Here is a 54,684-nt window from a genome sequence, read left to right on the forward strand (position 1 = left end):
CGCTGTATGGTACAGACGTTATTTCTGAAGAAGGTGGTGCAGAGAAAGGCAAAGGTTATAACCCAGTTCGTGGTGATAAAGTTATTGCTTTCGCAAAAGATTTCTTAAACCAAACGTTCCCATTGGCTCAAGGTTCGCATGCGGATGCAACTCAATATGCTGTGGTGAATAACGGTTTAGCTGTAACGTTAAAAGATGGTTCAACAACTTCTTTGGCACATGAATCACAATTTGTTGGTTTTAACGGTGAAGCTGCAAGTCCAACTGAGATTGTTTTATTAAATAATGGTTTGCATGTGATTATCGAAATCGATGCAAACAGTCCAATTGGTAAAACAGATGCGGCGGGCGTTAAAGATTTAACTCTTGAAGCTGCAGTAACCACAATTCAAGATTTGGAAGACTCGGTTGCAGCGGTTGATGCTGAAGAGAAAGTGGAAGGCTACCGTAACTGGTTAGGTCTAATGAAAGGTGACTTGCAAGAGTCAATCGAGAAAAATGGTAAAACTGTTACTCGTACCTTGAACAAAGATCGTACTGTACAGAATCTGATTGGTGGTACAACGACATTACACGGTCGTTCATTAATGTTGCTTCGTAATGTAGGCCACTTAATGACTAACCCAGCAATCTTGGTTGACGGTGAAGAAGTGTTCGAAGGCATTATGGATGCTTTAGTGACACCTTTACTCACAGTTGCTGATATTCGTGGTCAAAACGAGAACAAAAACTCTCGTAAAGGTTCAATGTATATCGTTAAGCCGAAAATGCATGGTCCAGAAGAAGTTGCATTTGCAGTTGAATTGTTTGAGCGTGCTGAACAAGCGATTGGCTTACCGGCAAAATCACTCAAAATCGGGATCATGGACGAAGAACGCCGTACTTCTGTGAACTTGAAAAACTGTATCGCTGCTGCGAAAGACCGTACCATTTTCATTAACACAGGCTTTATGGACCGTACGGGTGATGAAATCCATACCTCTATGGAAGCTGCACCAGTTGTGCGTAAAGAAGCGGTTAAAACACAAAAATGGATTGCTGCTTACGAAAACCGTAACGTTGCCATTGGTTTAGCATGTGGTTTACAAGGTAAAGCGCAAATTGGTAAAGGCATGTGGCCGAAACCAGACAGCATGAAAGATATGTTGGCGACAAAGACTGCACATCCAAATGCAGGTGCAACTTGTGCGTGGGTTCCATCACCAACAGGTGCAGTACTACATGCATTGCACTACCATCAAATCAATGTAAAAGCACGTCAAGATGTATTGGCTGCTGAAGACATGCTGACTTTAGATGACTTGTTAACGCCGCCATTTGCACCAGAAACAAACTGGTCTGCAGAAGAGTTAAACAACGAACTTGAAAATAACTGTCAAGGGATCTTGGGTTATGTGGTTCGTTGGGTAGATCTTGGTGTTGGTTGTTCTAAAGTACCAGACATTAATAACGTTGGCTTAATGGAAGACCGTGCTACTTTACGTATTTCATCTCAACACGTTGCAAACTGGTTGCGTCACGGTATCGTAACGCGTGCGCAAGTTGAAGAAGTACTTAAGCGTATGGCTGTGATCGTTGATCAGCAAAATGCCAATGATCCATTGTATACACCAATGGCACCAAACTTTGATGGTATTGCATTCCAAGCCGCTTCTGACTTGATCTTTAAAGGTGCAGAGCAGCCATCTGGTTATACAGAGCCATTGTTGCATGCTGCGCGTTTAAAATTAAAAGGTTATACAGGTGATTAAGATCGCCTGTTAGGCAAATGAGAGGTATCTATTTATTAGATACCTCTTTTTTTATAATTAGAGGGATAAAATGTATTTCTGGAACACCAAAAAATTAATTGATGATTTAAAAAATGACCGTTTAACAGAGCAAAACTACAAAAATTACTATTTGATTAGTAGTGCATTTATGCTCATCATGATGTTTGCTATGCGTTTTGCTCCTATAGATGATGTGCTTCCAAATCTTATTGATGCGGTGCTGAGTATTATAATTCTTATTGTTGGTGTCAATTTCTGTTTTAAGGCAAATGGTGGCAATCAAGGAAAACAATTTCTTAACCGTTTAATTTGTCTCTTTTTACCGATTGGTGTGAGATTTATCTTGGTATATTTACTGTTATTTACCGTCTTTATTCTTGCCTTTATTGTTACTGCACGATTTATTGATGCCACTCAAATTCCTGCTTTAATTGAACCTTATCAAAAATGGGTTGGGTTTTCTATTTCAGTTATAATGCAGGTAATGATGTATTGGCATTTTTGTATCGCACTTAGAGCCATTAGCCGTATAGACAATGAGGTCTTAGAAACAGGATAAAACATCCTATTGATGAATTTTTTGTTATAATTATCACAGTTTGATCATTTAGCCGAATCATAACGATGTCACAAATTTTAAAATTAGATGCTTTAAAACAAGCGCAAGTTTCGACTTCGCCATATCCTTACTTCGTTGTTAAAAATTCGATTGTCGATAGCGAAGTGAACGCTGTTATTCAGGATTTTCCAAAGATTGAACAGGGTGGTAGCTATAACATTGAAGATGTTGAGATTAAGCCTAATTTTGATCGCTTTTTAAAGTCTTTAGACACCAAAGAATTTCGTCAAATTTTAACTGAAAAATTTGATGTGGATGTGATGGAGCATCCGATGATGATCACCTTGCGTGGTTATTCACGTCAAAAAGATGGTCGTATTCATTCTGACTCAAAAACCAAACTGCTGACCATCCTGATTTATTTGAATGAATCTTGGGATGCACCGACAGGTCGTCTACGCATCTTGAATGATGAAAAGAATATGGATGACTATGTTGAAGAGATTGATGCGGGTCCAGGTACTCTAATTGCATTTAAAGTGACTGATAATGGTTGGCATGGTTATGTACCCTATGAGGGGCAACGCCAGTCGATTCAGATTAACTTTTTAACCAGTGATAAAGCCAATGCCAAGCATCGTTTTATCCACGGTTTAAGCGCAAAAATGAAAAAATTATTTGGCTAATTTTTGCAATTACAAAGAGGAGGGTTAATACCTCCTTTTTTTAACTTTGCTTTTAAGGATAAATACTCAGCGAACTATGTGTGCCAACTATAAACCATTGACAGTCGAGCAAGTTCAACAACTTGGTTTACCTTTGATTCCATTTGAATATGGGGGAGAAGTTTACCCAAGTTATAAAACGCCGTTGCTATTTAAATCGGAGCAAGGGCTGGAGTGGCGGGAAGTGTTGTTTGGTTTGGTACCAAAGTGGTCGGAAGATACTAATATTTCCAAGCATACTTATAATGCACGGCATGAAACCATTTTTCAGAAACCTAGTTTTGTAGAAGCAGCAAGCAAGTGTAAGTTTGGCGTGATTCCAGTAACTGAGTTTTATGAAAGTAAGTATATCGACAATAAACCTCAACGTTGGGGTGTACGTCGCAAAGATGGACAAGCTTTTTATATCGCTGCATTATATGAAATCCGTAAGTTAAATGATCAGATCATTCGTTCGGCAACGATGCTTACGATGGACGCTATAGACCATCCGATGATGAAAGATTTCCATGAACCTGGGGATGTGAAGCGTTCAGTTGTTGTTATCCCACATCAGCGTTTAGATGAGTGGTTAAGCTTGAAGCAGCCACATGAGCTTTATGACTTCATGCAAGCTTTTCCTGTTGAGGAATTTGAGTGTTCACATGTTCCGAAACCGAAGATTGAGAAAATAACACCACAACTGAATATGTTTGATTGAAATGAATATTTGTGTTGATGAGATCAAAAAAGGCTTCCTATAGGAAGCCTTGCTATTTTAAACCAGTCACTTAGCGCGCAAGATTTTTAAACATATGGCGTAAAATTTCCATGGTTTTTTCAATTTGCAATGGTGTTAAGCCATCAAATGATTGTTCTAGGATAACAGAAGTTAGGTCATTTATTTTTGTGATCATTTCTTGACCTTTTTCGGTCAGGTAGACGCGTGTGATACGACCATCTTCTTTACATGAATAAGTATCGATATAACCTTCATCTTTAAGACGATAAACGATTTTGGTTGTGGTCGACATTTTAGAGATGACCATGTCTGATAACTCAGACACGCTTGCATGAGGTTTGACATGCAATGCGATTAAAATGCGGCGGCGAGAATTGTCTAGACCATATTTTTTGAGTACGTTATCAATATTTTGAACGTATTGAGCATTTACTTGAGAAATCCAGTAAAAAGGGAAGTCTTCCAGGTTAAATGAATCGGCTGTAGGTAAAAAACGCGCATATTTTTTTGGCATCACTTATTTCCTATACTTGCACAAGAAACTACGCCTCGTAGTTCCTAGATTCCATGAAATGTCTCTAACTTTCCTGTTAAAAAAATCTCTTTCCTGATTTTTTTAGCATTCCATTTTTTAACAAATCTGTCCAAAGATAACGTTGAAATTATCTTTATTCTGAATGAATAAGTCATCATAAAATTCACATAAATCAGCTATTAATGATGTACTATCCAGTCGTCTTTCCCTTAAGGTTGTTCTACAGCTTTGCATCACTGCTGATTTGTAGAATAACTCTATTGTAGAAAAAAAATACGATTTTTGACGTGACATTTTTATAATAATTTCTGTCTAAAATGTCATAAATATACGAAATCAATATATTTATAAAATAAATAAAGCTTAAAAAAATAGCGAATACAGATATTTGTATTGATCATTTGGTTAAAATATAACACATAAAAATTTTAAAAAAAGTTGAATAAATACATTCTTTATCACATTTTTCCGATGAAATTTAATCATTGCTCGTTTGTAGGACACCAGAATTAATTTTTAAATTGCTTAAGAAGTATTGCGATAACTACAATGAAGCGGTGTAAGGGAAAACAAAATACGAAGAAGATGCTAGATTTGAGGCAAAAAAAGACGCATCTAAACAGGATTACAGGTTTAGATGCGTAAAGTGCAAAGCAAGGCAGTGATGACTTGATTTAAATGTGGAGTTCACTTTCCATCAGTGGCCATAGTTTTTGATGCGATTTTTTAAACATCAGCATGTGCCCAATTTGCTTATAGCCGTGTTGTTGAGGGTTGAGCTCAATCAATTTGGTTGGCGCATTTGGGTATAAACGTAGTAGATCTTTGACATTTGTCTGCGTAGCAATTTCATCATCACTGGCCCAGAACGATGTGATTGGGCATTGAATTTCTTGGTGATAATCTTCAAAGATGGTTTTGCCAATTGCATTCATGACATAACCGGGTTTGCTACAAAACTCAGCCCATTGTTTGGCAACATTTTTGGGTAGATTTTCACCCATGCCAATGAATTGAGTTGCACCATAGCCTTTAAAGAAGCTAGAAACAGGAAAAATAACATTGAACATCACAGGCGCAAGGATTTTGGTTTTCCCTTTCAAGCCTTTAACATGTCCAGTTGAACCTGCAATGGCTAACACTTTAGCAACTTTCTGATAATTCGATGTAATCCCGAGTAACTGTCCGCCCGCACTATGTCCAACAATAACGACTTTTTCAGCTTGAGTACGATCTAATAAAGTCTCGATAGCCGCTGGGATATCATAGATTCCCCAGTCATTAATGCTGGCAGTCGAGTCTTTCAGTGGGCCATGTAATGACTCGCCAATCCCTCTAAAATCAAAGCTTAAAACATCATATCCTTGCTGGCTAAGCCAATCTGCGAAAGCATGATAGAAATTTTTGGTTATCCCTGTTGCTGGGCAAATCAGAATCGGATATGACTTGCTCTGTTCTTGCGCAGGATAAAACTGAGCAGCAAGTTGATAATCATCTTTGCATGTGATCCAAAAAGATTCATAGCGATTCATTTGAAAGATACTCTTATATATGCATGGTTCTACTTTACACAAGTTCTAAAAAGAAACTTGCTTAAAAAATGACTTAAAAGTCAAATTTTATGTAATATACGCACACAAAAGGAATATTTTAATTTCGGGGATGCTATGTACGTTTTAAATACTGCAACACAACTTGCGATTGTATTTAGTGGAATTTTTCTATGGGTGGGGATGCTGACTGGAGTTTGGAAATATTATCAAATTAGACAAACAGCGCAAGCAAGAGCACATTATTATGTGGATATTGCGCATCGGAGTAGTTTGCTTTATGCCGCTGCCAGCCTCATTTTAGCCGCTTTGAGTTTCTTTACGGTTCTGTCTGATGCTTGGGCATTGTTTTGTGTAATAGCAAATTTATTCTTTTTTGCGATGTCGATCTTAATATATATCTTGCATGGATTATTAAAAGATACAACCAATCAATTTAAACAGCCGCATCAGGTGGGAAAGTGGACTTTACCAGCATGGTGCATGACATTGATGATGCTAAGTTTAATTATTGTTGAGTTGGGGGCTACAGGTATTTTAGTCGTCGGAACCATTGTTCGGTTTATGCATTAAAAAAATGGATGATCACTCATCCATTTTTCCTGAAGAATTTTTTTGGCGCGCTGCACTTAACTGTCGAAACTTTCGATCGACGATCGCCCACATACAAAAGGCCAGAGATACAACCAATGCATAAGCAAAATATTCGGGTTTTAAATTACCTTTAATCGTGCCTTGAAATAACAACGTGACCATCAAGGCAAGCGTTGTTGTTGCATATAAGATCGAATCATTCGCCTTCAGAGCGTTAATGAAGACTTGCTTGTTGAAATGTATTGATAACATCTCCATCCCTCCTTGTTGTGACGACAAAACCATGCGTTTTTGTCTGAATTGTTTTTTAAGTTGTACTGCTATTTTCTGAGCATTTCAATAGCAAAAGGGGGTATTTTGAAAATAAATTTATGAATGTATTGATTTATATAACTTTTAAGTATTTTTTATATTAATTTATACTATTTTTTAGTTAAATATTACTCATTATTTTTACATTTTGAAAAAATTGGCCATCAAGATATCCTGCGGAAATAGTATCTTTTAAATGGGATATCAATAAGAAGTAAAGGGTGGCATAGACTGCCCCAAGAAAAGAAAGATTTGTCGTAAACAAAAAATGAACGTTGGATAAAAGAACATTTTCTGTATAGCTAAAATCATGTTTGGGTAAAACATCATTTTAACGACAAATCATTTTAATCTTTAGATGCTGTTACGCGATCAACTACAATTGCAAAAACCAGAACGATGAGTGACGGAAGTAACCATGCAAGATTCTGTTCGTTCAAAGGTAAATGCTGGATGAATGTTGGTAATTGTTCAGTAAAGCCAGCTGCTTTAATCGCTTCAATAATGCCGAATAGGAATGCAACCGCAGTCACAGAGCCAACCACGATAGAAGGGTTGTTCCAACGCTTCCAGAAAAAGCTCAGCATAATCACAACAATTGCAGGGGGATAAATTGCACTGAGTACTGGAACTGATACTGCAATCAGCTTGGTTAAACCTAAATTGGAAATCAATAATGAAAAACCAGTCAGGATAAAAACAAGTAATTTATAAGACCAGCCCGTCAATTCGGTAAAATATTCAGCACATGCACAGGTAAGGCCAATTGCGGTCACCATACAGGCAAGGAAAATCAAAATCGTTAAGAAATAAGATCCGTAATCACCAAAGGCGTGTTGTACATAAGCATGCAGAATAATTGCACCATTGGCTGCATTCGGCGCAACTTCATGACTACCTAAGCCAAGTTTAAATAAACTGATATAAACAAGTGTAAGTCCAACACCCGCAATCAAGCTTGCGATAATGGCATATTTGGTAATTAACTTAGCATCCGTTACACCGCGTGATTGAATTGCCTGAATAATCACAATACCGAATACCAAAGCACCTAAAGTATCCATGGTTAAATAACCACTTACAAAACCTTCAGAAACCGGACTTGCGATATAGTTATTCACTGGCGCAGAGATTAAGCCAGTTGGAATAGCAAATGCTGCAATACCTAAAATAGCCAGTGCAACAATTTTTAAAGGTGCCAGTACATGCCCCACGGTATCGAGTAATTTGTTTGGATACAGTGAAACTGCAGTCACAAAAGCAAAATAAACAACACTATAGATAAATAGGCTGCTGCCAGATGTACCGAAGTAGGGAGCAAAACCAATTTCATACGAAACGGTTGCTGTACGTGGTGTCGCAAATAGTGGGCCTACAGATAAATAGCAGACAATCGTTAACAGCAGGCTAAAGAAACGTCCAAGTGGAGAACTGATGATCTCGATTGAGCCTTTCATACGAGATAAGGCCATAATCGTAATGACAGGCAGACCAACTGCGGTAATTAAGAAACCGAAAGCGGCAAGCCAAACATGTTCACCAGCCTGCTGAGCAACGATTGGAGGAAAGATAATATTGCCTGCGCCAATAAATAACGCGAAGGTCATAAAACCTAAAGCAATGATATCTCCTGTACGAAGTTGATTCATAAAGAGGGAGGCATAAAATAAAAGTGCGAATTTTAGAACAAAATTCACGTATAGAATACCCAAAAATTATATAAATCAGTAACTTTCAAAAAATGCAAAATAAAACAATAGTTTAATAAGATTTGTTTGATGCTTTATTGTGCTTTGTTTTGCGCCTTTCTGCCTTGTTTATAAGTTTTTTTACACCTTAATTTACGCCACACTTATTTTATTGAATTGAGGTGTAAATATATGGGTACAGTTACGCAGAGACAGCTATCAAATGGAACCTTAAAGTTTCGTGCTGAGATTAGGATAAATCGTCAAGGCTTACCATCTTACAAGGAAAGTAAAACATTCTCATCCAAGAAAGTTGCAAAAAACTGGCTCACAAAAAGAGAAGCAGAAATAGAGCAGAATCCTGCAATATTATTAAATAAAAATGCTCATGTAAATGAATACACATTAGTCCAAGCAATAGATAAGTACATGGATGATGTTGGTGGGGCGTATAGCAAAGTTAAAATGGCGGGCTTAAAAAGAATTAAAAAATTCCCTATTGCTAAGTGTAAGTTGATGAATATTACTTCTGACCATATTGCAGGACATGTGAAGTTAAGAAGGAATGGGTGCGATACTTTGGGGTATTTGCCAAACAAGCCAAGCTCAATTCAAACTGAGCTTCTAAATATTAGAAGTGTTCTTGTACATGCATCTGTAATGTGGAATGTGCCAGTAGATCTAAATACGTTTGATAGAGTGTCGGCTCAAATGAGAAAAACACGACAGTTGGTTATAGGTGATTCAAGGGATAGGCTTCCAACACAAAAAGAATTGCTGAAATTGACAAAGTTTTTTGTAGAAAAATGGAATAAACGTGAACGGGGAAACTCTTATCCCATGCATTTGATTATGTGGTTTGCGATATTTTCATGTAGACGAGAATCTGAAATATGTCGAATTAAACTTTCGGACTATGATACTCACAATGAGTCTTGGTTAGTTAGAGATCTAAAAAGCCCTAAAGGCTCAAAGGGTAATAACAAAGAGTTTAATGTGCTTGAACCATGTAAAAAAATTATAGATTTAGCTCTGAGACCAGAATATAGAAATCGTATGTTGAGGTTAGGATATAGTGAAGAATACCTTTTCCCAGTTAGCCTCAGGACAGTTGCATCAGAGTTTAGGGATGCATGTAAAATTTTAGGAATAGAAGATCTTAAATTTCATGATCTAAGACATGAGGCATGCACAAGGCTAGCTGAGCAAGGATTCACAATTCCTCAGCTACAACAAGTTAGTTTGCATGAATCATGGAAATGCTTACAGATATATGTTTCTGTAAAAAAGCGAAAAGATGTTTTAAAGGTAAACGATGTCCTACGCCTCATCGATGAAGCGTAGAAAAATCTTTAAGTGCTAATTCATGCCGCTTATCTAAAGCGTTGGCAAACTCATTAAGATGAACAAACCAAGGTGATTTCTGACTACCATCTAATTTGAAGCAAGGGAAAGGGAAGTCTTGTTTACTTGCCTTTTCATTTATCACTTTTTTTTGAAGATGGGGGTAGTAGTCTGAGCAAAGATCATCTAGTTTAACCACAATAGATCTGTATCTCATAAACAAATAGTCTTCTGTAGAAAATTCAGGTACACCCATATTTCATTCCCCTGTATCTGCTTTTTTAAAAAGCATCTCAGTATTTGGGCTGATAATTTCTTTAAATATCTGTGTAGCTACTTCAGAATGAGTCCCTTTAATTTTTAATGAAGGGATATCTACACCATGGATAACATCTGCCATCTTATTTACTCCAAATTTCATTTCTAATTACTAAGCTTTTCGAAAGACTGCGTGCGTGCAGCCTTTTGATTGGTTAATAGCGATACTGAGACATCCTTGATCAATTCATTGCCTTGCAATATCAACTGTTTAGCCTGGAGAGCTGTCGTAGCCTCTACACGTCCTCGTAAGCTGCCTTTGCCGTGAAGCTTGGCCACATACTTAAAAATGTAGGTTTTTACGCACTCCAACCCTCCATGTCCTTTTTTGCCTTACATGCCTGCACAATCTGATTTTCATAGCGCGTGCCTTTAAACTGTTTATAGATCACGCCTAGATGTGCTTCATTGTTAGCGTGATGGATCGCATTTAAAGCTTGTTGAAAATCATTGGTCAGCTGCTGCGCTGCATTTGGTTGAGCAGTTTGATTTTGCCGCTGCCGTTGTTGCTGTCCAGGTTGTTGGTTCTGGTTGCGCTGCTGATTTTGAGCAGGGGCATTTTGTTGGTTACTGCGAGCCTGTGCATTGGTTTGCTGATGATAAGCATCAGTATCGGCATCTTGGGTATCATCAATCAGGAATAGGCCATTTAATGCGTATTTTCGCGCATAGGAACTAGATGAACCAAATGTCTGGGCCACATCCATTCCTTTTTTATTGATCTCTACGCCAGCATGTGCGGTGGTCATGGTTTGTTTGCCTTGTGCATCAGTAAAGACGGCTTTGGCCGTAATCACCACGACTGGCCCAATCTCTTGCACTTCATCACTGACTACAAGGGTAGCGCCGTATTTTTGCAATAGCGGCTTAACACCTTCAAGAATGTCTTCTAGGCTACGGTAATGGAATTTACCAAAGCTGTTGTATTTGCTCTTTGGTGCTTTTAACTCAAGTTGAATAAGTTGTAAGGCATCCAATGTACTGGTTGATGCCTTTTGTTGATTCACTGCTGCATTCATCATAAATCTCCTTAGGCACCGTTATATTGCGCGTTGCGGTAATCAATCCGTTGTTCTTTTCTATAGCGTGGTGTTTGGCTTCGAGCTCTGCGTTCTATGGCACGTTGGTAATTTACGATTTTCTTGATATTACCTTTTAGCCAATAAACAGCTAATTCTTCATCAGTGATGGGGCGTACTTCGCTTTCTACTGATTCTTTAACCAAAATAGAATGCCATTCAAAGCATGGGGCTTGAGCACCACCAAAGAATTCACCATCAAAATCAGGTGTGTAATTTAACGATACTTTGACCAGATAAATTTTTGGGCCAAGGCGTACGTTGTAGTAGCCATTCACGTCTTTACAGATGAATTGCGCGAAAGGTGTGGTATAGCGTTTCTTTTGCATGACAGGCTCCATATTACTGGTCTTACCCTGTGTATATGATGCTGAATGCCCAGTATTTACAGGGCTTTCAAGTCGCTGTGCGTCATAGTTTGTCGGTTGTGTTTTGTTCGATAATGACGAGCTAAATAGCTTGGTTTTTGGGTTAGAAGCTGTATGTAATTGTCCCATGTACTTATTCTCCAAAGATGCTGTAAATAACAAGGATTTGAACAATACAAATAAGGAAAACTACAACTACAATAGGGAGTAGCTTAAGCGCATCCTTTAGATTGGCTTTGATGAATTCGAGTGTACTGACCTGATAATCAGTAGCAGAAGGGTGTTGGTGTAAACGTTGGGACGTTTGACTATGTATAGGCTTTTGTTTCATACTTATCTCGCTTTAATGCAAAGCCCCGTTCATCCGCCAAGAGCACGGGGCTTTTTGTTTACGAGATTAATTTAGCAAACGCTAAATATTTATACAATAGCAAATGCTAAATTTTGTAGGCAAAAAAATGGTTATTCAAAATAACCATTTTAGAATCAAACTAAGCCTTTAAGGGAACATAGCAAAATGATTGAGGTGGGTGACTAATGCCAAACATGTCTTGTAGTAACTTTGGCTCGTCAAAAAGTTTAGCACGTTCAACTTTTAAGGCGTACCCTAGCTTTCGATTGGCGAAATACTCATAAAAGTAATCCTCAGATATTCCCGCATCTTCACTTGTCGCTTCCCATAAAAGAGTTGGTTGTCTAGCTAGGATTTCATCTACGTATAAGGTTCCTACTACTTTAGATATAGGAGCAGAAGCATAGACATAAATCACTTTAATTGATTTATCTTTAAAAATTGCTTTACGAAATTCATATTTCTTTTCGCCAGCAAAAATTGCATCAGCGAATTTCGGCTTAATCGATAACAATACTGCGGTCGACATGTGAGCCTCCTAAAAGTTTTTCAAATTTGTCTGCGGAGAGAGTTTCAAATCCTCTCGGGGCACTTTGAGCGTTCGCAATGATACCATTCTCTACCAAACTTTGAAGATTCATCCTCTTTGGGAATGAGTAAAGATACAAAAAATTGACTATAAAAGGGCGTGTTTTATTGTAATTCCAAAATTCTGAAAGTTCTTTGTCAGAAAAAACACTTCGCTTTCGACATAACTCAATAAAATGTTTTTCATCTTTTATATTTTTTATCACACTCTCAACAACACCAATTGTGGTTGTAACGGAAGTATACCAACCACTTCCTCCACTAGCTGTTCGATAAAATACAACTAGGTCATTTTTCTGCATACTTTTATTATATGAACGTGAAATATATACTTTTGATAGAGCATTCCGATTAGGTTTCAATTCGACATAATCATTAGGTGACTCATTATTTAGAATTGAGTCTGGAAATAATTCTGTATGATAGTTGGGATAGATAGGTACTATCCATTTATTAACGTGATTTAGCATAAATGGATAACGTAAGTGAGGTTCACTTGCATTTGAAGCGTAAGTGGCACCAAAAGGTCTGACTAAGACTAGTTCTTCGCCTGCAGCGCTTTTTTTCATTCCATGTTCAATAAAGCCCCAATCTTTTAAAAGTTTAATCAAACGGAGTTTGTTATCCCCATGATTAAAGATCGTTACGTAAACTTCATCTACTTTAAAAAGAAGAGCATTATCAAATATGATTTTGATAAATCTTTCCCCCAGCTTGAATCCATTTGAAATGACTTTAAAGGTGCCTATCTTCAATCTTTTTTTAGGAGAAAATTGTGGGGATATATCATGATATGCTTCATTAGAGTTTTCCACTTTTAAAAATAAAAACGCGGCAACTTCATTGGATTCATTTTTGCAGTAATATGCAAAATCATCAGATTTTTTTATGAACCACTTGTCGAAACCTGGGTAATCCTCTCTAAAGGTATCAAAGAAATTATCTTGAAGAGGGATGTTTCCGAAATACTCTTTTTGAACGGATAAGACTTTGTAACTTGCAAAATCCGGATTCTCGGAAACAACCTTTTCTAAAAAACTGTCTATAGTAAATACTTTGTCATCCAAATTTATATAAGCAGCTTTTTTATGAACTTTTCGATCTTCTGTAATAAAAAAGTCAACCCTTCCACTCGCCAATTCATTTAATAATGTCGAATCATTATGATCATTTGCATTGTGGTCGAAATGAGTTCTAAGCCCGTCTATCTCTGGGGTATCAATTGCGATAGTTTTAATAAAATGATAATGTGCTAGTTTTTTCTCAAAAGTATCTACTGTTTTTGAGTTCGGATTTTTCCTAATTTCCTCAAGAGTAAGTGGGTGAATACACTTTATATAGCCTAATTTATCTAACCAATTGAATAATACTCCAATCTCCGAATGGATAATTGTGTTTGCTTCACGATAAATAATTATATTAGTATCTAGAAGAACGCGCATATTATTTACCCCTTTAAATCTTGAATTAATTGCTCTAGAAAAGCTTGTTCGGTATCTTTAGATGTATCAAATTCGATAAAAGGTATATCTAATTCTTTGGAAATAAATTTTGAGTGTTCTTTTTCTGCTTGTTGCAAAAGTGATAAATCTTTAACTGTTAAAATTGCTTTATCTCCATCTCGTTGTATCAAACGTTTATGAATTAGTTCTGGTTCACTTATGAGTAAAAGAATTTTTTTAATTTTTAATTCCTTAAATAAGTCGATAGGTAATTTAATTAAATTTTTGTTACTATCAAGCAAACAACTATGACCATCTAACAAGATATATGGAAAAGAAGAGTCATGTTTTTTAAACTCTTCTAATAGAATTTCTTGATTAGATAAGGCCTTAGTAACAATTTTAGAGTTATTTAAATCTCTTTTTTTCCTTATCAAGTCACTGGCAACAAGGTGATCTGCGGGTAGACGTTTAGCAAATTCTTTACATAAGGTTCCTTTACCAACTCCATGAACCCCCGCGATAAAAAATAGATGATTTTCCATTACACATCTCTTCTAAATTTATAAAAACTTCATAAATAATAAATATACTTTACATTTTTGCAATGTAAAGTATATTTATTATTTATGAATATTTGAAGTGGATAAAGCTTAAAAATTTAATATCAGAGTGAATTGAACTTATATTTATTAATAATTGTTTTTAAATTTTTCTATACATACCTACTACCTTACCAACTAAACGGCAATCTGGTGTAAGTTTGATAACTTTTTCTTTCCAATTTGGGTTAAGTGGTTGTAAATACTTAGTTGAGCCTTCTATTACTAATTGTTTAAAAGTCGCTTCAGTATCTCCTAAACATGAAACAATTACCAAATCTCCAGTTTTTAGGTCATTTACAGGAAAGTCTGGATTTACATATATACGGTCTTCAGGTTCAAATTTGGGTGACATAGAGTAGCCAGTTACTATTAATCCATACCCATTTTTACCCCCATCATCATTGTGGGGCAGCCATTCACTAACTTCGGTATCTTTTAAGACTGTATCTACATTAGAGAAAGAGCCAGCAGCCACCCATGAGATCACCGGAATTTGGTCATCTTTAGTGAGTATTTTCTTAGAGAGACTTATATTATTATCAAGTTGATTTAAAGAAAATATTTTGTCTAAATCGTGGTTTTCTAAGCCCATTTTTCGTTCAAGATTTCTAGCCGATCTTTCACCAATATTACGATGCCCATTTATTAATTGAGAAACATAACTCGGTTCTAAATCTTTTTTCTTGCAGTATTCAGCATCATTTTTAGCGAAACCATTTGAAATTGCTTCATTAATGACACGTCGAAGGTTTAGTTTTCTAATCTCAGAAATTTCCATAAAATCTACGCAACATAGTAAATGCTAATTAATTTTGAAGAAATTTAGCAATATGTAAATTACATAATGCTAATTTTTTATTGCTAAATAAATTAGCAAATGCTAATCTAATGATGGTATGCCAAAGAGGAGCTAATCGATTGGACACCTCAAAATTACGAATTTTCTACTATGAGATGTCAAATAAAGCACGTGCTGACTTTGCATTCAATTGCAATACGTCAGACGGTCAAATTAAGCAAATTATTTCCAAACACAGAACTTGTAGTCCTGCACTCGCAGTTAAATTTGATAAGGCCAGTAAAGGTTTTATTCATTGTGATGAGTTATGTCCAAATGTTGATTTTGAATATGTTAGGACACGGCAGATTTCGACATAGTTTTAAAAGCAAAGGGAGTTGCACTATTTATGAAAGTTGATGATATGAACGAAGCAAGAGAGCTGGGTTTTTTAGGTGGAAAGCTCGATAACCCTGTAACAATAAAATTTAATGACTTGACAGATGAATCTATTGAAGCGGTGGCCAATGCCAGTGATATGACTAAAGCAGATTGGATTAGAGAAGCTTGCATTGAAAAACTTTTAGTAGAGAGACGTAAACTCAATCGTATGCGAAAAGTATGGGGGAACTCAAAGGAAACAATAGGTGCCATTGGATGCCATGGGGTTACAGATCAAATTTAACGATGGACAAATAAAAAAACCGCTACATGTACGACCAAGAGCGGTTTGCGTTCATTAACCAGAAAGATTAAATCACATGACCAATATAACAAACGAAGTAACAACCCACAACAGCGACTTTGTTGTTGGGGACATGGTGGTGTCAGTTTGCGTGGGCGTTATTCCAAACATCTTTGAAGTGGTGGAAGAAGAGCACGGCTCATATGACGAGTTTATCAAGTGCAAACCACTTGGATGTAAAACAGGATTCGTATGTTTTCTTGCGATCAACGAGATCCGCCATGCATCCGTGGCTGAATTATCAGCACAGCGCCGTATCACAGATTCAGAACAAGCAATAGCGGAGGTTTCATGAATACAAAACTTCCAGAGTTTAAACAGATCCTAGCGATTCAATCTTGGTATGAACCTGCATTGGATCTACTGAATAAATTGCTTGAACGTAATAAAGCAAATCTCCGCAGGCGTGGATACAACGAAGAAAATGCAGCAATCACCCGTGAAGAGTTTAGACAACAACTAGCTCGCTGTGGTCGCATTACTTTGTATTTGGCTGGTGAGATAGAAACGAGTTTGTATAACGCTCGAAAGATTGAATACATGGGCGGTTATGTAAGACCCAAGGTCGGTGAGTTATGAGTAGCTTAAAACATCCGCTTATCCGGTATCACGGTGGAAAGTTTCGTATTGCGGATTGGATTATCTCCAATTTTCCTGTCCACAAAACCTATGTTGAGCCATTTGGTGGCGGAGGCTCAATACTACTTTGCAAAGAGCCAAGTCAAATCGAAGTTTATAACGATCTTAATGGTGAAGTTGTAAACCTACTCCGTGTATTACGTAATTCAGAACAACGTATGAAGTTAGAAGAACAACTTTATTTAACTCCTTTTGCTCGAGCTGAGTTTCATCTTGCCTATGAAGATACTAATTGCCCAGTAGAACAGGCTCGACGAATGATTGTACGTGCTCAAATGGGCTTTGGATCTGCTGGAGCAACAAAAGGTAGTACAGGATTCAGAATGGCTGGTGGACGACAAAAAAATTATGAAATCCAGCTTTGGGAGAAATACCCAAATCGACTTGCTGAGTATGCGCAACGTTTAAAACAAGTATTAATCGAAAATCAGGAAGCAGCGAAGATCATCAGTCTATATGACAATGAAGACACACTGTTTTTTATTGATCCACCTTATGTGAGAAGTACTAGAACAGCAAATGTCGTTGCTTATCGTTATGAGATGAGTGATAGCGATCATATTGAATTATTGGACCAACTTAACCAGATAAAAGGAAAGGTACTCATTACCGGTTATAACCATGAAATTTACAACGAAAAGCTTTCACATTGGAAAAAATTAACAAAAAGGGTGCAAGCATCCGGAAAGACTGGTGGTGTTTCACGGCAGGAGTGCCTATGGATAAATCCTCGAGCTAGCTTAAATAGTGACTTATTTAGCGGGGTGGTGACATGAGTTTAGATGCAACCATTTGGGCATTTAAGGCAGCGGTCAAAACATCAAGCCAGCGTCTTGTCTTACTTGCCTTAGCTGATCGTGCTGGCGATGAACACAAATGCTATCCGAGCCTAAAACGCTTGGAGAAAGATACCGTACTCAACCGTAAAACCATCATTAAAGTTTTGGATGAACTTGAAGAAGCTGCATTCATAAAATTTACAGGTAAAACGACAGGCAACGGAGTAAAAATCTATCAACTGATTGGTGTTGTTGGCCGAGAAGATGAAGATCCAACCAGTACCAAAAATGGAACGGGTACCAATTTAGGTACTGGTTCCAAATACGGTACTAGTACCAATAACGGAACTGCCAGTAGTACCAAAAACGGTACTGCAACCAGTACCAATATTGGGACACAGAACCTCCCAATGAATCTATCAGTAGAATCTAAAAATAAAAAACACTGGCTTTGTTCAAAAAAATTGAGTGATGAAATTGCTCAAGCAAATCCTGAGATCGATCCGAATGAGATCATCTCCGCAAGTTGGTTCAATCGTGAATTTAGAGCATTCGAAAAATTCAATGCTGAAAAATCCATGTGTGATGAACTCATGATCTACCACTTTGCAAACTGGTTACTTGAGGCAAAGGCAAAACTTGACCGTATGAATCGTTCTTCTCAACCATGCAAGAAACAGGAATCTAAATCTGAAAACAGCCTCACTGAAAAACAAATCAAATTTTTAGCAGGGAAGTTATCTCGTATTCCAGATTTCGGGAAATACGCCGTAGGTAACGAATCTCATGAGCAGCTTGCATTGCGTTTAGAAACCATGCTGAAGGATCCGAAGAACATTCAAAAGTGGGCTGAGTATTTGACTGCTGTGGGCTTTGAGCAAAAGGGGAATGCGGCGTGAAACATATTGTTTGCTTCTCTGGTGGACATAGCTCTGCACTCGTAGCTTTAGAAGTCACCAAGAAATTCGGAAAGGACAATGTAGTTTTAGTGAATCATGACATTACTCCACGATCTGAATTGCAAGACGTTAAGCGTTTCAAGCAAGAAATTGCTAATTATCTTGGCCTTGAGATTACTTATGTAAACCATAAAGACTGGGAAGTAATGGATCAGTTCGATGTTTGTGTAGAGGCTAAATCATTCGTTAATCCAGCGAATCGTTCAATCTTATGCACTCATCGTTTAAAGACTCAGCCTTTCTATGAATGGCTTGAAGCGAATTACGAAGAAGGCGATATGATTTATTACGGATTTGATGCTAATGAACCAAGCCGTATTACTAAACGTAGTTCGATTTTGGGTAGTAGTGGCTACAAATCTGATTACCCATTGGCAGTGTGGCCAGAACGAACTTTTTTTAAGAGTAGTGACATCGGTATTGAACCGCCAATGCAGTATGACGTATTTAACCATGCAAATTGTATAGGGTGCCTTAAGGCAGGTTGGCAGCATTGGTACGTGATTTATTGTCACTATCCCGCTATTTGGGAAAAGGCTAAATGGGCTGAAGATGTGATTGGCTATTCAGTTCATAACGATGGGTACTTTGAAGATAAAGAGCCTGTGTTTGAAGCAATGAAGGCCGCAGGAATTGAGCCAACGGAGAAAACTTCAAGTGGAAAGTTTTGGTCAACAGCAAAACGTGCAATTAAAGGGGGGCAATTTAGTTTGTTTGGGCTTCCAGATATAGAAACACGAGTTGAGTGCATGGGTGATTGTGGAATTGAGAGAGATACGGTGAAGGATAAAAGCTAATGACCTCAATGAGCATCGATCAGTACCGCCGTGAAATCCTCAAGCAATGCGAGCAGCCTAAAGCATCGAAACGCAATAAGTTCAATGCCCAGAAAGTTGAGCTTGATGGCAAGACGTTTGACAGCAAGAAAGAATATAGGCGGTACATTGAGCTTAAAGCCATGCAGCAGCGTGGGGAAATTACCAGGCTAGAACATCATACAAAATTTGAACTGGCACCTAAGACCAAATTAGAAGGCGAAAAGAGAGCAAAGCCTGCAGTTAGATACTTTGCTGATTTCACTTACTACAACGACGATGGAAAGTACATCGTAGAAGATGTGAAGTCAGCAGCAACAAGAAAGTTAGTGAGTTATCGCACTAAAAAACACTTAATGAAAACGGTTCACGACATTGATATTTCCGAGGTATGAACAGATGAATGCATTAAAAAAATCAAATGTAATGGATTGGTCAAAATTTACAATTGAAGAATGGCTTAAACAATACGGCGCGTATATTCAAACATGCCGTATGAAAAGCGGGAATGCTCCAGATGATCTAAGTGTAAATCAGATATATTGGTTGATTAGATCAACTGAAGACAAACCTTCCAAGAATAAAAATATAGTTAGATGTGTTATTACAGATTTTGAAGCTGAACAAGTTAGAAAATTCATCAAAGAAGTATCTGACACCAGTACGATTTGTAATTCTGCTAAAGCTGCAGTTGGCCTATTTGTTGAGAAAAATGTAAGAGGGATGTCCTTAAGACAAATGGCTCATGAGTTTTGTTTAGGTAAAACATCATTGGATCAAATGATTTTTGCTGGGAAGTACTATTTAAACGGTCATGACAAAAGATTACGTTTAGAGTAGTACTTGCATGTACGGACAGGATATGACATATTTGTGATAGGATGGACGAAGTTATGGTCAATCACCAAAGTTATTTAAAAGCTCGCTTATGCGAGCTTTTGTATTTCTGCCATATCCCTATGCTAACTTGTGAAAAAACACAGGAATATTAAGTATGGCAAAGTTACCAAGCTTTAAGGATATTTCCAGAGAGGAATTAGAAGAGCTTTATAAGTTTCTATTTGCTGATTATTTGGATTTAGAAAAAGAGAACGATAAATTAACTTTTGTTGCTATCGACGCTATTAAGCAGATGAAAAGCAGCAACATTCAGTTAGTGAATAATCAGCGAATTATTGATGAACTTCTGAAGTTAGTACAAGAGCATATTGAGAAGGAATTTACTTTGAATTATATACCTAAATTTTTGAATTAATTTAATAAATTCCAATTTCTAGTTTTGGTGCTTGAAAGAAAAGTTACAGATCATATAATATCAATTTAATTGATTATGATCCTTGGAAAATGCTTAATCTAAAAATTACAGATAGATGCCTGATTTTTTCATTTTATTTATTCCTCACTTTAGCATTATTCTCATTAACTGTAGAAATCAAAGATTATCTCCTTGAGATTGATGGGAAAATTAAATTAAAGCCCTTTTTTACATTTTTATTTTTGGCTTTTTTTGCAAAATATAATTACGCCATTCAAAATTGGTTGAAAAAATTATATGCAATTAACAATGAGGAGAAGAGTAGATAGTTATATGCTGGGCTAATTGTGGAGAAATAGGAACTTTAATATGCAAATGGAGATTTATTAAGGTGTATCATCAAAAAGACTTCACCAGACCAGAATATTCAAATCCAATAATGGCTATGTGGGAGTTCTTTCATAGAAATCCCAATATAAAGTCTTTTAGGTACTATGCTATCAAAGGTGGTGTTAGAGTTTTTTATGTAAATGAGAGTTGAATGAGTTATAAGTCAAAAATTGTAAAAGTAAGAATTTAATTGAGTAGTTAGTATATGAATTTATTTAAATTTTTAAAAAGTTTTCAATCCATTGGATTCTACTTTCTTATTGCATTATTATTACTAGCAAATATTGTTGTGTATTTCTATTTAATTGATCCAGGATGAATCATAAAAATAGATCTAATCACATGATATTTTGGGGTACTATCTTTTTTATCCTGTTATTGTTAGGGATGAAAGTTTTACACAGGTTGAACGTTTTTCTTATCACAGTATTTTTTGCCTTAATTGGGGGATTGCATCATTTTCAACAAAAACGAAAAGAAGTGATCAAGGCTATTATTAGTGAGCCACTATATTTTTAACGCATTAGCGATAGTCAAAAAAACCAAAAAATAGGGTATTGTTTATTCTAAAGAATCAATTTACGTATTACATAAAATGAAATACTTGAAGCCAATTTCGTTGGAAAGAGTGTTTGTATTTTGCAGGGATAGGTAAAGACTGAGTGAAGGTTAAGATTTTGATAAATATTTAAAAATTATTAAAATTTGCATTAGAAGTTTACTTTTCTTATCATAATTATCGAGTTTTAGTACTCCGTAAGCGTTACCGTTATCCAACGCATCATTTCTCATTTTTACAATGAGGGTTTGATGCGTTGTGCCTCCAAATCCTCATTGGAGGTTTCTATGAATTATTTTGAATCTAAAAATAGCAATCAATCATGGACTTTACTTTCTATGGTAATAGCTGTTTTTTTCTGTTATTTGACTATCTCAGCACCTTTGGCAGCTATTCCTGTTTTTGTACATGACACATTAAAAGTTAATAATTTTGGTGTAGGGATAGCTATTGGGCTTCATTTTTTTGCAACAGTATTGACGCGACCATATGCAGGGCGCTTATCGGATAATGTAAGTTCAAAGCGAGCTACATTACAGGGAATTCTAGCGGTATTCATTTCATTATTTTTTTATTATTTAGCGACAGTAATGTCTTTGGGGTTAACCGTTAATTTTCTTTTGTTACTTGTTGGACGTATATGTCATGGCTATGCTGAAAGCCTATTGATTAGTGGCCATATTGCTTGGGGGCTTAGCCTGTTTGGTCAGAAACAAGCAGGTAAACTTTTTTCTCTAACTGGTATGGCTATTTTTGGTGCTTTAGCAATTGGTGCACCAATTGGTCTGACAATATTTAATTATTACGGATTTTCGAGTCTACTGTTATTGATGTTGGTTCTGCCAGTTCTGGCATTCATAATTTATTATCCAATCCATGCTGTAAAAGTAAATAAAGGTATACCACTTGCTTTAAAACAAGTAATGGCCTATGTGTGGAAATATGGCTTAATTCTTGCCTTACAGGGGGTAGGCTTTGCATGTATAGGTACATTTATAGTTCTTTATTTTAAAGCACAGGGGTGGTTATATTCTGAATATGCATTAGCTAGTTTTGGTATTGCGTTTGTGTTAATACGGATTTTTGCTGGTCATATTACGGATATTTATTCAGGCTACAAGATTGCAGGCATTTCATTAGCAGTTGAATTGATTGGGTTATCAACTATATGTATGGCATCGAATGCTCTACTAGCTATTGCAGGTACATTTTTAACTGGACTGGGTTGTTCATTAGTCTATCCAGCTCTAGGTGTTGAGTTAATCAAAAAAGCACCAACTCATGTACAAGGTACTGCGATGAGTGTTTACTCAGCTTTTCAAGATATTTCCTATGCAGTTTGCGCTCCATTGTTTGGTTTAATTGCTTTGCAGTTTAATTATTCCACAACATTTGTATTAGCCGCTAGTTGTGTAGGTCTGGGTCTTTTAATTAACTGGAATATTTCGAGAAAATGATAAGCTTCCAAAACTAATAAATCTTTTCAAGGTTAATAAATATCAATTTTCTAACTATAATTAGATATATAAGCCCCGCTAACACAGATGTTACTGGTGGGGCCTTTTAATTTATGTGTTATGCTATAGATTCATAATTTTATGGAATATTATTATGCATATTTGTATTGGTGGTGATTTAGACGGTAAAGTGGTGACAAGTAGAGAAGGTGCTCATTTTGCGGCAAGTGAAATAGATTCAAGCAAAAAATCTACTTACAATCGTCAGACTTACATTGTCGGAGGAACTACTTATAGATTCTGGCTTTGTAGTGAGTTACCTTTTATAGAGACAACCAGAATTGCAAACAAGTATTTAGCAGAGAAATTTAGATATCTTTCATAGTTAGAAACACTTCAATGAATGCAAATTCCACTAAATTTTTTAGTAGGATTTTTTTTATGATAGATTGTTTTCTTTTTTTATGCGGGCTAATGATGAATAAATTTATTGGTGGATCATTAGATGAAACGGATTTTTACATTGAAAATTTTGAAAGAGACGTTTTCTATTTGACGAATATTGACACAATGCAGAAAGAAAAATATTTAAAAACCCAGTTCCATAAGAATGGATTAACGTATACCTTTTGGATCTTTGAGCACCTTGATGAAAGCATTAAGGCAAAAAGGATTATTGAATATATGGGTAACATTTAAGGGTTACATTAAGTAGATAATTGTTTAGATTAGCTAAAATATTTTGTTGGTATATGTCTCAATTTTGGTTGTATTTGCGATTGGCTTTATAAAAGAGAGCAATAATAACCTTAATTCAGCGTTAAAGAACAAAGGTTAAACCTACTCTCATAAGAGTAGGTTTTTTAATGGGTAAAATTTATGAACGAAGTCGGATTTGTTATTCAGCAAAGGCCATATCCACCTGAATGGATATATGCCCAAGACACACCTAACTTTGCACCGGCACCTGAACTATGGCGATGTATAAAGTCTATTTTTCTTAACCCTGAACATAAGATTTTTTAACCCTGATCATGCACATCGGGGTTCGTTCCACTATCCGCAAATCGCCGTGATGTGTTATAAAAATATCTCCAAAAAATAAAGAGATAAATATGTTTGTTATGTACGATGATTATTTCATTAATACTAAAAATATTAATTATGCAAAGATTTTAGGCGAGACTTCACAGGTAATTTTTTACTTTGGACCAACTCGGGATAATGCTGATGGTTCAAGTGTAACCTTGCAGTTTGGTGATATTTATGAAATTACGGAATTTCTACAATCCTTTAATGAAACTATTTAACTCGCTTCGGCGGGTTTTTTAATGGGTGAAATTTATGGATACGTCAAAATATTTCGAACTCACAAGAAAGCGCGAGAGTAAATCAAAGCCGCGTAATACGCCGTTACCCAAGGCGAAGCAAGCATATCTTGAGGCATTTGAGGACATTGAACGTGCCCTACAGATTTTTGAAATAAAGTACGAAAAATTATTCCAATTTAATTCTACAAAACACTGGCGATATGACTTTCATCTCATTGAGCAAAGAATCTTGATTGAGATTTCTGGTGGCCCTTGGTCTGGTGGTCGCAAGGGTAAATTAGCTTTTAAAGCATGGAGCTTGGATAAATATGATCAGGCTTGGGAGAAGGGATATACCATTGTAAGGATTGAATCTTCAAGCCGGTACAAGATTGATGAGTCTGGACCAACTCAAATCGATGCCAGTCATGCTGACCAATGGCTTAAAAATTTAAAGAGGCATAAATTCAATGAGCCAAATAAGACCATTTCCACCGACTGAGTTGATGGACAAAGCCGACGAAGAAGAAGCCATCCGCTTAGCACCTGCACCAGATCTTATGGATTGGGTGGTAAAGAACTTTTTAACTATCGGTGGACCATTACATAATCCTGATCATGACCATATCGCTGAGCTCATCCATGACAATGAAGAGTTTCTTGCATTTGCTTGGGCATCATCTGCATGTGTAGCTAAAAAGCGTATGGTCCTTGGCCAATGTGAAAAGGTGATGTTCAACCAAGGCGGCTGGCGTAAAGCTAGGCAAGAGCAGCAGATGCGAGACTGGTTTGGTTATGTACCGGTTTACCTCATCACAATTGATGCCAGTTTTTGCGAGCAAGCCAGCGACCCTGATTTTTGTGCATTGATCGAGCATGAGCTGTACCACATCGGAGTCGAGCGGGATGAAGATGGTGAGCCACTCTTAAGCGATATGACTGGTTTACCAAAACACTATCTCACTGGACATGATGTTGAGGAGTTTGTCGGTGTAGTGAAACGATGGGGAGCAAGCGAGAACGTGAAGCGACTTATAGAAGTGGCGAAGCAAGCGCCGTTTGTATCTGATGTGAATATCTCCAGATGCTGTGGAACTTGCATTATTAGTTGAGCCATAAGGCTCATTTTTTTTATCTATTTAGCTAGACGTAGCTAGACAAAGGTAGGGGTATGGCTGCATTAAAAGAACAAGTGAAAATTTATATTGTTCAAGCTCTTGCATGCATGGATACCCCTCAACAGGTTGCAGATGCTGTCAAGCAAGAATTTAACATTGAAATTGATCGTAAACAGGTACAACTTTACGACCCAACTAAAGCCGCAGGAAAAAACTTAAGTAAGAAATTCAGATTATTGTTTGAAAAGACACGTGAGGATTTTAGGAATAATGTATTTGATATTCCGTTGGCCAATAAGTCATTTCGTATTAATGAACTGCAAAAAATGTATGACACAACCAAGAACAAGGTCATTAAGCAGAACATCATTAAGCAAGTTAAGGATGAAATGCATGGCCATTCTACCCAGTTGCTAGATCTTGAATTGAAACAACTTGAGATTGAAAAAATCAGGAATGGTGACGGCGAAGGTGCTGACGATCCAACACCAGTAAAAGTAACCATTCAAGTTGTAGATGCGAGTAAAAAAGATGCCGAATATCAACCCGACGCTGAATGTACCGCAAGCTAAATTTCTTCAAATGGAGAATAAGTTTAGAGCGTTTGTTTCTGGATTTGGAGGGGGAAAGACCTGGGTAGGTTGTGGATCACTATGTCATAAAGCTTGGGAGTTTCCTAAAGTACGTTTAGGTTATTTCGCCCCGACTTATTCTCAAATTAGGGATATTTTTTACCCCACCATTGATGAGGTAGCATTTGATTGGGGATTAAGGACAAAAGTGTATCAATCAAATAAAGAAGTAGATCTGTACTACGGTCGCCAGTATCGGTCGACGATTATTTGTCGATCAATGGATAATCCTTCCTCAATTGTCGGCTTCAAGATTGGTCATGCATTGATTGATGAGCTCGATGTTATGGCTACGCATAAAGCTCAACAAGCGTGGCGTAAAATTATTGCTCGTATGCGTTTTAAGCAAGTTGGTTTGCTGAATGGTATTGATGTTGCCACTACGCCTGAGGGTTTTAAATTTACTTATGAGCAATTTGTAAAAGAAGCCAATTCAACTCCAGCTAAACGAGCCTTGTATGGAATGATTCAGGCTTCAACCTATGACAATGAAGCCAATCTGCCAGATGACTATATTTCATCATTGTACGAGTCTTATCCCCCGCAATTGATTTCAGCTTATTTGAAAGGGCAATTCGTCAACTTAACCAGTGGAGCTGTTTATCCAGACTTTGATCGAGTGCTGAATCATACAGATGAGGAAATTCACCAAAATGAACCTTTACTCATCGGCATGGACTTTAACGTACTGAAAATGGCCGCAGTGGTTTATGTCATTCGTGAAGGCAAGCCAAGAGCGTTGGATGAGCTGGTTGGAGTAAGAGACACGCCAACAATGTGCTATTTAATCAAGGAGCGCTTTCCTGAGCATGACATTACTGTAATACCTGATGCCTCAGGTCAAGCGACTTCATCAAAGGGATTTAGTGAGTCAGATCATGCAATTCTTAAAAAGAACGGATTTAAGGTGGAAGTGAATGGCGTTAATCCAGGCATTAAAGACCGGATCAATGCGGTAAATGCCCAGATCCTGAATGCTGACGGTGAGCGAAACCTGAAAGTGAATACCAATAAATGCCCAAACTTTACGGCAACTTTAGAACAGCAGATTTATGACTCATTCGGAATGCCGGATAAAAGTGTCGGGCTGGATCACGTAGGTGATGCAGGCGGTTATCCACTGGCGAAGCGGTTCCCGATCATTATTCAGAAAGTATTTAAACGGCGTCGAATCGGCGGTATGTCTTATTAATCAACGCACCATTAAAGGTGCTTTTTTATGGTGTTTTTATGGCAGTTACTGATAAACATCCGCAGTATATTGCTGCACAAAAAAGCTGGCAGATGATGCGTGATGCCATTGCTGGCGAAGAGCAGATAAAGCAGGCAAGTATTCGGTATTTACCCAAATCAGCAGGCATGATTGAAGCAGAGAAGCAAGGTGATACCGCAGGTGAGATCTATAAGGCTTATGTGAACCGTGCTCAATATCCGCTATGGGTTCAAGATTCATTGCGGACCATGATCGGCTTGGTGTCAAAGCTTGAGCCAGACATTGTTATTGAAAGCTCTTTGCTTGTTGGCTTGATTAATAACGCGACCAATGATGGGTTTGGGCTTAAGCAGTTATTTATCCGGATATGTGTTGAACTGCTCGAATGCGGTCGCTGTGGCTTATTGGTGGATGTAGATGGGGACGGAGTACCTTATTTCGCTATGTATGATGCGCTTTCGATTATCAACTGGAAAGAAAATAGTATCGGAGGGCGTAAGGATCTTAAGCTGTTGGTGCTCGAGGAGCAGTTTGATAACAGTGCTGATGAATTTGGCCATGACACTAAAATTGTACACCGTGTTTTATCCATGCAAGACGGCGCTTTAACTGTACGTTTATTCGATGGTTCAATACCAGAAGATAAAACCCCTGATCTGGGTGGTAACCAACTTTCTTTTACGCCGTTTGTATTTTGCGGTACCACGGATAATTCACCGCATGTGGGTTCGGTACCATTGCTGACGATGGCTAAAGCAGCATTGAAGTATTACCAGTTGAGTGCAGATTATTTTCAGTCTTTGCACCATACGGCGCACCCTCAACCTTGGATTAGCGGTCTGGATAATGAATCTGATATTAGTGTCACAGGTGTAATGGCCGTATGGGATTTACCTAAGGAATCAACCTGTGGTTACTTGGAAATCTCAGGTGATGGGATTGATATGACCAAAAAGGAAATGGATGCCCAAAAGAATGCAGCACTGGAAGCTGGTGCCAAGGTCATTGATACCAATACTCAGGAATCGGGTGAAGCCCGCCGTGCGCGTCAGGATGATCAGCATGCTAGTTTGCACAGCATTGTGATGTGTGCTGCCGAAGCCCTTGAACAAGCTATTAAGTATGCGGCTCAGTGGCTCAAGTTAGATCCATCTAAATATGCTTTTACCGTGAAGCCTGAATTTATTGTTCAGCAATATGATATTAATCTGGCCAAGCAGCTTTATGAAGGAGCTTTGCAAGGTAAGAATTCATTTAGAACATACTGGGAATATATCGCTACAGGTAAATTGCCATCACATGAATATCAAGATGAATTGAAACGTGTGGAAGCAGAGCGGGATAGTTTGCCATTGTAGAGGTGTTAAATGGCTTCAGATGAAATTAAGATTCTGATTGAGGTGCTCACTCAGCACCAGGCTTATTTATATCGAGTCTCATCTCAATCGGTGAATGAATTAACCAGGTTATTTAACTCAGAATCAGGCCAAATGCTTTCAAAGCTTCGGGATTTGTTAGATGAGTTAAGCGATGCTGAGAAGGTGGCCTTAGCTGGTGGGCTGTATACCACAATCAACCTCAAAGAGATTCGTGATCTCATTTTACAGTGGTTCGCCAGTTTAAGTACTTCCATTCCTGAGGTTTTCGCCGTTTCTGCCACAGCTTTGGCGGTATATGAGGCAAATTACACTGCCAAGCTGTACGGCGGCAAGACCAGGAAGCCAAACGGAAATAAGCTTTATTCTTTAGCCAAGAAAACGCCGTTAATTGGCGGTGCTCTTGTTGATGATCTTTTATTGAAGATTGCAGAAAGAGCTCGGCAGAAAGTTGAATATTCGATTCGGGATGGTATCAGCGGCGGCAAGACCAATCAGGAAATTATCCAACGCATTCGTGGTACCAAACGCCAGAATTATGAGGACGGCATCCTAAATACCAGTAAGGCTGACATCGAGCGCACGGTGAGAACGGTACGCAGCCACATAGCAAATCAAGCATATTTAGATAGCTTCAATCAGTTAGGGTTTGAGTACGTCAGGTTGGTTGCAATACTGGATGGGAGAACATCAAAACTCTGTGCATCATTGGATGGTACTGTTTGGGAGATCCATGATCCTGCAAAGCGTGTACCACCGTTGCATCCAAATTGTCGGAGTATTTTGGTTCCTGTTGATAAAGATGGCCTGTTAGAAGGTGAACGTCCTTTTGTAATGGATGAACGTCGGGTGAAGGACATTCCTAAAGATGAGCGCGATCAGCTGATCGGCCAAATTGATGCGAACACGACTTTTAAAGAGTTTTTTAATAAAACAGATGATTTCTTTCAGAAAGAGTGGTTAGGGCCCAAGCGCTTTAAGCTCTATAAGGAAGGTAAATTTGATTTTGATAAGTTCTTTGATCCTGATGGACAGCTTTACACACTAGAACATCTCAGAAGGCTGGATGGTCTAAAATTTAAGGAGCTTGGAATTTAACAAAAGTAGAGGTACTTAAAATGTAAAAGGTATCAATAGCTAATAGTTGTACGCAGAAGGAAGAGTTAGAAAAGGCTTTAACCAATCAGATTGCAGAGCTGGCCAATAAGTTTGAAATTGAAACAGAGGTAAATATTCGTGATATTTACCTGAACTTTACTCATGTATCTGGGATAGATCGACCAGATAAATATGTTTTTACCTGTGTTACCGATTGTACTCAAAAGACTGATTAACTTAGTTAATCAGGCCGAATATGTTTAGATGTAAACATTTTTTATTAGTTCGGCTTGAACTTTGGTTTAAAAACTAAAGTTATAAAGGCACAGACCGCCAGAACAAGCCCCAATTGTTGTACTAACCCAACAAGGCTAAGCATGCATCCCAACATGAAATAGTATGTTAGACCGAATATAGCACCAGCTTTACCTGCATGTTCACGATAATGACTGAGTGCCTGACTAAGTATGTTTGGGATGGCAATGCCGTATGCAAGGACAATTCCAGTCATAGGAATCAAGATCCAAAAGGTGGTTTGTAATAGCCACGCGATCAAACCAGATAAAAGAGCTACGTGACAAGCATAATTGATCAAAATTTCTGGTTTAATCTTTGAGGCGAGTAGTTTTCGATTAAGCAAACTGCCCATTAGAGAGGAGAATGCTAGTATTAACCCTGTACATCCAAATGTTTCTGAATTCCAACCAAGTCGTTTGAAAAGAAATGGAGCGAGACTGTAGTAACTGAAAATCATCGTGTTAAGCAAAGCAACTAACATGGCATTTTGCCAAAGTGAATAATCATGAAACATACGTGTAGCTAATGTCCATATTTGCATCTTAGGTATATGCATGGGACGTGTTTCTGGTAGAAGCGTAGCGCTAAGTATGAGTAAAAGTAATGCGAGTGATGATAAGGCTATAAATACACCCATATGCCCCCACTGGCTTACTAGCCAACCTCCACTTAGTAGACCGAAAACAGGACTGACAGCCAATGCCGCACCCATAATTGAAAATACACTAGCTAATTTAATTGATTCATAACTGTCTCGAAGCATCGTTTGAACTACTACAGATCCAGCTGCAGCACCCACAGCTGAAACCATTCGTGCGAATAATAATATTTTGAATTCTGTTGTTGTGATTGCTAACAGTGTTCCAATTCCATAGCAGATGAGGCCTGAAATTATCGCTGGACGTCTGCCGATTGTGTCACTCATCCACCCCCATAGAACAACCCCGAAGGCAAAGGCTAAGAAGTAAACGGATAGTGTCTGCGAAGCTTGTTCATGGCTAACACCAAATGAATTAGAAATGTAAGGAAGAGCAGGGCTATATATAGTTTCAACAAGTTGTGGGAACATAATGAGAAGAGTTAATAACCACAATGGGGGGCGAGATATAGAATTCATGCCATGATTTATCAATAGATATATTGAAGGGCATTATTGTTGAAACAGGGGTGTCTGATTACAATAATAAGGACTGAATATATTAATTATTGGACAAATTTTGATAATTGCACCGGATGCTATTTTTGATCCTGATGTTTTTGTAGATCCTGTCATTGGAATTGCATCCGATATGGGAATACATGATTCAGGACGGCATAGCCACCTTCGTCATCAATTACTTTTTTCTGCAGCAGGAAGTATTACAATAGAATTAGATAAAACTATTTGTATACTTCCTCCACGTCGCGCAGCTTGGATTCCTGCAGGTACAGCTCATCGTGCGATAATGCGTGGGGTTATGGCTTATCGTTCCTTGTATTTTTCTCCTACATTAACTTTATCTGAATTACCAATGCAGATTGTTGAGATCAACTCTTTATTTTTTGAAGTAATAGAAAGAATGGCATTCTGGCCATGGGGAATGAAGGCTGAACAACAGTCGAGTTTACTAACAGTTTTTTGTGAGGAAATACAGGCCGCACGAACTGAAAATTGGCAATTAATATATCCCACAGATCCCCGTCTGGACGTATGGCTAGATAGCATTCGTAAAGGTGACTTACCTCTACGATTGAGTCATCTAGCTCAGTTGGTTGGGGCGTGTGAGCGTACAATTAGCCGAATATTTATTCGTGATACGGGAATGAATTATCAGAGTTGGAGACAGCAATGGAGATTGTTAAAAGCGATTGAAATGCTATCTGAAGGGCTGAAAATAAGTGAAGTCGCACAGCAACTTGATTTTATTAGCGATAGCGCATTCATTGTTTTTTTCCGCCAGCATACTGGTTCCACTCCAGCTCATTACCTAAATAATTTTGTTTAAAACTTATTTTAAAGATCAAAAGAAATGAAGCGTCCTAATCAGGACGCTTTTTTAATGCCTTGAGAAAAGGCTCAACTTAATCAAACGAGAGGTTTGAACATGTCATTGCCATTTATTGTGGATTCACTGGACCAGATCAAAGAAGAACATCGTGCTTTGTATGTTGAGGAGAACGGGAAGTACCGCCTTGACTTAGAAGGCTACGAAGATCCAAAGGGTTTGAAGTCTGCACTACAAAGCGAGCGTGATGCCGCTAAGACTGCGCAACGCGAATTACAACGCCTGCAGAAACAATTTGAAGGTATCGATCCAGAAATTGTGAAAAAGGTGTTTGCCCAACTTGACCAGGACGAAGAAGCCAAGCTGATTGCTGAGGGCAAGGTAAACGAAGTGATTCAGAAGCGCACCGAGAAGATGCGTGAAGAACATGCCAAGTTGCTGAATGCTGAAACAACACGAGCAAACAATGCTGAGGCTTATGCAAATAAGTTTAAGCAATCAGTGGTACAGGGCCAGATTGTACAAGCCGCTGTTGAACTTGAAGCACTACCAGAAGCGACTGCAGACATTGCATTCCTTGCTCAATCTAAATTCGCTTTAGATGAGGACGGCAAAGCAGTAGCTGTGGATGAATCAGGTGAAGTGATCATTGGTAAAGATGGCAAGACGCCATTATCACCAAAAGAATGGGTTGAATCCCTTCGAGAGCAAAAGCCTTACTTCTGGCCAAAACCAAATGGATCTGGTGCACAGGGCAGTACCAATACCAAAGGTCAGGTGGACATCCTCAAAGCAGATGGTTCAGTGAATCTGACCAAACTTGCGCAATTACGAAATGAAAATCCGCAGCTGGCCAAAGAGCTTGCTGCAAAACACGGTATTAATCTTTAAGGAGAAGGCCAAATGGCTGAAACAAAAATTGCTGATGTAATCGTTCCAGAATTATTCACCCCATACGTTTTAAATAAGACTGCAGAGAAATCTGCATTATGGCAATCGGGCATTGTCGGTGATCCTGATGTCGAAATTGCTTTTGGAACAAACGGCGGTACCACGGCAAATATTCCATTCTGGAATGATTTAAGCGGTGAGTCCGAAGTACTTACAGACACCAAGGCACTCACTGTAAACAACATTACCGCAGGCCAAGATATTGCAATCCTTCATGCTCGTGGTAAGGCATGGGGTGCCAATGATCTGGCTAAAGCATTGTCTGGTGATGATCCATTGGGTGCTGTTGGTGACCTAGTTGCCGATTACTGGGCGCGAGAGTTCCAAGGCTTCACGGTAAATACACTTAAGGGCGTATTTGGTGCTGCAAGCATGGCAGATAACGTTCATGACATCTCGGCAGGTGCTGGTGCAGCAGCGGTGATCGATGGATCTTCATTTGTTGATGCGTCATACAAACTTGGCGATGCTGTCGACAAGCTGACGGCGATTTCTATGCACTCGGCAACAATGGCAGCACTGTCTAAGCAAGGTTTGATTGAAACGGTTCGTGATGCGGATGGTGTGTTGCTCTATAAAACTTTTATGGATCGCCGTGTCATTGTTGATGATGGTATGCCTGTTGATGGTGATGTATTTACATCATTCCTGTTTGGCCAAGGTGCAATTGGCTTTCAGGACGTAGGTGCGCCAGTTGGAGTGGAAACAGATCGTGATAGCTTGGCGGGTATCGACATTCTGATTAACCGCCGTCACTTTGTATTGCATCCACGTGGTATCAAATGGGCAGGTGCTACAGGTATTGCACCAAATAATGCTGGTCTTGCGTTGGGCACAAACTGGGAGCGTGTATACGATCCTAAGCAGATCCGTATCGTGGCATTCAAGCACAAGATCAAATAACTAAAAGGCGGGTAATCCCGCCTTTAGTATTTTTGCCTTTTGGTAATTACGGGAAGGCAGCCCAAAACTTTATTTGGAGATCCTCACATGGGACTTTCATCATTTAACCGAGCACGGGAACGACAAATGACACAAGAAAAAGTGAATGAACTTGAAGAGCAATTGGCAGGTGTGAAAGGTGAATTTATTGCATTCAAAAATGATCCTGAAGCAATGAAAGCACGTATTGCTGAGCTGGAGTCTGGTGCGGGTGATCAAAAGCCTGAAGGTGATAATCTACCGCAAAATGATCAGCAGACTGGTGATGATCAGGAACAGGATAAGCCTGTTGATTATTCATCACTAAAGGTTGATGAAATTAAGGCTGTGTTAACTGAAAAAGGCATTTCATTTGACGGCGTTACTCGTAAAGACGACTTACTTACACTTATCCCTTTAGAGCCTAAGGAATAATCCATGAGCTTTATCACTGAACAAGAAGCAATTGATCATGTTGTAGGCTTTGATGCTTTATCTGTCAGTGATAAGGCTGATTATCTACAAAAGGCGGAAGCCTATCTGATCGCCCGAAACGTGAAATCTTATGAGGATGTGACACTAGTGCCTAAGGCGTTAAAGTTAGCCTCTTACGAAATCATTAAAGGCATCATGAAGGGTGAGCTCTACCAAGGGCAGGAACAGGCCTTAAAACGTAAAAAGGTTAAGGCTGATACGGTAGAGTCAGAAAAGGAGTACCAGGACGGATCGATAAAGCTAAATGCTACTGAGCAATACATTCTGGATCTGATTAAACCCTTCACCAAACGCTCTTCAGTATTCTTTGTGAGGAAAATCTAATGAGCTTACGTGATGAACTGCAGGCGGATATTGCTGAGGCATTTAATGAAGATCTGGCAGATGCTGTGCAATCATTTTCGTGTGAGCGGATCATAAAAACTGATTGGAATCCTTTGACTGAAACCCACACGGCTATTAAAGAGAATTATTCTGGCCGTGGTGTCTTGTTTGGCTCATATAGTCAGTACGAGATCCAAACCCTTGGAGTCTTGGCCACAGATAAAAAGGCGGTTGTTCTGCAGAATGAGGTAACCATGGTACCGAAAATAGACGATGAGTGGTTTACACCACTTGGAAAGTTTCGAGTCATGCATATTCAGCAGGATCCAGCGGAAACAATCTGGAAATGTCAGTTGAGGAATGTTTAACTGTTGAAATATAACTTTATAGTTGATTTAATTATGTTGTATTAATTCTAAAATTTGAACTTTATGCAAACTATTAAATACGATGATTTGAGTAGCAGTTTCTTGGAATCAATGATTAAAGGTAAAAAATCATTTGAGATTTTAGGTGTTGGCGGCAAGATTAAAGAATGTGTAAATTTAGTTGAAAAAACTATTGAAGGTAATGGTTTAACGTGCCGTATTTATACTGAAGGTCGTATTGCGGGGGTAGCAGCTGGGATTTTGGATCAAGGGATTGGAATTGTGACAGCAGTTGGTATTGTTGCTCACAATCTCTTTACTTTAAATCCAGATTACGAAGTTGGTAAAAACCTGCTTCAACATAAGATTACTGTTACATTTAAAAAAGAGCCAAAAAAATAGTATTTGGAATATTTCAACCTAAACCCACTTCGGTGGGTTTTTTATTGGAGTAAAAATGACTTGGACAGTTTATAAATTTCATGACAGTGTTCAGGTAGTACCTGATGATGATCTGAAACCACACACACTTTTTCACTGTGAATGCCATCCCGATTATAAGGATGGCATTTTTATTCATTACTCATTTGATGGGCGTGAACAGTATGAAACGCCTTTGCCTTGTTAGTGAGGAATCATGGTAAATACAAACTATGTACCTGAATGGTACATGTCACCATTTCAGCATGTTCAATATACACTTGCCCGCAACCAAATACACATGGATCTACTATTTGATGACATGCAAGAGGCTGATCGGTTCCTTTCAATTGAAGGTGCAGCTGCACAAGTGGACTATTACCAGGATGGCGCTTATGCGGTGGTGCAATTGGGTGATACTTCGGATCGAAATCCAATTGAGGTTTTTGGGCTGCTTTTGCATGAAGCGGTACATGTTTGGCAAAAAGTTAGACTGTTAATGGGTGAACGTGATCCGAGTACCGAATTTGAAGCGTATTCAATTCAGGCTATCGCTCAGGACCTATTTAAGATGTATGAAGAAAGCGAGGTGAGAGATGGGATGGAAGGGGAAAAAGCCAACTGACTTTAGCGTAGCAGTTGTTAAGGGAACTGAAAAACTCATTCAGAAAATCACCATGGATACGGTGCAGTCTTTAGTGGTGTCCAGTCCAGTTGATACTGGTGCTTATCGTGCATCTCATATTGTATCGATCGGATCTGGTAACTTTGGAAAACGTGGTCCTGAAACAAACGCCATGCAGGATGCTGCAGTTCAAGCGGTACGGATTAAGCTGGGCAATCTGGTCTATATACAGAACAATCAACCTTATGCTGAGCGTTTAGAAAATGGTTGGTCGAAGCAAGCACCACAAGGGATTTATAGCACTACGTTTAACTTCATTTCTCAAAAGTATGGTGTTTAAAATGGCAATGACACTTGAACAGGCAAGACAAGCCATCATTACTCGTATGCAGGGCTTCACTGGCATTGATCAAGAACGAATCCAGTATCCAAATGCCCCAAGCTTTAAAGTGCCTGAAACTGGCTTGTGGTGTCGTTTAACGATAGCGGGTGGATCAAGCTTTATCTCAGGTATTGCTGACAAGCCAAGCACACGGCGAACCGGCATCATCTTGATTCAATGCTTTGACCGACTTCATACTGGAGAGAAAGCTATTACCGAGCTCAGCGATGCATTACTGCAGCATTTCGAATATTACTCAACTGCTCATCTAGAATGTTTACAGGGACAATTAATTTTTGTCGGTCAAGATACAGACTTTGTGCAATACAATGTGACCATAGGATTTACGGTGAATTAAAGAATTGCTTTATTAACAAAAAACAACTAAATATTGTCTCTGGAGTTATATTTGTTTTACTAATATAGTTTTTAATAAATTGAAAATCCTTAGGATTTAACCTAATGAATATGTATTTGATATTCTTACTAATTTTCATTGTTTCTTTTGTTTACTTTGTTGTTAAATTTATTGACAACTTGGAAAAACAAAAACAATCCATATCTGAGTCAATTGAATATGAGGTGTTCAATGAACGAAAAAGAGGTTATGGGTGGGCTATAGCTACAACTGTTTTACTAGTAGTGTTCTTATTCGTCTTTTTTACAAGCTTTAACCTTATTTTGATTGGAGCATTACTAATGCTCATTATGATTTGTAGTAAGCAGTCATATGAGCGGTTTCAACGAGCAGATTATTTATCAAAACTAGCTCATGCTTATAACTCATCTTTTTAGTTTTTATTATATTTAATCAACCACCTTGAGAGGTGGTTTTTTTACGTCTTTTTCATAACCACCTCATCGGTGGTTTTTTTATGACTATAGGAATCACTTATGAGCAATTTTGTTTTTAAGCGCGGTGACACCTTCAACCTTAATCTGCAGCTTGTTGATACTGATGAGGCTTTGCAATTTCCGCCTGATGATGTACGCCGTGCAATTGATTTAACAGGTTTTGCATTTACATCGCAGGTGAAAGCCCTTGTTGATGGGAGTGCTGTTGCGACTTTAACCTGCGTTGCATTAAACCAAGCAAATCAAAAGGGCTGGTTAAACATTAAATCAGGTGCAAGCACTTCGGTATGGCCATTGGGTTTATGTCAGATGGATATTAAGGCTGTGGTCGGTGGTGTAACTCAACATTCTGAGACTTTAACGTTTCAGGTAATTGATGGAGTGACAGCATAATGGCCAATCTAGTTTTTAAATTTAATTGGGATCATCGTCCATATCCCTACAATGCTGCTCAAGGTAAGCGGCAATTCATGTTGCCTTTTGCTTCTGGCATCCCAAATTTAAATCCGAATTTGTCTCAGGTACAAGGTGCTGGCACTGCCGCGGGTGGAACGCTAACAACATCAGTATCTGATGACACTGTTGGTCGCGTATTACGTGTTGGAGATTTTGGATTTGGAAAACCATTACGCAATACGGATGTAGGTGGTGCAGACTTAAACAACATAACCGCCGTGGGTTTCTATGGTAACGATACTTTTGCTAGTGCAACGGTGGCTTTAAATTTTCCTGAAACTGGTGTTGTAGGCTCTTTGCTCGTTACAAGTATTTCGGGTTCAAACAATTATCGAAGCCAAGTGTATATTTCAGCAACGAGTGGACGAATTTGGTATCGATCTACTTCGGATTTAGCAACTTGGTCCGCGTGGCGTCGTCTAGTTGACGCAAGTTCAATAGAATATCAGCGCTTGGTGAATAACGGTTTTGCCACGAACTTCATGCTAACCTCCGCACCGTTAGCAAGTTTTGATAACAGAGGTAGTTTTTTAGGCTTGCAAAGTACATCGGCTAATGCCGGTGCAGCTGGAGATTATCCTGGTACTTTTGCCCAATATGTCATTGGTTTAAACGTGGCAAGCACAGTAGAGCATGCAGCTCACATTTGTATCGGCACATCTTCCAACTATTTTGGGTTTAGACGCCGAGGTTACAATGGCAGTTATACACCTTGGTATGCTTTACGGGGTGAACATAACACGACTGTTGATGGTTCAGGTTTCCTTAAAGCAGCTTCTCCAGTTGCTAAGCTATTTAGTGATTATATTGATCTCAATATGGATGCTAAAAAGCAGCCGATTAAGTTTGAGAAACATGGTGTTGGTGATTATCTGATTAAAGGATCATTAGGCTTTGCCCAGGAAGGTTGGTATATCGAAGTACCTAAGGATGCAAATGGGAATACGATTGTCGCAGTTGTATATGAAACATTAGGAAACGGCGATATCTCAGTTAAAACTTACAAGCGCAAGTTTGATTTTGAGCTTGCTGCAGTTGTAGCAGATCTAGAAAATCCGCTAGATATTCCTGTGGGGCGTTGGATTGATATTCGTCTACATGAAGAGGCGGGGCATGAAATTGAGTCACCAATTGAACCGCCTGTTGATTTCCAGCTCACAAACTTAACTGAGGCAGTAGCTGCAGCAATGGCAGGTGTTGAACCACCAGAAGTCACAGACGAGCCACTTTAATGAACTTTTTAATAGCCCGCTTAATCAGCGGGTTTTTTAATGCCTAAATTTGGGAGAACTATAAATGAGTTCAGGCGCAAAAATCCGTTTATATGCTTGTGAAGAAGCAGTGTTGGGAACTACTCCAGCAAATCCAATTTGGTATACCGTCCGCCGTGTTTCAGATGGGTTATCTGAAAACGTTTCAACAGAACAAAGTAATGAAGTGGTGGATTCACGCTTTCGTCAGGGTGCAGCTGTAACAGAAGCCGAGGTTACTGGCCAATTGGAGTTTGAATTGTCGATCGGTACTTTTGATCTATTCCTAAGTGTCTTGGCATTCAATAACTGGGCTGCAAATGCAATCAGTTTTGGCGGTGGTGTACGTAAATCGCTGACCTTGGTAAAAGTCTTTGAAGATATTGGCCAAGTCTTTATCTATCGTGGTGTGCAAGTTAATACAGGTGAAATTACGATTCAAACTACAGGAAAGATCACAGGTAACTTTGGTCTGGTTGGTAGTTCATTTACCCGTCAACAAGTCAATCCTGTAGTGAATCCTGTAGCAGCGTCAAGCCGTCCCGTGGTCAGTATGCCAAATGTTGATAAGCTGCTGATTAATGGTCAGTCAATTCAAGGAAAAGCTTGTCTGCAGTCACTCACATTGTCATTCAACAACAATTTAGAAGCCATTCGCTGTATTGGCTCAGGCAAATATACACCAGAGTTTTATTTAGAGAAGATGATGGATATTGAGGCGAATGCTTCATTCATGTTCTCTGCTACATCTGCAGCGTGGATCGATGCGATCAAATCCCGTGATGTGTTTACGCTGACGTTTGATATTACTGATAGCAAAGGCAGTAAATACTCGTTGAATTTCCCGCAGCTCGAAGTGATGGAGGCCAATCACCCTGACGGCGGTGGTGATGACATCATCACTGTGGATATCAACTTTGCCCAGGTGCGAACCAGTCCGACCATTGTGCGAGCATTGATGTAATTAGCGCGTGTTGAAATATTAGATTAACTCAAACCAAAGCCTATGGGATGCCATGGGCTTTTTTAATTATTAAATTTCAGAGGTCGTTATGGCATTAAAAGTTGGTATTGTGAAAAGTTCTGTCGTGTCTAAATGGTGCGAGTTTAAAGATGCTGCAGGTAACGTGGTAGCCGAATTCAAGATTCGCGGAATTGCTTATAAGCCCTTTCAAGTTGCGATCGAACGAGCAGGCAATCAGATTTCATCCAAAGGCTATGATGTGATGGACATTAACCCAGGTGACAAGCTTTACCATGAATTGCTAATGGATGCTTGTGCTGCCCATCTGATTGAAGACTGGAAAAGTGTAGTGTTTGCAGAAGTAGTCGAAGGTAAAACAGTTGAGACTGATCAGCCTTACACTGCAGAGAATGCATCTAAATTGTTTAATCTCGGTGATATTGGTATTTCAATTTGGTTGTTCATCAAAACTGAGGCTCAGAAGATCCAAGAAGATGCTGATAAAGACAAGGCTGATATCCTGGGAAAGTCATTGAACTCTACAAGTACCAAAAAACCTACGCGTCGAAAACGCCGCACGAAATTGAGCAAATCAAATTCTTAGGTGGTCATATTCCTGAGCCACCCGAATCATCTTATGCCGCTGAGTCTATCTTGCTGGCATTTGGTACGATTTGCAGATCCAGACGATATGAACAGGGTATGCCGTTATCTATAGATCAGCAGGCTATAAATGTTTATGCCGAGCATAATGATTTGCCTGTTGGTCCACATATCTTTAACGATTGTATTTTTGCTTTGGATGATTTGTTTTTAGATGAAGTGCATAAAAAATCTAAAGCCAAAAGTAAAAGTGGGTGAGTTATGTGATAATAATTTGACCTCCTTTGTTAATTAAGTTGTTGAAGTAACTGCTATAATTTTATGGTGTATTTAAAGTGCGTGAGTTATGGAAATATATAAGTTTTTAAAGAGCTTTAATACAGTGGGGTTTTATCTAACTGTGGCCAGCATCTTGCTAGCATCACTTATTTTTTATTTTTTACTTTCTAAATCCAAAATAAGTGTTAGATAAACAAAAGCCACCTTCGGGTGGTTTTTTAATGACTTCATTTAATCCATTTGTTAAATTATGCTTTGATTTAAGAGGGTGGTTTTATGAAAAAGATTATATTATTGAGCTTGGTTTTGGGTTTGGTTGGATGTGCAACAACAGGTTCTGCGCCTGAAGTTTCCTCTAGTGGTTTTGATGGGTCTAAGAGAGTATCGATTGATGGGCACAGTGTTGCATGCGATCAAATGGCATGTCCTTTAATTGGCGCAATTTGGTCAAGTAATACCCCCGACCTTGTTGGTTTAAAGATTTCAGTTATAAATACGATCGTTTCTATAAACTCAGTCGATTTAAATGTAGATGGAGCAATTATTAAACTAAGAGAAAATAAATTAACCGATTTTTCTAATGACATGATTTTAGAATCCAGCAAACTATTTGTTACGGATTTGACAGTGGTAGATAAGATCCTAAATGCAAAAAGAGCTTGGATTCGTGTAAATACGAACAAAGGTTTAATAGAAAACCCTATTATTGATGGCACAAAAGATAGTAAAGCTTATCACGCATTGAAAAGATTTAAAGAGCAACTAAGTGCTGCTAAGTAAAATATTTAATAACTTTATTTTTCATTAAAGTTTACTCAAACAAACCCGCGAAAGCGGGTTTTTTATTACCTAGAGGATAGTAATATGACGCAAGAATCCCGCCTAGTCATTGTTATTGATTCAAGTAATGCCGAACGCAATAGCAGAGCTTTATCCCAAGAACTCGCAAACATTGAGCGAAGAGGTGACTTTGCGACTCAATCCACAGATCGACTTGGAACAGCAACGCGTCAATTGGCGGGTTATATGGCTGGATTGCTAACTGTTGGGGCAGCAGTATCTAAAATGGATGCATATACCAACTTAAACAACAGACTTCGTTTAGTTACCGATAGCCAAGTAGCGTTAAATAAAGCAATGCAGGATACATTTGATATTGCTCAAAGATCTGGCGCGGAGTGGGGTGGAACGGCGGCAATTTATCAAAAGGTTTTGTATAACAGCGAGAAACTAGGATTAAGCCAAGAGAAAGTCGGAAAAATTACAGAATCAATTTCTAAGTCAATTAGTAACTCTGGATCAAGTGCACAAGCAGCTAGTGCGGCGCTTTACCAGTTGGGCCAAAGTTTTGATAAATCCAATCTAAATGGGGATGAATTTGTCAGCATGAGCGAAAATGCAGGTTACTTGATGGAGGTATTCGCAAAAGGATTGGGTGTAACTCGTGCCGAATTAAAGGAAATGTCATCCCAGGGATTACTCACAACTGACAAAATGATTCAAGCCATCGAAAAAATGTCAGGTTCAATTGAGGCTGATTTTGGGAAAACCAATTTCACAATCGGCCAATCATTTATGCAGTTATCAAATGCTGTGACTAAATTTACAGGTGAGGCCGGACAATCTAGCGGAGCTGCATTATTTTTATCAAACTCATTACAAGGTTTAGCCAAAAATCTTGAATCAATTGCAAACGTTGCAGTATTGGGCGGGGTTGCTTTATTAACAAAAATGATTCTGACTCAAACTGTAGCAGTTAAAACAGCAATAGGCACAAGCATAGCTAGACGTGCAGCACAAGCGGCAGAAGCAGAAGGTGTTGTTAGACTAACAGCATTAGAAGTTCAACGACTCAGACAGGTTACTGCTGTTGCTGCCCAAGAGGTTAATCTTGCCCGTTTGGAGTACAACAGTGCAACTACGCGGAGTGCTCGCGCAGCAGCAACAATTCGTTTAACGCAGGCTGAAATTGCTCACAGGATTGCTTTGAATCAAACAACCGTGGCAATTGGAGCAAACACGGCAGCGCAAAATGCTTTAAATACTAGCCGCGCAATTGGTGCAAGAATGCTTGCATTAGTAGGTGGGCCCATTGGTGCCATTACTTTAGGTGTTACTACTTTAGCAGCAGGCTATATGTATCTTCAAGGTCGTACTGAAGCCGCTACTAAGAAATTAGAAGAGCAGGCTAAAGTAGCCGAGAAAACGAGCGAGGAACTTAAAAAACTACAAGGTACTGAACGTAAAACAGCAATTAATGATTTAACTAGCGCATTTGAAGCCCAGAACAAGGAGTTGAAGAAAACAGAGCAAAGTGTTGGCGCTGCACTGATTGAGATCCAGAATTACGGGCAAGGAAACGTTGAAATTACGCGAATCTCAAATGCTGCACGTCTAGGTACCATCAGTTATAAAGAGGCAGTCGAGCAATTAGCAGCACTGAAATTGCCGCCAAATCTAAGAGATGCGCTTAAGGATCAAATAGACAAGTACAATGAGGCTTATGACAAAGCAGACAAAACCAAAACCGCAATTAAGCTGTTTGGAATTGAGGTCGTCATAACTGGCAATAAAGCTCAAAATGCAGCGATTGAACAACAGAAACACACCAATGCAATCAATGAAACCAAGAAGGCTGCAGATGATGCATCTAAATCATTGGAGCAAATGTATGCTGATCGACGTAATTATGCTGAGTTCAAGCGTATTCTGATTGAAACTTATGGTCTTAGTAAGGATGCTGCTGAAGAGCTGGCTAAGGCTCAAGAGAAAATGGGTGGTTTTAGCACACGCTTAAGCTCGAAAGTAGTCCAAGGTGTACTAAAAACAATTGAAGTGGAGCAGAGATACAAGAATGTTGTAGATGAAATTAATAGTAAGGAAAAAGAACGCACTAAGGACCTTGAAAAGCAACAGAAGGTTTTAGCTGTAAATGCAAAGGTTCAGGAAAATGCTGCAAAGTTTGGATTTTCTAATATTGAATCCAAATATAGACTACCTTCAGGGACACTATCTGCGATTCACATGATTGAATCCAGAGGGGATGCAAAAGCCTATAACAAAGATACTGGTGCAACTGGAGGTTTTCAGTTTTTATCTGGTACCGCTAAGCAATACGGCGTTAAAGATCGAACCGATTTGGCCCAGTCTGCTGAGGGTGCGGGTAAGTATATGTCTTACTTACTCAAATTGTTTAAAGGTGATCTGGAGAAAGCTGTACGGGCGTATCATGCTGGTGAGGGAAATGTTCAGAAAGGTAAAGGTATTGGTAAATATAACAATCAATATTGGAAAGACTTTCAGGGCTATTTAGCAGGCATCAATGGGTATTCAGCTGGTGATATTTCATCAAATGATTTTTCAAAGATGCTTAAAGATGATTCTAAAATGGCTGAAGAGCAGGCGCGTTTACGGATTCAACTTGAGAGTGAAGTTGCAGATCAAACAACTAAAATACGTAATGATCTGGTTCAAAAGTTAGAGGAGGTTGATAAAGCTAATTTTAGTCCTGAGCGAAAAGCAGAGATTATTGCAGAACTTAAAGCCCGTGCTGAAAATGATATTGCAATAGCACAGGAATCATTACGCACAAAATTGGATGACTATAAGAGCTTCACCAAAAGTGAAGAACAACTTTTGAAGGAAAGCTTTGCTAAACGTCAATTTGATGCTGAACATGATCTGGAACTATCTAAAAAACAGCGTAAGGAAGCTGTTAATTTGTTAGCTCAACAATTGCAGCAAGAACTAGGTCTGCTTAAATTGGCTCAAGAGCAACGCCTATTTCAAGCTAAATTATTTCTACTTTCAGAATCCGAGGCAATGCAGGAACGATATCGTCTGGAACGGGAAGAAATAGCGAGAACTGCAAAAGATGATGATGAGAAGCGTAAACGACTCGCATTATCTCGAGATCAAGAGCGACTGGAAACCCTTGATAGAGTGGCAAAAACTGGTCAGGCTTGGGGTGGTATTCAATCAGATTTGAATAACAATTCTGACTACTATCGGCAAGCTCAGGAAAGACGCGATCAGACTGGGGCGGCATTAGGTTTGGCTGATAGTCGACGGGCAGCAACAAATCTAAATGAACAAAATTCATTAGATTTAATCAAAGCACAAATGGATCGGCAATTAATTAGTCAGCAAGAGTTTGAAAATCAGAAAACGGCGATCTTACAGGCCGCACAAGATCAACGGAATATTATTGCTGCAGAGTATGCTCAAAATGCCAAAGATATTGAGGATAAGTATCAGCATGAGCGGCTGAATACTCAGATCATGTATGGCCAGCAGATGATGGGCTCTTTAACCGCTTCGTTTGGTTCCATGTTCGGTGAGCAATCTAAAGCTTACAAGATTATGTTTGCTGCTGATAAGGCCTATGCGATTGCTGCAGCGGGTATTGCCATTCAGCAAAACATTGCACAGGCAGCAAAAGTAGGCTTTCCATACAACCTGCCATTGATTGCTGGTGCCGTTGCACAAGGTGCCAGCATTATTGCAAACATCAGGGCAATCAAGGACCAGGGCTTTGCTGATGGTGGTTATACAGGTAAAGGTGGTAAATACGAGCTTGCTGGATCTGTTCATAAAGGTGAAGTAGTTTGGTCGCAGGCAGATATTAAACGTTGGGGCGGTGTCAATTTAGTTGAGAGTATGCGTAAGAGTGCAAACCCTGAAGCATTTCTCAAGAACAATGCATCATCTGATGTTATGCGCCGTGCGATGATGAGTTCACAGGCATTTATGGATGCCCAAAGGAATAAAGATAATCAGATTATCTATAAGCCTAACAAGACTGCAGATACTTCAAGGATTTCTACAGGCTCGGAATTGGTCCACGATGGCAAAGTGTATTTCTCGCCTAATGGACTTGTTCAGGATCGTTCAAATCTTGAGGATGTATATGACTTTACTTTGGGAAGATCTGCACGTCCTCAGGTTGAGACGATTGCATCAGTACAACCAAGTGCACCTTCGATCAACTTTAAGATTGAGGTGGTGAACCAAGTGAAAGGCGTAGCGGTCGAAGCAGAGCAAGTGGATGAAAATACTGTCCGGCTTATTGTTAAGGATGAGCTGGAGAACACTCTTCCACGCGCGGTACCAAGGATTGTCAGTGAACAGATGGATGATCCGAGTTCACCAATCAGCCGGTCACTTTCAAAGAACACAACTGCACGGCGTAATCGTTAATGATATTAAGCCACCTTTCGGGGTGGCATTTATCGTCTTTTAATTGACTTACTTTGTAGACGGTTGTTTATTAAAAGAACAATAATACAGAGACCACAAATAATGAAAAAAATAATTTTAGTTTTTCTAATGGGAAATTTAGCAACAGCCTGTACTTTACTTAATCCAGCTAGAATGCAAGCACCTGCTGGCCCTCCAAATATTATAGTTCAAGGGACGCATGACTTTGTGACGGGCGATATTATTGAAATGCAAAAATTAGTTTATTTTAATGCTTATGCTAATGCTCTTTCAGCGGAAGGGGTAATAGTTAATCAAGGGAAAATTTCGAATAAAACTCCAACTGCGCTTTCTAGTGATCCTTATAGATACTTTTATGACACAGGCGCTAGTTATTGGTCGGCTATTTGTACTGATTATTTCAGAAGATCTGAATCTACAAGTAATCAAAGATTAAATGCTAGAAGACAGACAAATTTGGTGGGGGGATTAACTTCTGCTTTATTAGGGCTGTCTAATGTTCCTTCTGCTACTGTAGGGGGAATTGGGGCAGCTTTTAGCGCGGTAGATAGCGGTTTTGATGCTTATGACAATAGTTTTTTGATAAATATGAACTTAGGACTATTAAGCGGAGCAGTTTTTAAGCGGATGGACGAAATATACAAAGCGAATGAAACTAAGAAATTTGCTAATTCTGGTCAAGTATTCTTGGCATTAAGAGAATATTCAGAACCTTGTACGCATACTGGTATGAAAAGAATTCTAGATGAATCGTTAAAGAAGCCTTAAGAAAGCTCCGATGATATTTCTAAATAATTGTAGATATTACTGATTGTAATTGAATGTAAATTTTATTTTTTAGCGCCATTAGGCGCTTTTTTGTTGCCTAAAGGAAAGTAATGTACAAGTTAAAACTGAATCCCCAAACCAATGGCTATGGCGTGACACTAGGTGATGATGTGAAGCGCCAACAGTTTGATGGTGGTAAAGGCCGCTACTACATCGATGTTAAACGCAACAGCCATATTGTCGATGTGAACTGGAGCCTCAGCAAAGTCGATTTCAATAAGATGATGGCATTCTGGCGGGTTTATCAAAGCATGCCTGCATCATTCTATGTGGATCTGGTGATCGATCAGGGTACACGTCAGCAATACCTATGCAACTTCATTCCAAATTCACTCAAGACCAATGAGGTCAACGGCAATTTGTATCGTGTTAATGCTCAGCTTGAAGTTGTTCAAAACCAGAAAGACTTGGCTGCAGATCAAGCACTTATTAGGGATTGGGTGGTGTAATGGATCAGGAATATGCAAAGTTCTTTCTCAATCGCACGGTCGATATCTATCAGCTGGAGTGTATAGAGCTGACACACCCATCATTCATCAATACTTATCGTGTTGTGCGTAATGATGATCAAGGCGTCTATGTGCGTCATCAATCTGATGGCAGTCAACTGTTCTATGAATATCTGCCAGCCAAGATTCAGAGATCGGGAATGCTCGGCGATCTGGACCAATCTCTAACGGTTTCAATTTCAGGGCTTGGTGACGTACTTCCTGATGAGTTTGAGCGAGTGATGGAGGGGCAATATCCTGATATTAAGCCAACAGTAAATTATCGTCTGTATAGCTCGGATAATCTCAATTCACCGATGTATTACCTACTTGGGCTGCAACTCTCAGGCGTGGCCATGGACCATAAAGCAGTGACATTCAAAGCTGAATCACCACGACTAAATACCGCCAAGACAGGGGATATCTTCTCACTGGATCGCTTCACCGGTCTTAAGGGGGCTTTATGAAAAGTCATGATCATTTACTTAATCGACAATATGATCAGGAACGTTATAACTGTGTTCACTTTGCGCATGAGGCGGCAATGGATCTCTATGAAATAGATCGCCGTGAAGCTTTAGAACTTTTCATGCAGCCTAAGGGCGAAATTACATTTCTTCCTTCGCGGTTGAAATTACTTAATCCACTACCCATGCCCAAGGAAGGCTGCATTGTCGCCTTCCATCCAAGACAAAGAAACAAGCCCCCGCATGTGGGGCTTTTTCGTGGGGGTAAGGTTTTGCACCTGATGGAAAGTGGTGTGTCTTATTTATCTGAACAAGTCGTAATGGCAATGGGGTTTAATCGGGTCAGTTACTATGATTAAGATTATTTATAAACAAGATCCTTTATCTGAAAAGAACGTGATAGAGCATGCTGCCACAATTGGCCAATGGCTCACAGCAAAGTATGAGCACATGCCTGAGCATGTCCGTATCTTTCACAATCCAAGTGATATGGAACATGCTGAAATTTCGGTAGCTAATGAGGTGACACCGAAAAATTCGCATGACTTGCAGCAACTCGATTTTCTTCCTGGCACATTCATTGTGATTGAAAACCCTAAAGGAGTTGCAGCTATTGTTGCTGCTGTGGTTTCTTTGGTGATTGGCGTTGCTGTGGCTTTATTGATGCCAACGCCGTCGATTGCCCAGACTAACCAGAATAACAATCAGTCTTCATCGGCAAATAACGAGCTTTCAAGCCGTGAGAACAAGATGCGGGTAAATGGCCGTGTGGCAGATATTTTGGGCGCAGCATGGGATACGCCTGATCTAATCGCTGTGCCTTACAAAGTATACGAGAACAATGTTGAGGTTGAGCATATTGTGGGGTGTATTGGCCGTGGCCACTATCACATCAATGGCGCGTATGACGGTGAAACTAACATTGTCGATATTGCTGGTGCATCGATTGAAGTATATCGCCCAAATGTCGACATTGTAGCGGGTGAACCTTACTTCTCTTTAGGGAGTGAAATTACAACTCCGCCGCTATCAGTTCAGCAACAAAACTCGGTGAATGGTCAGATTCTTCGTTCTGCAGATACTCAGTCAATGGAAGGCAATAATTATCTACACTTTGGTTATCCAAATGAGTTGTTAAGAGCCTCCTCAGACTTAACGGATTTTACAGCCAAATTTGTCAGTAACGACCAGGTGCAGATCAGTAATGCTTCATTTACGTTTAATCGCCAGAGCTATGATCTGAATGGTACTTACAGCGTTTTGTCGGTTGCTGATGACCGTATGGCATTATCTAATCCAGCAGCGGTCAATCCCAACTGGCTTAAATTAAAAGAATTGAGCGGTCAGAAGACTGCAGCTTTGTCTCCAAAGATCTCATCTTTTGGTGAGAAGTGGATCGGCCCATTTACCTTGGACAACGTTGAGCGTAGCCGTGTTCTGTGTAATTTCGTGGCAACCAATGGCCTATATGCCGTTTATAACGGCAATATTCAGGGTGCCTTGAATATCATCCTTGAAGTAGAGGTAACACCCGTCAATGAAGCGGGTGAAGCGCAGGGCAACCCAATGCTGCAGCGAATCACAATGAAAGGTTCTTCAAAATCGCGTCAGACAGTGGGTGTCACGCTAGATATGACCACTTTTCAGGGTCGTTGTAGTGTTCGTGCTCGCCGTGTAACTGGAGCGATTTCAGCGCCGAATGTTGTGGATGAGGTGAAGTGGCAAGCGCTCTATGGGGCATTCCCATTACAAAGCACAACGTACCACAGTGAAACGATTTTTCGTGCCAGAACATACGCAACCACAGGCGCTTTATCTGTTAAGACACGGAAGATCAATTTTGATCTGCAGCGTATGTTGCCAACATATAAAGATGGGGCAATGACTATTGAGCTGTTTCCGACATCAAGCTTTGCTGATGCTTTAGTTGCGATGGCACTGGATGACAAGATCGGTCGGCGTTCGATTGATGAGATCGATCTTGAAAATATCTATCGCACTTACTATGAGGTAGTGGATTATTTTGGTACACCGTTGGCAGCTGAGTTCTGTACTACTATTGATGATACAAACATATCATTTGAAGAGTTGGTAACCAATCTTTGTGATGCAGTATGTTGTACGGCGTATCGTCAAAACAACAAACTCAAGTTGTATTTCGAGAAGCCAACAGATAACTCGGTCCTGTTATTTAACTTTAGAAATATTTATCCCGACACGTATCAAAAGGATCTGAGTTTTGGCGTGATGGATGACTATGATGGCTTGATCTATGAATACACAGATCCAGCTGATGACAGCCGTATCAATATCTATTTACCAGACAAGAGCATAAAAAAGCCGAAAGAGGTCAAATCGGTTGGTGTACGTAACAAGTGGCAAGCTCATTTCAATGCGTACCGGCTTTGGAACAAGATGCGCTTCCAGCGTAAATCTATAACCTTTGACGCTGCTTCTGAATCTGAGTTGTTGGTTTTACGTGATCGTATTGCCGTGGCTGATTATCGCAATGGCATTCACCAGAGCGGTGATGTGGTACAGCAAGAGGGTTTAATCCTGACCTTGAGTCATGAAGTTGATTTTATTGCAAGTAAAAGCTATGTGATCTATTTGCAGATGAGTGATGGAAGTGTTGATCTAATTCCTGTGACTGCAGCTAACTCAAAATACAAAGTGATTTTAGGGCGATTGCCAAGCAATCCATTAAAGCTCAGTCCTGATGATTTTGTGAATACCACCTATATTGTAGTCAACGATGATACCAAAGGATCTTTGCCTTATCTGGTGGCCAAGAAGGAACCGGTTGATCAAATGACTAATACGCTTACAGCGATTAATTATGATGAGCGCTATTATCTCAACGACAAGGACTTTACTGACTCACCAGTGGATGATAAGCCTCTTTACATCCGTTATGACCAGCTTGATATCAATCTGGCTCGTCTATATCAGATGCAACGGGGTGATTTACCAAAGACAGGGGAAATCACTTTTATTGTTGAGCCTGGCATTCTTATTTTAAGTTCGAGTGCTTATCGGGATGAGCTAAAACTCATTCATCAACTTCAATATGATAGGCCAAAATCTGTCTATACCGTTCCTGCGATGAAGGAAGTACCTGCAATCGATACTGGTAAGTTCCCGCCAGATTTGGTGGTGAACTTGATCATTAAGGGGACTGTCGTTGGTCGGGGTGGTGATGGCGGAGTTGCTCATGCCGCATATCGTAGCGGCACTACAAACACTGCTGATGATGTGTATACGAAAACACGGCGCGATGGGAATGCAGGTGCACCGGGCTTAATGAACCAGCACAGCAAACTGAACCTTATCATTGATGGTGGTATCGTGGCTCGTGGTGGTTCTGGTGGAGGGGCTACCCCAAGTGGTCTGAGTAATAAATATGCCATTGGGCTTATGGGGGTGCCAGGTGGTGGCGGAGCCCCGTATGGACGAGTTCTAACCGATGTGCCAATTATACAAGAAGTACCACGCTTCAGGGCGTTCTTTGACAATAACTATATTGTCGACAAGGTGAGTGATGCCACTTTTGATACACCTGGAAAAGGTTATCAAAAACTGGATAGTGATTATTCTACACCTGTCTCTGGTGGTGGTGGTGGCTGGGGCCAACGTGGTACCAATTCAGCGAATACCGGCACATGGAACTGGAGCTATCATGGAACTCTTGAAGGGCTGGCAGGATCAGGTGGACCAGCCATTATTGGTATCCCATTACAGACCATACAGATAATTAATGGAGGACGGATTTTACAAACGCTTTAACAGTCTAATTTACTCAGAGCACCCATATGGGTGCTTTTTTATTGTCTATCGGAGACATGAAATGCAAGAACAAGCAGCAAGTGCGGTTGAAGCTGCTACAAACACAATCGCGGCAACAGCACCAAAAATATCTTATATGTCAGCGGGGGCATCAGTGGCAGCGTATGCAGCAAGTATTGATTGGGCAGTATGGTTTTCTGTCTTTATTGGTGTGATTTCGTTTTTCACAACGCTGTATTTTAAACGGCGTGATGACAAGCGAGCGCAAGAGATCCACGAATTGCGAAAGAAGCAATATGAACAAACCAAACAACGTATAAAGGGGGAATTTGATGACAAGTGAACAGACTCGGGCTTATCTGGCCTTTGCCTTGGTTGCTTTAATGTTTGTCTTGGTAATCGCATTATTCTTTGTCGATATGCCGCGGGAAAACAGCAATCTGATTAATACGGCGTTGGGTTTTATTGCAGGGGCAATGACAACCGCTTGCGGTTTCTACTTTGGTAGTTCAGAGCAGGAAAAGAAGAAAGATAAAGACATCTAAAACGCGCAAATACAAAACAGCCGCCTTATGGGCGGTTTTCTACTTTTAGAGGATAGTAATATGGATAGAAAACCATTTTTCGATGCTGCACGTGTACTAGCGGGCGGCAAACTTACCCAAACCCAAGTTGATGATCTAAATAAAGTCGTAGATAAATTATCACCGGCACAAGACATGGCCACAAGCCAAGTAGGTATCAACTTAATCACCAGCTTTGAAGATCTGGTGCTTACAGCTTATGACGATGGTGTGGGAGTGTGGACCATTGGCTTTGGCACCACGGTTTATCCAAGCGGCGTTAAAGTTAAGAAGGGTGATGTGTGCACAAAAGCGCAAGCAGTGTCTTTTTTTCAACATGATTTGCGGCGTTTTGAGGCTGCAGTAAATCAGGCTGTAAAAGTCATGATTAATCAAAATCAGTTTGATGCTCTTGTATCGCTGGCCTATAACATCGGCGAAACTGCATTTAAAGGTTCTACACTGGTTAAGCAATTGAATGCGGGCAACTATAAAGCTGCAGCTGATCAGTTCCCGCAATGGAATAAAGGTGGTGGGAAAGTATTGAAAGGGCTTGTACGTCGCCGTGCTGCTGAAAGAGAGTTATTCTTAAAAAAGTAATTTATCACTGCTGCAGGCGCTCAGTGGTTTCATTGATCATGAGTGCCTGTATCTTGTGTCTTTTACATGGGAAGTCTAAGCATAAACGGTGGTAAAATTATTGTTAAATATGTGTTTCATATCACCCTTTTGTTTTTAAATGCAAACTGCTATGCTTTATTTTATTTTCTAAGGTGTTGAAATTGAATAAGTTCATAAGCATCCTATTAATATTAATCTTATTAACAACAAACACTTATGCAGCTATTACTTTAATTGGCACTTCATCAGAGGCTGATAAAGATTTATTAGTCGGTGATCCAGTGTATATGAGAGATGGTGTAATCAACTTAACCTATTTTCTTAAGGTAAAAGATAACCAATATGCGGAATTAAAAGATAGGACTGTAAATCAAAATGGAAAAGTCATTAAGGTAAATACCCTAAAGTTTAATGTTTTTCAAAAAGATATGATTGTGAATTGTAATTCAATGTCAGGTGTTTGGGTGTCAGATATATGGTGGAATAATAGTCAGATAGTATCTAAGAACGCTAGGAATGCACTAGGGCAAAAGTTATTAGCACAAAAAGGGATTACAACACCTCTTATAACTTTAGAGCCCAATTCTGATGCTCAAAGAGCAGCTGCTTATCAATGTGATAATGCGATAAAACTAAAAAAATATAACTAATGATTGTTATAGCCGAAAAAATTCTGGTAAAGACTAAGGTTTATTTTTTAATGAAACTGAAAACTGTACTTCTTATTTTATGTGTAATTGGGTTCTTGTTGTTTTTGGCTGGTGTAGATACCAATGTTTATGCCTATAACATTAGCATTTTATTTTTTTCTATAGGCACGCTTTTTAGCGTATATTTTTTAGCGAAAAAAGACTATCAGACTAGTTTTATTTGCTTAGTAACTTTTGGTCCAATCTTATGGATTTTAGTAGATGTTAAAAACACTGAAGCTGCTAAAATGCATCGAGAAATTTTTACTATTTTATGGAAGAATGATTGCGAATATACAGGCGAAAATGTCCCTATAGACGAGGAGTCTGTAGCTTTGCTTTATAGATGTAAAAATGGACAAGAAGTCTCAACTGAAGAAATCAGAAAAAGAATTATAGAACGAAAAATAGACAACATTATAGATAGTCAATATGACTAATAGATGTTTTCCCTGTAGAGTTCGCACTAAGCATAATTAAAAAATATTCATGTTGGGATATATGTAAAAGCTATTTAGAGGATGTATATTGATCTTCAGATGGTAGTAATAATTTACAGCCACAAGATAGCAAGCCTCCCTCACGTGCAACAGGTAAACCACCAAACCGTGTTTCTGTGTCACCCGTCATTATAAAAGCAACAGTATTATGTGTAGGACAAGTAGCCTCGTCTCCAACGCAGGCAATTGGCTTGCCATTAATCAGAAAGTTTTTATTTCCACTAATAACTTTGCCACCGCCAGTTGTTGGAGATCCTACAACTATGTGATGTTTACTCATAATAATGTGACTCATCACATAAATTTGAAAAACATAATAACAGAATATATAGAAAGATCTGTATTTATGAAGGTATCAATAAAAATATTTTGAAAAAAATTAATATCTAAGACTAGGTTCGGATAGTACAACAGGGATTATAAAAACCAATTATAACTGGATTCTTTACGGTTAGCACCAAAACAGTATCGCATTCAATTTTTGTTTTAAATTTTTACAAATAAAAGGTACGATAAATATTTAAATTGTAGTATTTTTAATAAACCCATATTAATACTTAATAATAATTAGAAGAATTTGATTGGGTTTAGGCATAAGCCCTAGTCTTATACTATGGGCTTTTTTATTGTCTGTAGTTATTAGAATTAATTTTTTTAGCATATAGCTCAATA

The 54,684-nt window shown here is 39.0% G+C and carries 69 protein-coding genes and 2 pseudogenes (2 of these 71 only partly in view); 56 read left to right on the forward strand and 15 right to left on the reverse strand.

Annotation, left to right across the window (positions count from 1 at the left end; genetic code table 11):
- The 4 genes from V6E90_RS05540 to V6E90_RS05555 form a co-directional block, all read left to right on the forward strand.
- Positions 1-1,751: the 3' portion of a malate synthase G gene (locus V6E90_RS05540; protein ID WP_016539916.1), read on the forward strand. 412 nt of this gene lie to the left of the window's left edge; the window shows 1,751 of its 2,163 coding nt (coding positions 413-2,163); its start codon lies off the left edge, out of view; its stop codon occupies positions 1,749-1,751.
- Positions 1,752-1,821: 70 nt separating this feature from the next.
- Positions 1,822-2,331, forward strand: a complete 510-nt coding sequence (locus V6E90_RS05545) for a hypothetical protein (RefSeq protein ID WP_332604736.1) — start codon at positions 1,822-1,824, stop codon at positions 2,329-2,331.
- A 65-nt stretch (positions 2,332-2,396) separates the two neighbouring features.
- Positions 2,397-3,017, forward strand: a complete 621-nt coding sequence (locus tag V6E90_RS05550) for a 2OG-Fe(II) oxygenase (protein ID WP_016539918.1) — start codon at positions 2,397-2,399, stop codon at positions 3,015-3,017.
- Positions 3,018-3,093: 76 nt separating this feature from the next.
- Positions 3,094-3,756: an SOS response-associated peptidase gene (locus tag V6E90_RS05555; protein WP_065342123.1), complete on the forward strand. Its 663-nt coding sequence runs from the start codon at positions 3,094-3,096 to the stop codon at positions 3,754-3,756.
- 70 nt (positions 3,757-3,826) lie between these two features.
- On the opposite strand, the gene V6E90_RS05560 is transcribed toward V6E90_RS05555, so the two are convergent.
- Positions 3,827-4,291: a MarR family winged helix-turn-helix transcriptional regulator gene (locus tag V6E90_RS05560; RefSeq protein WP_016539920.1), complete on the reverse strand. Its 465-nt coding sequence runs from the start codon at positions 4,289-4,291 to the stop codon at positions 3,827-3,829.
- A gap of 695 nt (positions 4,292-4,986) precedes the next feature.
- Positions 4,987-5,844: an alpha/beta hydrolase family protein gene (locus V6E90_RS05565; protein WP_262757612.1), complete on the reverse strand. Its 858-nt coding sequence runs from the start codon at positions 5,842-5,844 to the stop codon at positions 4,987-4,989.
- A 135-nt stretch (positions 5,845-5,979) separates the two neighbouring features.
- Here V6E90_RS05565 and V6E90_RS05570 point away from each other — a divergent pair, with 135 nt between their 5' ends.
- Positions 5,980-6,435 (forward strand): hypothetical protein, encoded by a 456-nt coding sequence (locus tag V6E90_RS05570; protein ID WP_065342121.1) that lies wholly within the window; start codon positions 5,980-5,982, stop codon positions 6,433-6,435.
- A gap of 12 nt (positions 6,436-6,447) precedes the next feature.
- Here the strand turns inward: V6E90_RS05570 and V6E90_RS05575 are convergent, their stop codons facing one another.
- Positions 6,448-6,708, reverse strand: a complete 261-nt coding sequence (locus V6E90_RS05575; protein WP_016539923.1) for a hypothetical protein — start codon at positions 6,706-6,708, stop codon at positions 6,448-6,450.
- Positions 6,709-7,115: 407 nt separating this feature from the next.
- Positions 7,116-8,417 carry a branched-chain amino acid transport system II carrier protein gene (gene brnQ / locus V6E90_RS05580; RefSeq protein WP_016539924.1) on the reverse strand — a complete coding sequence of 434 codons (1,302 nt, stop codon included), beginning with the start codon at positions 8,415-8,417 and terminating at the stop codon, positions 7,116-7,118.
- A gap of 231 nt (positions 8,418-8,648) precedes the next feature.
- Here brnQ and V6E90_RS05585 point away from each other — a divergent pair, with 231 nt between their 5' ends.
- The gene (locus V6E90_RS05585) at positions 8,649-9,800 is read left to right on the forward strand and encodes a tyrosine-type recombinase/integrase (RefSeq protein WP_332604737.1); all 1,152 of its coding nucleotides are present in this window, start codon (positions 8,649-8,651) and stop codon (positions 9,798-9,800) included.
- On the opposite strand, the gene V6E90_RS05590 is transcribed toward V6E90_RS05585, so the two are convergent.
- From V6E90_RS05590 to V6E90_RS05625, 8 genes are all read right to left on the reverse strand, one after another.
- On the reverse strand, positions 9,784-10,056 hold the full coding sequence (locus V6E90_RS05590) for a pyocin activator PrtN family protein (protein ID WP_332604738.1): 273 nt from the start codon (positions 10,054-10,056) through the stop codon (positions 9,784-9,786). The genes V6E90_RS05585 and V6E90_RS05590 overlap by 17 nt on opposite strands.
- 3 nt (positions 10,057-10,059) lie before the next feature.
- Positions 10,060-10,200 (reverse strand): hypothetical protein, encoded by a 141-nt coding sequence (locus V6E90_RS05595; protein ID WP_332604739.1) that lies wholly within the window; start codon positions 10,198-10,200, stop codon positions 10,060-10,062.
- A gap of 217 nt (positions 10,201-10,417) precedes the next feature.
- Positions 10,418-11,137, reverse strand: a complete 720-nt coding sequence (locus V6E90_RS05600; protein ID WP_332604740.1) for an ERF family protein — start codon at positions 11,135-11,137, stop codon at positions 10,418-10,420.
- 11 nt (positions 11,138-11,148) lie between these two features.
- The gene (locus V6E90_RS05605) at positions 11,149-11,694 is read right to left on the reverse strand and encodes a hypothetical protein (protein WP_332604741.1); all 546 of its coding nucleotides are present in this window, start codon (positions 11,692-11,694) and stop codon (positions 11,149-11,151) included.
- Between the two features lie 362 nt (positions 11,695-12,056).
- Complete coding sequence (locus tag V6E90_RS05610; protein WP_332604742.1) at positions 12,057-12,446, reverse strand: hypothetical protein; 390 nt, start codon at positions 12,444-12,446, stop codon at positions 12,057-12,059.
- A complete protein-coding gene (locus V6E90_RS05615) occupies positions 12,418-13,947 on the reverse strand; it encodes a PIN domain-containing protein (protein WP_332604743.1) in 1,530 nt (509 codons plus the stop codon). Before V6E90_RS05615 ends, V6E90_RS05610 begins: the two co-directional genes overlap by 29 nt.
- Before the next feature lie 5 nt (positions 13,948-13,952).
- Positions 13,953-14,492, reverse strand: coding sequence for an ATP-binding protein (locus V6E90_RS05620; RefSeq protein ID WP_332604744.1), 540 nt, complete (start codon positions 14,490-14,492; stop codon positions 13,953-13,955).
- A gap of 160 nt (positions 14,493-14,652) precedes the next feature.
- Positions 14,653-15,330 (reverse strand): LexA family protein, encoded by a 678-nt coding sequence (locus tag V6E90_RS05625; RefSeq protein ID WP_332604746.1) that lies wholly within the window; start codon positions 15,328-15,330, stop codon positions 14,653-14,655.
- A gap of 409 nt (positions 15,331-15,739) precedes the next feature.
- Between V6E90_RS05625 and V6E90_RS05630 the strand changes: the two genes are divergently transcribed.
- The 21 genes and pseudogenes from V6E90_RS05630 to V6E90_RS05730 all read left to right on the forward strand — a co-directional run bounded on the left by V6E90_RS05630 (position 15,740) and on the right by V6E90_RS05730 (position 29,911).
- Positions 15,740-16,015: a hypothetical protein gene (locus V6E90_RS05630; RefSeq protein WP_332604747.1), complete on the forward strand. Its 276-nt coding sequence runs from the start codon at positions 15,740-15,742 to the stop codon at positions 16,013-16,015.
- 76 nt (positions 16,016-16,091) lie between these two features.
- The gene (locus V6E90_RS05635; protein WP_332604748.1) at positions 16,092-16,370 is read left to right on the forward strand and encodes a hypothetical protein; all 279 of its coding nucleotides are present in this window, start codon (positions 16,092-16,094) and stop codon (positions 16,368-16,370) included.
- Positions 16,367-16,654: a hypothetical protein gene (locus tag V6E90_RS05640; RefSeq protein ID WP_332604749.1), complete on the forward strand. Its 288-nt coding sequence runs from the start codon at positions 16,367-16,369 to the stop codon at positions 16,652-16,654. The genes V6E90_RS05635 and V6E90_RS05640 overlap by 4 nt, the downstream gene beginning before the upstream one ends.
- Positions 16,651-17,490: a DNA adenine methylase gene (locus V6E90_RS05645; RefSeq protein WP_332604750.1), complete on the forward strand. Its 840-nt coding sequence runs from the start codon at positions 16,651-16,653 to the stop codon at positions 17,488-17,490. The genes V6E90_RS05640 and V6E90_RS05645 overlap by 4 nt, the downstream gene beginning before the upstream one ends.
- Positions 17,487-18,392: a helix-turn-helix domain-containing protein gene (locus V6E90_RS05650; RefSeq protein WP_332604751.1), complete on the forward strand. Its 906-nt coding sequence runs from the start codon at positions 17,487-17,489 to the stop codon at positions 18,390-18,392. The genes V6E90_RS05645 and V6E90_RS05650 overlap by 4 nt, the downstream gene beginning before the upstream one ends.
- The gene (locus tag V6E90_RS05655) at positions 18,389-19,249 is read left to right on the forward strand and encodes a hypothetical protein (RefSeq protein WP_332604752.1); all 861 of its coding nucleotides are present in this window, start codon (positions 18,389-18,391) and stop codon (positions 19,247-19,249) included. The genes V6E90_RS05650 and V6E90_RS05655 overlap by 4 nt, the downstream gene beginning before the upstream one ends.
- Complete coding sequence (locus V6E90_RS05660; protein WP_332604753.1) at positions 19,249-19,662, forward strand: DUF1064 domain-containing protein; 414 nt, start codon at positions 19,249-19,251, stop codon at positions 19,660-19,662. The genes V6E90_RS05655 and V6E90_RS05660 overlap by 1 nt, the downstream gene beginning before the upstream one ends.
- 4 nt (positions 19,663-19,666) lie before the next feature.
- Positions 19,667-20,107, forward strand: coding sequence for a hypothetical protein (locus tag V6E90_RS05665; RefSeq protein ID WP_332604754.1), 441 nt, complete (start codon positions 19,667-19,669; stop codon positions 20,105-20,107).
- Positions 20,108-20,261: 154 nt separating this feature from the next.
- Positions 20,262-20,522: a hypothetical protein gene (locus tag V6E90_RS05670; RefSeq protein WP_332604755.1), complete on the forward strand. Its 261-nt coding sequence runs from the start codon at positions 20,262-20,264 to the stop codon at positions 20,520-20,522.
- Positions 20,523-21,758: 1,236 nt separating this feature from the next.
- A complete protein-coding gene (locus tag V6E90_RS05675; RefSeq protein WP_332604756.1) occupies positions 21,759-22,928 on the forward strand; it encodes an arabinose transporter in 1,170 nt (389 codons plus the stop codon).
- Between the two features lie 154 nt (positions 22,929-23,082).
- Positions 23,083-23,313 carry a hypothetical protein gene (locus V6E90_RS05680; protein ID WP_332604757.1) on the forward strand — a complete coding sequence of 77 codons (231 nt, stop codon included), beginning with the start codon at positions 23,083-23,085 and terminating at the stop codon, positions 23,311-23,313.
- Between the two features lie 92 nt (positions 23,314-23,405).
- Positions 23,406-23,627 carry a hypothetical protein gene (locus tag V6E90_RS05685; protein WP_332604758.1) on the forward strand — a complete coding sequence of 74 codons (222 nt, stop codon included), beginning with the start codon at positions 23,406-23,408 and terminating at the stop codon, positions 23,625-23,627.
- A 180-nt stretch (positions 23,628-23,807) separates the two neighbouring features.
- Positions 23,808-24,030 (forward strand): annotated as a pseudogene (locus V6E90_RS05690) (putative metallopeptidase); the annotation flags it as partial.
- A gap of 13 nt (positions 24,031-24,043) precedes the next feature.
- Complete coding sequence (locus V6E90_RS05695) at positions 24,044-24,238, forward strand: hypothetical protein (RefSeq protein ID WP_332604759.1); 195 nt, start codon at positions 24,044-24,046, stop codon at positions 24,236-24,238.
- 34 nt (positions 24,239-24,272) lie between these two features.
- Complete coding sequence (locus tag V6E90_RS05700) at positions 24,273-24,740, forward strand: hypothetical protein (RefSeq protein WP_332604760.1); 468 nt, start codon at positions 24,273-24,275, stop codon at positions 24,738-24,740.
- Positions 24,709-25,350 (forward strand): putative metallopeptidase, encoded by a 642-nt coding sequence (locus tag V6E90_RS05705; protein WP_332604761.1) that lies wholly within the window; start codon positions 24,709-24,711, stop codon positions 25,348-25,350. The genes V6E90_RS05700 and V6E90_RS05705 overlap by 32 nt, the downstream gene beginning before the upstream one ends.
- A gap of 59 nt (positions 25,351-25,409) precedes the next feature.
- On the forward strand, positions 25,410-25,928 hold the full coding sequence (locus V6E90_RS05710; protein WP_332604762.1) for a DUF2280 domain-containing protein: 519 nt from the start codon (positions 25,410-25,412) through the stop codon (positions 25,926-25,928).
- Positions 25,888-27,180, forward strand: coding sequence for a terminase large subunit domain-containing protein (locus V6E90_RS05715; RefSeq protein ID WP_332605077.1), 1,293 nt, complete (start codon positions 25,888-25,890; stop codon positions 27,178-27,180). The genes V6E90_RS05710 and V6E90_RS05715 overlap by 41 nt, the downstream gene beginning before the upstream one ends.
- A 38-nt stretch (positions 27,181-27,218) precedes the next feature.
- Entirely contained in the window at positions 27,219-28,559 is a 1,341-nt protein-coding gene (locus V6E90_RS05720) for a DUF4055 domain-containing protein (protein WP_332604763.1), read from the forward strand.
- 9 nt (positions 28,560-28,568) lie between these two features.
- The gene (locus V6E90_RS05725; protein ID WP_332604764.1) at positions 28,569-29,675 is read left to right on the forward strand and encodes a minor capsid protein; all 1,107 of its coding nucleotides are present in this window, start codon (positions 28,569-28,571) and stop codon (positions 29,673-29,675) included.
- A 35-nt stretch (positions 29,676-29,710) separates the two neighbouring features.
- The gene (locus tag V6E90_RS05730) at positions 29,711-29,911 is read left to right on the forward strand and encodes a hypothetical protein (RefSeq protein ID WP_316249700.1); all 201 of its coding nucleotides are present in this window, start codon (positions 29,711-29,713) and stop codon (positions 29,909-29,911) included.
- Positions 29,912-29,955: 44 nt separating this feature from the next.
- Here V6E90_RS05730 and V6E90_RS05735 read toward each other — a convergent pair whose 3' ends face one another.
- The gene (locus tag V6E90_RS05735; protein WP_332604765.1) at positions 29,956-31,089 is read right to left on the reverse strand and encodes a multidrug effflux MFS transporter; all 1,134 of its coding nucleotides are present in this window, start codon (positions 31,087-31,089) and stop codon (positions 29,956-29,958) included.
- 100 nt (positions 31,090-31,189) lie between these two features.
- Between V6E90_RS05735 and V6E90_RS05740 the strand changes: the two genes are divergently transcribed.
- From V6E90_RS05740 to V6E90_RS05880, 29 genes and pseudogenes are all read left to right on the forward strand, one after another.
- A complete protein-coding gene (locus V6E90_RS05740; RefSeq protein ID WP_332604766.1) occupies positions 31,190-31,957 on the forward strand; it encodes an AraC family transcriptional regulator in 768 nt (255 codons plus the stop codon).
- Positions 31,958-32,056: 99 nt separating this feature from the next.
- The gene (locus V6E90_RS05745; RefSeq protein WP_332604767.1) at positions 32,057-32,848 is read left to right on the forward strand and encodes a hypothetical protein; all 792 of its coding nucleotides are present in this window, start codon (positions 32,057-32,059) and stop codon (positions 32,846-32,848) included.
- A 12-nt stretch (positions 32,849-32,860) separates the two neighbouring features.
- Positions 32,861-33,811 (forward strand): major capsid protein, encoded by a 951-nt coding sequence (locus V6E90_RS05750; RefSeq protein WP_332604768.1) that lies wholly within the window; start codon positions 32,861-32,863, stop codon positions 33,809-33,811.
- Between the two features lie 87 nt (positions 33,812-33,898).
- Complete coding sequence (locus V6E90_RS05755) at positions 33,899-34,264, forward strand: HeH/LEM domain-containing protein (RefSeq protein WP_332604769.1); 366 nt, start codon at positions 33,899-33,901, stop codon at positions 34,262-34,264.
- Between the two features lie 3 nt (positions 34,265-34,267).
- The gene (locus V6E90_RS05760) at positions 34,268-34,648 is read left to right on the forward strand and encodes a hypothetical protein (protein WP_332604770.1); all 381 of its coding nucleotides are present in this window, start codon (positions 34,268-34,270) and stop codon (positions 34,646-34,648) included.
- Entirely contained in the window at positions 34,648-35,016 is a 369-nt protein-coding gene (locus tag V6E90_RS05765; RefSeq protein ID WP_332604771.1) for a glutamate 5-kinase, read from the forward strand. Before V6E90_RS05760 ends, V6E90_RS05765 begins: the two co-directional genes overlap by 1 nt.
- 63 nt (positions 35,017-35,079) lie before the next feature.
- Positions 35,080-35,418: a hypothetical protein gene (locus tag V6E90_RS05770; protein ID WP_332604772.1), complete on the forward strand. Its 339-nt coding sequence runs from the start codon at positions 35,080-35,082 to the stop codon at positions 35,416-35,418.
- Positions 35,419-35,473: 55 nt separating this feature from the next.
- Positions 35,474-35,644, forward strand: a complete 171-nt coding sequence (locus V6E90_RS05775; RefSeq protein WP_332604773.1) for a hypothetical protein — start codon at positions 35,474-35,476, stop codon at positions 35,642-35,644.
- A 9-nt stretch (positions 35,645-35,653) separates the two neighbouring features.
- On the forward strand, positions 35,654-36,061 hold the full coding sequence (locus V6E90_RS05780) for a hypothetical protein (protein WP_332604774.1): 408 nt from the start codon (positions 35,654-35,656) through the stop codon (positions 36,059-36,061).
- Positions 36,033-36,401, forward strand: coding sequence for an HK97 gp10 family phage protein (locus tag V6E90_RS05785; RefSeq protein ID WP_332604775.1), 369 nt, complete (start codon positions 36,033-36,035; stop codon positions 36,399-36,401). Before V6E90_RS05780 ends, V6E90_RS05785 begins: the two co-directional genes overlap by 29 nt.
- Before the next feature lies 1 nt (position 36,402).
- The gene (locus V6E90_RS05790; protein ID WP_332604776.1) at positions 36,403-36,801 is read left to right on the forward strand and encodes a hypothetical protein; all 399 of its coding nucleotides are present in this window, start codon (positions 36,403-36,405) and stop codon (positions 36,799-36,801) included.
- 536 nt (positions 36,802-37,337) lie between these two features.
- Positions 37,338-37,691: a hypothetical protein gene (locus V6E90_RS05795; protein ID WP_332604777.1), complete on the forward strand. Its 354-nt coding sequence runs from the start codon at positions 37,338-37,340 to the stop codon at positions 37,689-37,691.
- Positions 37,691-38,986 (forward strand): pyocin knob domain-containing protein, encoded by a 1,296-nt coding sequence (locus tag V6E90_RS05800; protein WP_332604778.1) that lies wholly within the window; start codon positions 37,691-37,693, stop codon positions 38,984-38,986. The genes V6E90_RS05795 and V6E90_RS05800 overlap by 1 nt, the downstream gene beginning before the upstream one ends.
- 64 nt (positions 38,987-39,050) lie before the next feature.
- Complete coding sequence (locus V6E90_RS05805) at positions 39,051-39,968, forward strand: phage tail tube protein (RefSeq protein ID WP_332604779.1); 918 nt, start codon at positions 39,051-39,053, stop codon at positions 39,966-39,968.
- 88 nt (positions 39,969-40,056) lie between these two features.
- Entirely contained in the window at positions 40,057-40,572 is a 516-nt protein-coding gene (locus tag V6E90_RS05810) for a hypothetical protein (RefSeq protein WP_332604780.1), read from the forward strand.
- A gap of 98 nt (positions 40,573-40,670) precedes the next feature.
- Complete coding sequence (locus tag V6E90_RS05815) at positions 40,671-40,829, forward strand: hypothetical protein (protein WP_332604781.1); 159 nt, start codon at positions 40,671-40,673, stop codon at positions 40,827-40,829.
- Positions 40,830-40,917: 88 nt separating this feature from the next.
- Positions 40,918-41,032: pseudogene (locus V6E90_RS05820) on the forward strand (hypothetical protein).
- A gap of 94 nt (positions 41,033-41,126) precedes the next feature.
- Complete coding sequence (locus V6E90_RS05825; RefSeq protein ID WP_332604784.1) at positions 41,127-41,630, forward strand: hypothetical protein; 504 nt, start codon at positions 41,127-41,129, stop codon at positions 41,628-41,630.
- An 84-nt stretch (positions 41,631-41,714) separates the two neighbouring features.
- Entirely contained in the window at positions 41,715-46,049 is a 4,335-nt protein-coding gene (locus V6E90_RS05830) for a tape measure protein (protein ID WP_332604785.1), read from the forward strand.
- Between the two features lie 102 nt (positions 46,050-46,151).
- The gene (locus tag V6E90_RS05835) at positions 46,152-46,838 is read left to right on the forward strand and encodes a hypothetical protein (RefSeq protein WP_332604786.1); all 687 of its coding nucleotides are present in this window, start codon (positions 46,152-46,154) and stop codon (positions 46,836-46,838) included.
- 110 nt (positions 46,839-46,948) lie between these two features.
- Positions 46,949-47,347 carry a hypothetical protein gene (locus V6E90_RS05840; protein WP_332604787.1) on the forward strand — a complete coding sequence of 133 codons (399 nt, stop codon included), beginning with the start codon at positions 46,949-46,951 and terminating at the stop codon, positions 47,345-47,347.
- A complete protein-coding gene (locus tag V6E90_RS05845) occupies positions 47,347-47,853 on the forward strand; it encodes a DUF1833 family protein (RefSeq protein WP_065342020.1) in 507 nt (168 codons plus the stop codon). The genes V6E90_RS05840 and V6E90_RS05845 overlap by 1 nt, the downstream gene beginning before the upstream one ends.
- Complete coding sequence (locus V6E90_RS05850) at positions 47,850-48,212, forward strand: hypothetical protein (protein WP_332604788.1); 363 nt, start codon at positions 47,850-47,852, stop codon at positions 48,210-48,212. Before V6E90_RS05845 ends, V6E90_RS05850 begins: the two co-directional genes overlap by 4 nt.
- Positions 48,205-51,639 (forward strand): host specificity factor TipJ family phage tail protein, encoded by a 3,435-nt coding sequence (locus V6E90_RS05855; protein WP_332604789.1) that lies wholly within the window; start codon positions 48,205-48,207, stop codon positions 51,637-51,639. The genes V6E90_RS05850 and V6E90_RS05855 overlap by 8 nt, the downstream gene beginning before the upstream one ends.
- A gap of 61 nt (positions 51,640-51,700) precedes the next feature.
- Positions 51,701-51,982, forward strand: coding sequence for a class II holin family protein (locus V6E90_RS05860; RefSeq protein ID WP_262758607.1), 282 nt, complete (start codon positions 51,701-51,703; stop codon positions 51,980-51,982).
- A complete protein-coding gene (locus V6E90_RS05865; protein WP_004805867.1) occupies positions 51,972-52,184 on the forward strand; it encodes a hypothetical protein in 213 nt (70 codons plus the stop codon). The genes V6E90_RS05860 and V6E90_RS05865 overlap by 11 nt, the downstream gene beginning before the upstream one ends.
- 60 nt (positions 52,185-52,244) lie before the next feature.
- Positions 52,245-52,802, forward strand: coding sequence for a lysozyme (locus V6E90_RS05870; RefSeq protein ID WP_332604790.1), 558 nt, complete (start codon positions 52,245-52,247; stop codon positions 52,800-52,802).
- Positions 52,803-52,984: 182 nt separating this feature from the next.
- Entirely contained in the window at positions 52,985-53,473 is a 489-nt protein-coding gene (locus V6E90_RS05875) for a hypothetical protein (protein WP_332604791.1), read from the forward strand.
- A 50-nt stretch (positions 53,474-53,523) separates the two neighbouring features.
- A complete protein-coding gene (locus V6E90_RS05880) occupies positions 53,524-53,952 on the forward strand; it encodes a hypothetical protein (RefSeq protein WP_332604792.1) in 429 nt (142 codons plus the stop codon).
- Between the two features lie 70 nt (positions 53,953-54,022).
- Here the strand turns inward: V6E90_RS05880 and V6E90_RS05885 are convergent, their stop codons facing one another.
- Both V6E90_RS05885 and V6E90_RS05890 read right to left on the reverse strand, forming a co-directional pair.
- Positions 54,023-54,292, reverse strand: a complete 270-nt coding sequence (locus V6E90_RS05885) for a PAAR domain-containing protein (protein ID WP_332604793.1) — start codon at positions 54,290-54,292, stop codon at positions 54,023-54,025.
- 343 nt (positions 54,293-54,635) lie between these two features.
- Positions 54,636-54,684 carry the 3' portion of a hypothetical protein gene (locus V6E90_RS05890; RefSeq protein WP_332604794.1) on the reverse strand. Its footprint extends 152 nt past the window's final position, so the window shows 49 of its 201 coding nt (coding positions 153-201); its start codon lies beyond the right edge, outside the window; its stop codon occupies positions 54,636-54,638.

The sequence above is a fragment of the Acinetobacter sp. ESBL14 genome (genome assembly GCF_036668815.1).
Classification (GTDB): domain Bacteria; phylum Pseudomonadota; class Gammaproteobacteria; order Pseudomonadales; family Moraxellaceae; genus Acinetobacter; species Acinetobacter gyllenbergii.

What these genes read in the sequence shown, in the direction of transcription:
- V6E90_RS05805 (WP_332604779.1), top strand. Translation starts at nt 39,051, where the DNA reads ATGAGTTCAGGCGCAAAAATCCGTTTATATGCTTGTGAAGAAGCAGTG.
- V6E90_RS05675 (WP_332604756.1), top strand. Translation starts at nt 21,759, where the DNA reads ATGAATTATTTTGAATCTAAAAATAGCAATCAATCATGGACTTTACTT.
- V6E90_RS05620 (WP_332604744.1), bottom strand. Translation starts at nt 14,492, where the DNA reads ATGGAAAATCATCTATTTTTTATCGCGGGGGTTCATGGAGTTGGTAAA.
- V6E90_RS05615 (WP_332604743.1), bottom strand. Translation starts at nt 13,947, where the DNA reads ATGCGCGTTCTTCTAGATACTAATATAATTATTTATCGTGAAGCAAAC.
- V6E90_RS05565 (WP_262757612.1), bottom strand. Translation starts at nt 5,844, where the DNA reads ATGAATCGCTATGAATCTTTTTGGATCACATGCAAAGATGATTATCAA.
- V6E90_RS05695 (WP_332604759.1), top strand. Translation starts at nt 24,044, where the DNA reads ATGTTTGTTATGTACGATGATTATTTCATTAATACTAAAAATATTAAT.
- V6E90_RS05660 (WP_332604753.1), top strand. Translation starts at nt 19,249, where the DNA reads ATGACCTCAATGAGCATCGATCAGTACCGCCGTGAAATCCTCAAGCAA.
- V6E90_RS05650 (WP_332604751.1), top strand. Translation starts at nt 17,487, where the DNA reads ATGAGTTTAGATGCAACCATTTGGGCATTTAAGGCAGCGGTCAAAACA.
- V6E90_RS05630 (WP_332604747.1), top strand. Translation starts at nt 15,740, where the DNA reads ATGAAAGTTGATGATATGAACGAAGCAAGAGAGCTGGGTTTTTTAGGT.
- V6E90_RS05850 (WP_332604788.1), top strand. Translation starts at nt 47,850, where the DNA reads ATGAAAAGTCATGATCATTTACTTAATCGACAATATGATCAGGAACGT.
- V6E90_RS05750 (WP_332604768.1), top strand. Translation starts at nt 32,861, where the DNA reads ATGGCTGAAACAAAAATTGCTGATGTAATCGTTCCAGAATTATTCACC.
- V6E90_RS05770 (WP_332604772.1), top strand. Translation starts at nt 35,080, where the DNA reads ATGCAAACTATTAAATACGATGATTTGAGTAGCAGTTTCTTGGAATCA.
- V6E90_RS05560 (WP_016539920.1), bottom strand. Translation starts at nt 4,291, where the DNA reads ATGCCAAAAAAATATGCGCGTTTTTTACCTACAGCCGATTCATTTAAC.
- V6E90_RS05765 (WP_332604771.1), top strand. Translation starts at nt 34,648, where the DNA reads ATGAGCTTACGTGATGAACTGCAGGCGGATATTGCTGAGGCATTTAAT.
- V6E90_RS05700 (WP_332604760.1), top strand. Translation starts at nt 24,273, where the DNA reads ATGGATACGTCAAAATATTTCGAACTCACAAGAAAGCGCGAGAGTAAA.
- V6E90_RS05590 (WP_332604738.1), bottom strand. Translation starts at nt 10,056, where the DNA reads ATGGGTGTACCTGAATTTTCTACAGAAGACTATTTGTTTATGAGATAC.
- V6E90_RS05755 (WP_332604769.1), top strand. Translation starts at nt 33,899, where the DNA reads ATGGGACTTTCATCATTTAACCGAGCACGGGAACGACAAATGACACAA.
- V6E90_RS05815 (WP_332604781.1), top strand. Translation starts at nt 40,671, where the DNA reads ATGCCGTTATCTATAGATCAGCAGGCTATAAATGTTTATGCCGAGCAT.
- V6E90_RS05795 (WP_332604777.1), top strand. Translation starts at nt 37,338, where the DNA reads ATGAGCAATTTTGTTTTTAAGCGCGGTGACACCTTCAACCTTAATCTG.
- V6E90_RS05680 (WP_332604757.1), top strand. Translation starts at nt 23,083, where the DNA reads ATGCATATTTGTATTGGTGGTGATTTAGACGGTAAAGTGGTGACAAGT.
- V6E90_RS05825 (WP_332604784.1), top strand. Translation starts at nt 41,127, where the DNA reads ATGAAAAAGATTATATTATTGAGCTTGGTTTTGGGTTTGGTTGGATGT.
- V6E90_RS05885 (WP_332604793.1), bottom strand. Translation starts at nt 54,292, where the DNA reads ATGAGTAAACATCACATAGTTGTAGGATCTCCAACAACTGGCGGTGGC.
- V6E90_RS05845 (WP_065342020.1), top strand. Translation starts at nt 47,347, where the DNA reads ATGGATCAGGAATATGCAAAGTTCTTTCTCAATCGCACGGTCGATATC.
- V6E90_RS05605 (WP_332604741.1), bottom strand. Translation starts at nt 11,694, where the DNA reads ATGGGACAATTACATACAGCTTCTAACCCAAAAACCAAGCTATTTAGC.
- V6E90_RS05785 (WP_332604775.1), top strand. Translation starts at nt 36,033, where the DNA reads ATGGGATGGAAGGGGAAAAAGCCAACTGACTTTAGCGTAGCAGTTGTT.
- V6E90_RS05840 (WP_332604787.1), top strand. Translation starts at nt 46,949, where the DNA reads ATGTACAAGTTAAAACTGAATCCCCAAACCAATGGCTATGGCGTGACA.
- V6E90_RS05555 (WP_065342123.1), top strand. Translation starts at nt 3,094, where the DNA reads ATGTGTGCCAACTATAAACCATTGACAGTCGAGCAAGTTCAACAACTT.
- V6E90_RS05575 (WP_016539923.1), bottom strand. Translation starts at nt 6,708, where the DNA reads ATGTTATCAATACATTTCAACAAGCAAGTCTTCATTAACGCTCTGAAG.
- V6E90_RS05645 (WP_332604750.1), top strand. Translation starts at nt 16,651, where the DNA reads ATGAGTAGCTTAAAACATCCGCTTATCCGGTATCACGGTGGAAAGTTT.
- V6E90_RS05855 (WP_332604789.1), top strand. Translation starts at nt 48,205, where the DNA reads ATGATTAAGATTATTTATAAACAAGATCCTTTATCTGAAAAGAACGTG.
- V6E90_RS05830 (WP_332604785.1), top strand. Translation starts at nt 41,715, where the DNA reads ATGACGCAAGAATCCCGCCTAGTCATTGTTATTGATTCAAGTAATGCC.
- V6E90_RS05865 (WP_004805867.1), top strand. Translation starts at nt 51,972, where the DNA reads ATGACAAGTGAACAGACTCGGGCTTATCTGGCCTTTGCCTTGGTTGCT.
- V6E90_RS05595 (WP_332604739.1), bottom strand. Translation starts at nt 10,200, where the DNA reads ATGGCAGATGTTATCCATGGTGTAGATATCCCTTCATTAAAAATTAAA.
- V6E90_RS05625 (WP_332604746.1), bottom strand. Translation starts at nt 15,330, where the DNA reads ATGGAAATTTCTGAGATTAGAAAACTAAACCTTCGACGTGTCATTAAT.
- V6E90_RS05735 (WP_332604765.1), bottom strand. Translation starts at nt 31,089, where the DNA reads ATGAATTCTATATCTCGCCCCCCATTGTGGTTATTAACTCTTCTCATT.
- V6E90_RS05860 (WP_262758607.1), top strand. Translation starts at nt 51,701, where the DNA reads ATGCAAGAACAAGCAGCAAGTGCGGTTGAAGCTGCTACAAACACAATC.
- V6E90_RS05570 (WP_065342121.1), top strand. Translation starts at nt 5,980, where the DNA reads ATGTACGTTTTAAATACTGCAACACAACTTGCGATTGTATTTAGTGGA.
- V6E90_RS05810 (WP_332604780.1), top strand. Translation starts at nt 40,057, where the DNA reads ATGGCATTAAAAGTTGGTATTGTGAAAAGTTCTGTCGTGTCTAAATGG.
- V6E90_RS05670 (WP_332604755.1), top strand. Translation starts at nt 20,262, where the DNA reads ATGGCAAAGTTACCAAGCTTTAAGGATATTTCCAGAGAGGAATTAGAA.
- V6E90_RS05665 (WP_332604754.1), top strand. Translation starts at nt 19,667, where the DNA reads ATGAATGCATTAAAAAAATCAAATGTAATGGATTGGTCAAAATTTACA.
- V6E90_RS05780 (WP_332604774.1), top strand. Translation starts at nt 35,654, where the DNA reads ATGGTAAATACAAACTATGTACCTGAATGGTACATGTCACCATTTCAG.
- V6E90_RS05710 (WP_332604762.1), top strand. Translation starts at nt 25,410, where the DNA reads ATGGCTGCATTAAAAGAACAAGTGAAAATTTATATTGTTCAAGCTCTT.
- V6E90_RS05835 (WP_332604786.1), top strand. Translation starts at nt 46,152, where the DNA reads ATGAAAAAAATAATTTTAGTTTTTCTAATGGGAAATTTAGCAACAGCC.
- V6E90_RS05685 (WP_332604758.1), top strand. Translation starts at nt 23,406, where the DNA reads ATGAATAAATTTATTGGTGGATCATTAGATGAAACGGATTTTTACATT.
- V6E90_RS05745 (WP_332604767.1), top strand. Translation starts at nt 32,057, where the DNA reads ATGTCATTGCCATTTATTGTGGATTCACTGGACCAGATCAAAGAAGAA.
- V6E90_RS05715 (WP_332605077.1), top strand. Translation starts at nt 25,888, where the DNA reads ATGCCGAATATCAACCCGACGCTGAATGTACCGCAAGCTAAATTTCTT.
- V6E90_RS05760 (WP_332604770.1), top strand. Translation starts at nt 34,268, where the DNA reads ATGAGCTTTATCACTGAACAAGAAGCAATTGATCATGTTGTAGGCTTT.
- V6E90_RS05800 (WP_332604778.1), top strand. Translation starts at nt 37,691, where the DNA reads ATGGCCAATCTAGTTTTTAAATTTAATTGGGATCATCGTCCATATCCC.
- V6E90_RS05600 (WP_332604740.1), bottom strand. Translation starts at nt 11,137, where the DNA reads ATGAATGCAGCAGTGAATCAACAAAAGGCATCAACCAGTACATTGGAT.
- V6E90_RS05725 (WP_332604764.1), top strand. Translation starts at nt 28,569, where the DNA reads ATGGCTTCAGATGAAATTAAGATTCTGATTGAGGTGCTCACTCAGCAC.
- V6E90_RS05870 (WP_332604790.1), top strand. Translation starts at nt 52,245, where the DNA reads ATGGATAGAAAACCATTTTTCGATGCTGCACGTGTACTAGCGGGCGGC.
- V6E90_RS05635 (WP_332604748.1), top strand. Translation starts at nt 16,092, where the DNA reads ATGACCAATATAACAAACGAAGTAACAACCCACAACAGCGACTTTGTT.
- V6E90_RS05775 (WP_332604773.1), top strand. Translation starts at nt 35,474, where the DNA reads ATGACTTGGACAGTTTATAAATTTCATGACAGTGTTCAGGTAGTACCT.
- V6E90_RS05790 (WP_332604776.1), top strand. Translation starts at nt 36,403, where the DNA reads ATGGCAATGACACTTGAACAGGCAAGACAAGCCATCATTACTCGTATG.
- V6E90_RS05545 (WP_332604736.1), top strand. Translation starts at nt 1,822, where the DNA reads ATGTATTTCTGGAACACCAAAAAATTAATTGATGATTTAAAAAATGAC.
- V6E90_RS05640 (WP_332604749.1), top strand. Translation starts at nt 16,367, where the DNA reads ATGAATACAAAACTTCCAGAGTTTAAACAGATCCTAGCGATTCAATCT.
- V6E90_RS05720 (WP_332604763.1), top strand. Translation starts at nt 27,219, where the DNA reads ATGGCAGTTACTGATAAACATCCGCAGTATATTGCTGCACAAAAAAGC.
- V6E90_RS05880 (WP_332604792.1), top strand. Translation starts at nt 53,524, where the DNA reads ATGAAACTGAAAACTGTACTTCTTATTTTATGTGTAATTGGGTTCTTG.
- brnQ (WP_016539924.1), bottom strand. Translation starts at nt 8,417, where the DNA reads ATGAATCAACTTCGTACAGGAGATATCATTGCTTTAGGTTTTATGACC.
- V6E90_RS05550 (WP_016539918.1), top strand. Translation starts at nt 2,397, where the DNA reads ATGTCACAAATTTTAAAATTAGATGCTTTAAAACAAGCGCAAGTTTCG.
- V6E90_RS05610 (WP_332604742.1), bottom strand. Translation starts at nt 12,446, where the DNA reads ATGTCGACCGCAGTATTGTTATCGATTAAGCCGAAATTCGCTGATGCA.
- V6E90_RS05705 (WP_332604761.1), top strand. Translation starts at nt 24,709, where the DNA reads ATGAGCCAAATAAGACCATTTCCACCGACTGAGTTGATGGACAAAGCC.
- V6E90_RS05585 (WP_332604737.1), top strand. Translation starts at nt 8,649, where the DNA reads ATGGGTACAGTTACGCAGAGACAGCTATCAAATGGAACCTTAAAGTTT.